This window comes from Priestia megaterium, assembly GCF_023824195.1.
Classification (GTDB): domain Bacteria; phylum Bacillota; class Bacilli; order Bacillales; family Bacillaceae_H; genus Priestia; species Priestia megaterium_D.
Genome location: NZ_CP085442.1, coordinates 2,485,264 through 2,542,934 on the forward strand (window position 1 = coordinate 2,485,264; position 57,671 = coordinate 2,542,934).

The 57,671-nt window shown below is 36.5% G+C and carries 54 protein-coding genes, 1 tRNA gene, 1 pseudogene, 1 riboswitch and 2 other annotated features (1 of these 59 running past the window's edge); of the genes and pseudogenes, 46 read left to right on the forward strand and 10 right to left on the reverse strand.

Annotated features, from left to right (window positions below):
• The 15 genes from LIS78_RS12555 to thrS all read left to right on the forward strand — a co-directional run.
• Window positions 1-729, forward strand: the end of a protein-coding gene (locus LIS78_RS12555; protein WP_116072215.1) for an amino acid permease. It extends 753 nt beyond the left edge of the window; the window shows 729 of its 1,482 coding nt (coding positions 754-1,482); its start codon lies off the left edge, out of view; its stop codon occupies window positions 727-729.
• A 239-nt stretch (window positions 730-968) separates the two neighbouring features.
• The gene (locus LIS78_RS12560; RefSeq protein WP_252285277.1) at window positions 969-1,715 is read left to right on the forward strand and encodes an MBL fold metallo-hydrolase; all 747 of its coding nucleotides are present in this window, start codon (window positions 969-971) and stop codon (window positions 1,713-1,715) included.
• A 66-nt stretch (window positions 1,716-1,781) separates the two neighbouring features.
• Window positions 1,782-2,039 carry a SunI/YnzG family protein gene (locus LIS78_RS12565; RefSeq protein WP_195783178.1) on the forward strand — a complete coding sequence of 86 codons (258 nt, stop codon included), beginning with the start codon at window positions 1,782-1,784 and terminating at the stop codon, window positions 2,037-2,039.
• Between the two features lie 39 nt (window positions 2,040-2,078).
• Window positions 2,079-2,546, forward strand: a complete 468-nt coding sequence (locus tag LIS78_RS12570) for a GNAT family N-acetyltransferase (RefSeq protein ID WP_252285278.1) — start codon at window positions 2,079-2,081, stop codon at window positions 2,544-2,546.
• A 189-nt stretch (window positions 2,547-2,735) separates the two neighbouring features.
• Complete coding sequence (locus LIS78_RS12575; protein ID WP_252285279.1) at window positions 2,736-3,908, forward strand: iron-containing alcohol dehydrogenase; 1,173 nt, start codon at window positions 2,736-2,738, stop codon at window positions 3,906-3,908.
• A gap of 181 nt (window positions 3,909-4,089) precedes the next feature.
• Entirely contained in the window at window positions 4,090-5,295 is a 1,206-nt protein-coding gene (locus LIS78_RS12580) for an MFS transporter (protein WP_252285280.1), read from the forward strand.
• A gap of 126 nt (window positions 5,296-5,421) precedes the next feature.
• On the forward strand, window positions 5,422-5,556 hold the full coding sequence (locus LIS78_RS31385) for a hypothetical protein (RefSeq protein ID WP_286676960.1): 135 nt from the start codon (window positions 5,422-5,424) through the stop codon (window positions 5,554-5,556).
• 320 nt (window positions 5,557-5,876) lie between these two features.
• A complete protein-coding gene (locus LIS78_RS12585; protein WP_209151663.1) occupies window positions 5,877-7,139 on the forward strand; it encodes an ATP-grasp domain-containing protein in 1,263 nt (420 codons plus the stop codon).
• A 15-nt stretch (window positions 7,140-7,154) separates the two neighbouring features.
• Window positions 7,155-7,715 carry a hypothetical protein gene (locus tag LIS78_RS12590; RefSeq protein ID WP_252285281.1) on the forward strand — a complete coding sequence of 187 codons (561 nt, stop codon included), beginning with the start codon at window positions 7,155-7,157 and terminating at the stop codon, window positions 7,713-7,715.
• A 32-nt stretch (window positions 7,716-7,747) separates the two neighbouring features.
• The gene (locus LIS78_RS12595) at window positions 7,748-8,686 is read left to right on the forward strand and encodes a DMT family transporter (RefSeq protein WP_209151664.1); all 939 of its coding nucleotides are present in this window, start codon (window positions 7,748-7,750) and stop codon (window positions 8,684-8,686) included.
• Between the two features lie 27 nt (window positions 8,687-8,713).
• Window positions 8,714-9,949 (forward strand): DUF6421 family protein, encoded by a 1,236-nt coding sequence (locus tag LIS78_RS12600; RefSeq protein WP_252285282.1) that lies wholly within the window; start codon window positions 8,714-8,716, stop codon window positions 9,947-9,949.
• 15 nt (window positions 9,950-9,964) lie between these two features.
• Complete coding sequence (locus tag LIS78_RS12605) at window positions 9,965-11,266, forward strand: valine--pyruvate transaminase (RefSeq protein ID WP_252285283.1); 1,302 nt, start codon at window positions 9,965-9,967, stop codon at window positions 11,264-11,266.
• Window positions 11,267-11,458: 192 nt separating this feature from the next.
• On the forward strand, window positions 11,459-11,917 hold the full coding sequence (locus LIS78_RS12610; protein ID WP_252285284.1) for a cell wall hydrolase: 459 nt from the start codon (window positions 11,459-11,461) through the stop codon (window positions 11,915-11,917).
• A gap of 508 nt (window positions 11,918-12,425) precedes the next feature.
• Window positions 12,426-14,168: a sulfatase family protein gene (locus LIS78_RS12615; RefSeq protein WP_252285285.1), complete on the forward strand. Its 1,743-nt coding sequence runs from the start codon at window positions 12,426-12,428 to the stop codon at window positions 14,166-14,168.
• Window positions 14,169-14,571: 403 nt separating this feature from the next.
• Window positions 14,572-14,798 (forward strand) — a binding site (T-box leader).
• 39 nt (window positions 14,799-14,837) lie between these two features.
• Window positions 14,838-15,066, forward strand: a binding site (T-box leader).
• Window positions 15,067-15,119: 53 nt separating this feature from the next.
• Entirely contained in the window at window positions 15,120-16,337 is a 1,218-nt protein-coding gene (gene thrS / locus LIS78_RS12620) for a threonine--tRNA ligase (RefSeq protein ID WP_252285286.1), read from the forward strand.
• Window positions 16,338-16,509: 172 nt separating this feature from the next.
• Here the strand turns inward: thrS and LIS78_RS12625 are convergent, their stop codons facing one another.
• Window positions 16,510-16,713, reverse strand: coding sequence for a hypothetical protein (locus LIS78_RS12625; protein WP_229754606.1), 204 nt, complete (start codon window positions 16,711-16,713; stop codon window positions 16,510-16,512).
• 388 nt (window positions 16,714-17,101) lie between these two features.
• Here LIS78_RS12625 and LIS78_RS12630 point away from each other — a divergent pair, with 388 nt between their 5' ends.
• A complete protein-coding gene (locus LIS78_RS12630) occupies window positions 17,102-18,502 on the forward strand; it encodes an amino acid permease (protein WP_252285287.1) in 1,401 nt (466 codons plus the stop codon).
• A 66-nt stretch (window positions 18,503-18,568) separates the two neighbouring features.
• Here LIS78_RS12630 and LIS78_RS12635 read toward each other — a convergent pair whose 3' ends face one another.
• Window positions 18,569-19,777 (reverse strand): MFS transporter, encoded by a 1,209-nt coding sequence (locus tag LIS78_RS12635; protein ID WP_116072193.1) that lies wholly within the window; start codon window positions 19,775-19,777, stop codon window positions 18,569-18,571.
• A gap of 256 nt (window positions 19,778-20,033) precedes the next feature.
• On the opposite strand from LIS78_RS12635, the gene LIS78_RS12640 reads away from it, so the two are divergent.
• The 9 genes and pseudogenes from LIS78_RS12640 to LIS78_RS12680 all read left to right on the forward strand — a co-directional run bounded on the left by LIS78_RS12640 (window position 20,034) and on the right by LIS78_RS12680 (window position 30,146).
• Window positions 20,034-20,495 (forward strand): MarR family winged helix-turn-helix transcriptional regulator, encoded by a 462-nt coding sequence (locus LIS78_RS12640; protein ID WP_195783169.1) that lies wholly within the window; start codon window positions 20,034-20,036, stop codon window positions 20,493-20,495.
• A complete protein-coding gene (locus LIS78_RS12645; RefSeq protein WP_252285288.1) occupies window positions 20,492-23,161 on the forward strand; it encodes an MMPL family transporter in 2,670 nt (889 codons plus the stop codon). The genes LIS78_RS12640 and LIS78_RS12645 overlap by 4 nt, the downstream gene beginning before the upstream one ends.
• Window positions 23,162-23,424: 263 nt before the next feature.
• The gene (locus tag LIS78_RS12650; protein WP_016764155.1) at window positions 23,425-23,589 is read left to right on the forward strand and encodes a hypothetical protein; all 165 of its coding nucleotides are present in this window, start codon (window positions 23,425-23,427) and stop codon (window positions 23,587-23,589) included.
• 301 nt (window positions 23,590-23,890) lie between these two features.
• A pseudogene (locus LIS78_RS12655) lies at window positions 23,891-25,038 on the forward strand (ABC transporter ATP-binding protein).
• Between the two features lie 79 nt (window positions 25,039-25,117).
• Window positions 25,118-26,104 carry an SIS domain-containing protein gene (locus tag LIS78_RS12660; protein WP_029714330.1) on the forward strand — a complete coding sequence of 329 codons (987 nt, stop codon included), beginning with the start codon at window positions 25,118-25,120 and terminating at the stop codon, window positions 26,102-26,104.
• 116 nt (window positions 26,105-26,220) lie between these two features.
• Window positions 26,221-27,507, forward strand: coding sequence for an ABC transporter substrate-binding protein (locus tag LIS78_RS12665; RefSeq protein ID WP_195783166.1), 1,287 nt, complete (start codon window positions 26,221-26,223; stop codon window positions 27,505-27,507).
• A 15-nt stretch (window positions 27,508-27,522) separates the two neighbouring features.
• On the forward strand, window positions 27,523-28,404 hold the full coding sequence (locus LIS78_RS12670) for a carbohydrate ABC transporter permease (RefSeq protein ID WP_252285289.1): 882 nt from the start codon (window positions 27,523-27,525) through the stop codon (window positions 28,402-28,404).
• Window positions 28,404-29,288 (forward strand): carbohydrate ABC transporter permease, encoded by an 885-nt coding sequence (locus LIS78_RS12675; RefSeq protein ID WP_209151671.1) that lies wholly within the window; start codon window positions 28,404-28,406, stop codon window positions 29,286-29,288. Before LIS78_RS12670 ends, LIS78_RS12675 begins: the two co-directional genes overlap by 1 nt.
• A gap of 15 nt (window positions 29,289-29,303) precedes the next feature.
• Entirely contained in the window at window positions 29,304-30,146 is an 843-nt protein-coding gene (locus LIS78_RS12680; protein ID WP_195783163.1) for a fructoselysine 6-kinase, read from the forward strand.
• A gap of 43 nt (window positions 30,147-30,189) precedes the next feature.
• Here LIS78_RS12680 and LIS78_RS12685 read toward each other — a convergent pair whose 3' ends face one another.
• Entirely contained in the window at window positions 30,190-30,921 is a 732-nt protein-coding gene (locus tag LIS78_RS12685) for a GntR family transcriptional regulator (protein ID WP_195783162.1), read from the reverse strand.
• Window positions 30,922-31,215: 294 nt separating this feature from the next.
• Between LIS78_RS12685 and LIS78_RS12690 the strand changes: the two genes are divergently transcribed.
• The 4 genes from LIS78_RS12690 to LIS78_RS12705 all read left to right on the forward strand — a co-directional run bounded on the left by LIS78_RS12690 (window position 31,216) and on the right by LIS78_RS12705 (window position 34,191).
• The gene (locus LIS78_RS12690) at window positions 31,216-32,235 is read left to right on the forward strand and encodes an STAS domain-containing protein (protein ID WP_195783161.1); all 1,020 of its coding nucleotides are present in this window, start codon (window positions 31,216-31,218) and stop codon (window positions 32,233-32,235) included.
• A 228-nt stretch (window positions 32,236-32,463) separates the two neighbouring features.
• A complete protein-coding gene (locus tag LIS78_RS12695; RefSeq protein WP_209151672.1) occupies window positions 32,464-32,892 on the forward strand; it encodes an SRPBCC family protein in 429 nt (142 codons plus the stop codon).
• The gene (locus LIS78_RS12700) at window positions 32,893-33,228 is read left to right on the forward strand and encodes an ArsR/SmtB family transcription factor (RefSeq protein WP_195783159.1); all 336 of its coding nucleotides are present in this window, start codon (window positions 32,893-32,895) and stop codon (window positions 33,226-33,228) included.
• Window positions 33,229-33,411: 183 nt separating this feature from the next.
• A complete protein-coding gene (locus tag LIS78_RS12705) occupies window positions 33,412-34,191 on the forward strand; it encodes an MBL fold metallo-hydrolase (RefSeq protein WP_209151673.1) in 780 nt (259 codons plus the stop codon).
• Window positions 34,192-34,264: 73 nt separating this feature from the next.
• Here the strand turns inward: LIS78_RS12705 and LIS78_RS12710 are convergent, their stop codons facing one another.
• Window positions 34,265-35,068, reverse strand: a complete 804-nt coding sequence (locus LIS78_RS12710) for an alpha/beta fold hydrolase (RefSeq protein ID WP_350495072.1) — start codon at window positions 35,066-35,068, stop codon at window positions 34,265-34,267.
• Between the two features lie 334 nt (window positions 35,069-35,402).
• On the opposite strand from LIS78_RS12710, the gene trhO reads away from it, so the two are divergent.
• A complete protein-coding gene (gene trhO, locus LIS78_RS12715; protein WP_116072171.1) occupies window positions 35,403-36,371 on the forward strand; it encodes an oxygen-dependent tRNA uridine(34) hydroxylase TrhO in 969 nt (322 codons plus the stop codon).
• Window positions 36,372-36,578: 207 nt separating this feature from the next.
• The gene (locus LIS78_RS12720; RefSeq protein WP_025751869.1) at window positions 36,579-37,436 is read left to right on the forward strand and encodes an SMP-30/gluconolactonase/LRE family protein; all 858 of its coding nucleotides are present in this window, start codon (window positions 36,579-36,581) and stop codon (window positions 37,434-37,436) included.
• 47 nt (window positions 37,437-37,483) lie between these two features.
• Here the strand turns inward: LIS78_RS12720 and LIS78_RS12725 are convergent, their stop codons facing one another.
• The gene (locus tag LIS78_RS12725) at window positions 37,484-38,203 is read right to left on the reverse strand and encodes a vanadium-dependent haloperoxidase (protein WP_252285291.1); all 720 of its coding nucleotides are present in this window, start codon (window positions 38,201-38,203) and stop codon (window positions 37,484-37,486) included.
• 152 nt (window positions 38,204-38,355) lie between these two features.
• Here LIS78_RS12725 and LIS78_RS12730 point away from each other — a divergent pair, with 152 nt between their 5' ends.
• The 4 genes from LIS78_RS12730 (at window position 38,356) to LIS78_RS12745 (ending at window position 41,866) form a co-directional block, all read left to right on the forward strand.
• Window positions 38,356-38,718: a group I truncated hemoglobin gene (locus LIS78_RS12730; protein ID WP_025751868.1), complete on the forward strand. Its 363-nt coding sequence runs from the start codon at window positions 38,356-38,358 to the stop codon at window positions 38,716-38,718.
• Window positions 38,719-38,858: 140 nt separating this feature from the next.
• Window positions 38,859-40,295 carry a 4-hydroxyphenylacetate 3-monooxygenase, oxygenase component gene (hpaB, locus tag LIS78_RS12735; RefSeq protein ID WP_252285292.1) on the forward strand — a complete coding sequence of 479 codons (1,437 nt, stop codon included), beginning with the start codon at window positions 38,859-38,861 and terminating at the stop codon, window positions 40,293-40,295.
• A gap of 148 nt (window positions 40,296-40,443) precedes the next feature.
• A complete protein-coding gene (locus LIS78_RS12740) occupies window positions 40,444-41,250 on the forward strand; it encodes a DUF817 domain-containing protein (protein ID WP_195783154.1) in 807 nt (268 codons plus the stop codon).
• A gap of 55 nt (window positions 41,251-41,305) precedes the next feature.
• The gene (locus LIS78_RS12745; RefSeq protein ID WP_252285293.1) at window positions 41,306-41,866 is read left to right on the forward strand and encodes a hypothetical protein; all 561 of its coding nucleotides are present in this window, start codon (window positions 41,306-41,308) and stop codon (window positions 41,864-41,866) included.
• A 30-nt stretch (window positions 41,867-41,896) separates the two neighbouring features.
• On the opposite strand, the gene htpG is transcribed toward LIS78_RS12745, so the two are convergent.
• Window positions 41,897-43,774 carry a molecular chaperone HtpG gene (gene htpG, locus LIS78_RS12750; RefSeq protein ID WP_252285294.1) on the reverse strand — a complete coding sequence of 626 codons (1,878 nt, stop codon included), beginning with the start codon at window positions 43,772-43,774 and terminating at the stop codon, window positions 41,897-41,899.
• Window positions 43,775-43,984: 210 nt separating this feature from the next.
• Window positions 43,985-44,063: riboswitch (ZMP/ZTP riboswitch) on the forward strand.
• Between the two features lie 168 nt (window positions 44,064-44,231).
• On the opposite strand from htpG, the gene LIS78_RS12755 reads away from it, so the two are divergent.
• From LIS78_RS12755 to LIS78_RS12770, 4 genes are all read left to right on the forward strand, one after another.
• Window positions 44,232-45,431, forward strand: a complete 1,200-nt coding sequence (locus LIS78_RS12755) for a phosphoglycerate dehydrogenase (RefSeq protein WP_013057119.1) — start codon at window positions 44,232-44,234, stop codon at window positions 45,429-45,431.
• A gap of 123 nt (window positions 45,432-45,554) precedes the next feature.
• Window positions 45,555-46,016: a hypothetical protein gene (locus tag LIS78_RS12760; RefSeq protein WP_252285295.1), complete on the forward strand. Its 462-nt coding sequence runs from the start codon at window positions 45,555-45,557 to the stop codon at window positions 46,014-46,016.
• A gap of 19 nt (window positions 46,017-46,035) precedes the next feature.
• Window positions 46,036-46,260, forward strand: coding sequence for a DUF6143 family protein (locus tag LIS78_RS12765; protein ID WP_252285296.1), 225 nt, complete (start codon window positions 46,036-46,038; stop codon window positions 46,258-46,260).
• A gap of 859 nt (window positions 46,261-47,119) precedes the next feature.
• Window positions 47,120-47,269 carry a hypothetical protein gene (locus tag LIS78_RS12770; protein WP_013057122.1) on the forward strand — a complete coding sequence of 50 codons (150 nt, stop codon included), beginning with the start codon at window positions 47,120-47,122 and terminating at the stop codon, window positions 47,267-47,269.
• Between the two features lie 117 nt (window positions 47,270-47,386).
• Here the strand turns inward: LIS78_RS12770 and LIS78_RS12775 are convergent.
• Window positions 47,387-47,458, reverse strand: a tRNA-Ala gene (locus LIS78_RS12775).
• A gap of 106 nt (window positions 47,459-47,564) precedes the next feature.
• Window positions 47,565-48,113 (reverse strand): HD domain-containing protein, encoded by a 549-nt coding sequence (locus LIS78_RS12780; RefSeq protein ID WP_195783150.1) that lies wholly within the window; start codon window positions 48,111-48,113, stop codon window positions 47,565-47,567.
• Window positions 48,114-48,339: 226 nt separating this feature from the next.
• Here LIS78_RS12780 and LIS78_RS12785 point away from each other — a divergent pair, with 226 nt between their 5' ends.
• Together LIS78_RS12785 and LIS78_RS12790 are read left to right on the forward strand one after the other, a co-directional pair.
• On the forward strand, window positions 48,340-49,641 hold the full coding sequence (locus tag LIS78_RS12785; protein ID WP_252285297.1) for a GH25 family lysozyme: 1,302 nt from the start codon (window positions 48,340-48,342) through the stop codon (window positions 49,639-49,641).
• A gap of 181 nt (window positions 49,642-49,822) precedes the next feature.
• Window positions 49,823-50,053, forward strand: a complete 231-nt coding sequence (locus tag LIS78_RS12790) for a hypothetical protein (protein WP_016764194.1) — start codon at window positions 49,823-49,825, stop codon at window positions 50,051-50,053.
• A gap of 157 nt (window positions 50,054-50,210) precedes the next feature.
• Here LIS78_RS12790 and LIS78_RS12795 read toward each other — a convergent pair whose 3' ends face one another.
• Entirely contained in the window at window positions 50,211-51,110 is a 900-nt protein-coding gene (locus LIS78_RS12795) for a DMT family transporter (protein ID WP_252285298.1), read from the reverse strand.
• Between the two features lie 136 nt (window positions 51,111-51,246).
• Here LIS78_RS12795 and pdxR point away from each other — a divergent pair, with 136 nt between their 5' ends.
• From pdxR to LIS78_RS12820, 5 genes are all read left to right on the forward strand, one after another.
• On the forward strand, window positions 51,247-52,680 hold the full coding sequence (gene pdxR / locus LIS78_RS12800; RefSeq protein ID WP_252285299.1) for a MocR-like pyridoxine biosynthesis transcription factor PdxR: 1,434 nt from the start codon (window positions 51,247-51,249) through the stop codon (window positions 52,678-52,680).
• Window positions 52,681-53,187: 507 nt separating this feature from the next.
• Window positions 53,188-53,820, forward strand: coding sequence for a hypothetical protein (locus tag LIS78_RS12805; RefSeq protein ID WP_209151683.1), 633 nt, complete (start codon window positions 53,188-53,190; stop codon window positions 53,818-53,820).
• A gap of 138 nt (window positions 53,821-53,958) precedes the next feature.
• The gene (locus LIS78_RS12810; RefSeq protein WP_114895407.1) at window positions 53,959-54,804 is read left to right on the forward strand and encodes a DUF2971 domain-containing protein; all 846 of its coding nucleotides are present in this window, start codon (window positions 53,959-53,961) and stop codon (window positions 54,802-54,804) included.
• A gap of 65 nt (window positions 54,805-54,869) precedes the next feature.
• Window positions 54,870-55,070, forward strand: coding sequence for a ChaB family protein (locus LIS78_RS12815; protein ID WP_195783143.1), 201 nt, complete (start codon window positions 54,870-54,872; stop codon window positions 55,068-55,070).
• 393 nt (window positions 55,071-55,463) lie between these two features.
• Entirely contained in the window at window positions 55,464-57,398 is a 1,935-nt protein-coding gene (locus LIS78_RS12820) for an alkyl/aryl-sulfatase (RefSeq protein ID WP_252285300.1), read from the forward strand.
• A gap of 9 nt (window positions 57,399-57,407) precedes the next feature.
• Here LIS78_RS12820 and LIS78_RS12825 read toward each other — a convergent pair whose 3' ends face one another.
• Entirely contained in the window at window positions 57,408-57,563 is a 156-nt protein-coding gene (locus LIS78_RS12825) for a hypothetical protein (RefSeq protein WP_252285301.1), read from the reverse strand.
• Window positions 57,564-57,671 lie beyond the last annotated feature (108 nt).

Consider the following 57,671-nt stretch of genomic DNA (forward strand, 5'->3'; position numbering starts at 1 on the left):
TTTTGGCGCATTCTTCTATTTTATATTGCAGCCATTGCTGTAATCGGGCTTATCATTCCTTACACAAGTCCATCTCTTCTAGGAGGAGACGTAGATAACATTGCTGTTAGTCCATTTACGCTTGTTTTTGAAAAAGCAGGAATTGCTGCAGCTGCTTCAGTGATGAATGCTGTTATTCTTACCTCGGTTTTATCAGCCGGAACTTCGGGCTTATATGCTTCTACGCGAATGTTATGGTCAATGGCAAATGAAGGACAAGCGCCTAAAGCGCTCCGAAAAATTAATCGTCGAGGAATTCCAGTAAACGCGCTTGTTTTAACCACTATCATTGGCGGTCTTGCCTTTTTAACATCAATTTTTGGCGATCAAATGTATATGTGGCTTTTAAACGCTTCAGGCATGAGCGGATTTATTGCGTGGATTGGTATTGCCATCAGCCACTATCGTTTCCGAAAAGCATATGTTGCTTCAGGACAGGATATAAATGAACTGGCGTATAAAGCAAAATGGTTTCCTCTAGGTCCTGTTCTTGCATTTGGAATGTGCCTCATCGTTATTCTAGGACAGAATTATCAAGCGGTACTTTCTGACAAAATTGATTGGTACGGCTTGACGGTCTCATACATCGGTCTGCCTCTCTTTTTAGCGACGTGGTGGGGATATAAAATAGCAAAGAAAACCAAGGTTGTACCTTTGCATGAGTGTATTCAAAAAGAGGATAAGAAATAAAAAAGCTATAGCAGCTAACGATAAGTAAAAAAGGTGAACCTTGGACAACAAGGTTCACCTTTTCATTTATAAAAATCTATCATAGTAAGCTTTATTTTATAGATATCATAGCATAAAAAGTGATTTTTTTCCAGTCTGGTTTTTATTTTGTTTATTGATAAAATTCAAGAATACCACTGCATGCTAAGCGATTATGGAGGTTGAAAATCTTTATAGTTTAATAAGAAAAGGGGTTTGTAATGAGAATTTCTGCAGGTGTTGAAATGCTACAGTTGACTGCCAGAGCTTTTGACCAAGATATAATATTAAATCCTACGTTAGTTTGGAATAACGATGAAGCTATTCTAATTGATACAGGAATGCCTGGGCAAACCGATCAACTGAAAGAGGCCTTGGGTGAATTGAATATATCTATTGAACAGCTAAAAGTAATTCTTCTAACACACCAAGATCTAGATCATATAGGATGTACTACTGATATACGAAAAAAATCAAATGAAAATATCATAGTATATGCTCATGAATTTGATAAGCCGTATATTGAAGGGAAACTTCCGCTTATTAAAACGAATGCGAGTCGAATGAGTAACGAAGAACTAGCAGCTATACCTGATGAAATAAAATATTTGTATAAAAATCCTCCAAAAGTTGACGTAGATATAGTATTAAAAGGGAGTCAAATGCTCCCATACTGTGAAGGCATTGAAGTGATTTTTACCCCTGGACACACACCTGGGCATGTAAGTTTTTATTTAAGAAAATCAAAAACACTGGTTGCTGGAGATGCTTTAGTATTGGCAAATGGACGACTAATGGGACCTGTTAAACAAACGACCTTAAATATGGACCAAGCAGTTCAATCACTCGAAAAATTCTTACACTACGACATTGAGCATGTTATTTGTTATCATGGAGGGTATTTTCAAGGCTGTCCGAAAGAAGCGATTTTAAGGATAAAAGAACACATTGCACAGGGAGAAAGTTAAGGGGAAATGAACTTGTTTTTTACTAGAACAAGGAAGGGAAAATAGAAACCAAAGGGGATGTATAAAATGTTTACACCAACTATCAGTGTCCGAAAAATAAATGATAATCTCATTATAAAATGGCAGCTTGCACACTTCACGATTCCGTTAGAAGACATTCTTGAAGTAATGGAAGATGACACGTACGGAGGTAAAGAAGCAAACGCCATTCGAATTGGCCCTCCGTACGGAACGACTGACCGCATCTTTATAAAAACGACCAATAAAAACTATCTGTTATTTACCTCAAACGCACCGGCTATATTAAACGAAATAAATTCATAACGACCATTACTAAATACGAGATATATAGGAGAGAAAAAATTGAAGATTAGCCGTACTTTCGATGCTGGTAAAATTGCCAAGCTTAATCAGTCTGTTCATCAACTGCATGTAGAATTATATCCGCAGCACTTTCAAACATATGATTTTCATCAGATACATGAATTTTTTAAGAAAGTGATGGGAAACGATAGATTTATCTTTCTTTTAGCAGAAGACGGAGGACAGCATGTAGGATTCGCTTGGTTAGAAATAAAGCAGTATTCAGAGACAGTGTTTAAAAAAGCTTACAAGTCAATTTACGTTCATCAAATAAATATCGCAGAACCCTATAAAAACAAAGGGTTTGGTTCGATTTTGATGAAAGAAATTTATAACATTGCTCGTACAAAAGACATAAATACAATTGAGTTAGATTATTGGAATGATAATACGATTGCCGAGAGCTTTTACGAAAAAGAAGGCTTTGTTACGTATAGAAAAATGGCTTATAAAGAAAAAGAACTTTAAAGAGAGCATTTACTTGCTCTTTTTCTATGTCTAAGAAATCATTTTTTTGATTTTAATCAGGCAATAAAATAAAGTACGCGATATGAGAACTTAACTCTTGAAAAATTTTTGTTTTACATTTATACTTACATTCTTGTTCGCGTAATGCGACAACTTATTTTACATTCAACTAGGAGGTATACAGATAGTATGGAAAATTTCATTTATCATAATCCCACAAAACTCATCTTCGGAAAAGATCAGCTTCAAGCATTATCAGAAGAACTCCCGAAATACGGAAAAAATATTTTGCTTGTTTACGGCGGAGGAAGCATTAAGAAAAACGGTTTATACGATCAAGTTCTTACACTGTTAAAAGAGCTAAACGTAAACATACACGAGTTAGCGGGAGTAGAGCCTAACCCTCGACTATCTACGGTGCGAAAAGGAATTGAAATTTGCCGAAATGAAAACATTGACTTCATGTTAGCAGTCGGCGGAGGAAGCGTTATTGACTGCACAAAAGCAATCGCTGCCGGAGCTGAGTATGAAGGAGACGTCTGGGATATCATTAACAAAAAAGTAACGGCTACAAAAGCACTGCCGTTTGGCACGGTATTAACATTGGCAGCAACAGGTTCTGAAATGAATCCTGATTCCGTTATTACGAACTGGGAAGCAAATGAAAAATACGTTTGGGGCAGCGCTGTTACGCACCCTGTATTTTCTATATTAGATCCTGTGAACACGATGTCTGTTCCTAGAGATCAAACTATTTACGGCATGGTAGACATGATGAGTCACGTGTTTGAACAATATTTTCATAACGTGAAAAACACGCCTTTACAAGATCGTATGTGCTATTCTGTATTACAAACAGTAATTGAAACAGCGCCGAAGTTACTAGAAGATCTGCAAAGCTACGAACACCGCGAAACGATTTTATATTCCGGAACAATCGCATTAAACGGAACACTTCAAATGGGCTACTTTGGCGATTGGGCTTCACATACAATTGAACACGCGGTATCAGCGGTATATGACATTCCTCATGCGGGCGGTTTAGCAATCCTATTCCCAAATTGGATGCGACACGTTGTAGATCAAGATGTAACTCGTATGAAGCGTGTAATGACAAGCATGTTCAATATTGAAACTACAGGTAAAAGCGACAAGGAAATTGCGTTAGAAGGAATCGATAAGCTAAGCGCTTTTTGGTCAAGCCTTGGTGCACCTTCTCGCTTAGCGGATTACGATATCGGAGAAGAGCGACTAGACGAAATTGCTGGAATTGCTGCTCGTGAAATGGAGCACGGAGGTTTCGGTAACTTTAAAAAACTAAATAAAGATGATATTTTAGCTATTTTAAAAGCGTCATTGTAAAGTGAAAAACAAAAAAGAAGGAGACATCTGTCTTCTTCTTTTTGTTTTATCTTATAAATGACTGGAAATTAAGTAGAGTAGGAAGAATGGTTTTTTTCTCAAATTTCAGTTAACAACTAAAGGAAAAGCTTTATAATGAAGTACAGAAAGAAAGTTTTAGAGAATTTAAGGGAGTGGGGAGATGAAAAAATTTGCGCTAGCTTCATATGCGCTTTATTTGCTAGGCGGATTAGTCATTACAGCCGTAGGGTCCGTCTTACCGCAATTGTTAACACATTATCATGTGTCCTATACAGTTGGCGGGCAGCTTGTATTATTAGGGTCTTTAGGATTTTTGATAGGAGTTCCGCTTTCTTCTTTTCTATTAGGACGCTTCAGCGAAATGAATTTACTTACAATCGCGGCATTAATGATAGCGTTATCACAGATAGGTATGCTTTTGCTGCCTCCATTTCAATGGATTATCGTATTCAATTTCTTAAACGGTATTGGTGTAGCAGCATTGGAAGTAGTTGTAGCTACTTTAATGATGGAAGTATTTATCGGTAGAAGAGCTATTGTCATGAGCTATTTAGAAGTATCATTTGGCTTAGGTGCGCTGTTGATGCCGTTAGTAGCTAGCTTATTGATTTCACAGAGCAGCTGGAGATTTTCATTTTTTATAACAAGTGTACTAGCTTTACTAATGGTTGTAGTCTGTAAAGTGATTCCTTTTAAAAAAGAGACTGTTTCAACTTCAGAAAGTGATGCTTCAGATGCCAGTTCAGAGCCTGCGCCTGTGCTTTCTAAGAATCAAAGGTGGAAAATACTTGCTCTTTTTAGTGTGATGATTTTTATGTACGCTGGAGTAGAAAGCAGTATGAATAATTTTCTTTCATCTATTTTTATCACATATCTAGACGTAATTCCCTCACAGGCTACTTTGAGCATAAGCGTTTTTTGGGTGGCTATGCTAATAGGACGAGTAGCCACTGGATGGATTATTCGAATCGTTACATACGAACGGTATCTTTTTGGCAGCATTGGAGGAACAATTGTGAGTTTAGTGCTGTTTATCGTGTTAAAAGAAGCAGTAGCAGGCTATATTTTATTAGGGTTTTTAGGGCTTGCAATGTCAGGTATCTATTCGATAACGATGGTATATGCTAACCATACGTTTACTGGATCTGCTCGTATTGTAACAAGTTTAATTACTGGTTTTTCAGGGCTTGGAGGAGCTATTTTCCCTGCACTTATTGGCTTTACTATGGACGCAAGCGGAATTACCTCAGCACTTTGGTACATAACAGCTTTTGCATGTTTATATCTTCTGGCGCTTTGCATCATTTTTTTCGTTCAGCGTGATGCAAAACAAAAATCTAATGACCATGTACAAGCTATGAAATAAATGCTAAGTCGAAAAGAGGCTGGGATAAAATTATTTTAATTGATGGAAGATCTGAACGATGAATCGTTCGGATTTTTTTATGGTTAGGATGAACGTAGATTTCATGTATGGAGGTGCTTCTAGCTGGTGATTGGAGGGCAAGACGAAGACTCCTGCGGGAAAAGCGGAATAGGTGAGACCCCGCAGGAGCGGAAGCAACGAGGAGGCTCATCGGCCGCCCCCGGAAAGCGAAGTCTTGCACGGAAATCAACAGCGGTGTAATAAGTGATTTATACTAGCTACTTTATCCAATTTGTTCGTCTATTGATTTAGTTAAGTCTCAATCTCTTTTCTTTTTTTTATAAAAATTCTCGTTAAATTTTTTCTCACAATATCTTTATAATCAAATAGCAAAATTCCTGCTTTTAATTTCGCTTTAGTATTAACCCTATAAACCATTCTTTTTTTTACTTTTTACTAATATATCAAATATTCTATATATTCCTAATGTTATATAAAATTAAATTGACAAATATATGAAGCGGTCATTAGAATTTAGTCATCGAACAGTGAAGAGCTGTTTAAAAGTAGGGGGGAAGTAAATGCCGTTACAAAATAAGCATCTAGCAGTTGTGTTACAAAATACATATTTACCGTTTATTTTTGAAGAAGCAGAAGCTCTCGGAATTAAAGTGACGTTTTTTTATAACCAAGAAGAAGTAGAACCTAAGCATCTTAAAAACGTACAAAATTTCATACCCATTGATTTATTTCACACCCCAGACAAAGCTCTTGAGATTATTAAAGCAGAGCATCACAAAAATCCTTTTGACGGCATTATGACATTATATGAGCCAGCGTTAGAGTTTGTATCTCAGCTGACAGAAAAATTAAACTTACCGGGCTTATCACCGTTTGTGATTAGTAACTGTCGCAATAAACAGAAGATGAGAGAGGTTTTAAAAGATAATGATCTTAACACTCCGTATTTTAAAGAGGTTGAAAATACGGAGGAATTAAAGAATCTTTCACTGCCTTATCCTGTCGTAGTAAAACCTTCTAACGGATTTTCCAGTCAAGGTGTATCACGAGCGAATAATAAAAAGGAACTGATTGACAGCATAGAAAAAGTGAGACGCGTAAATGAAGAAGACCTAAGTAAATTCACAAAAAATAAAACGGGCATGGTAATTGAGCAATTTATAGACGGACCAGAGTTTGCTATTGAGACGTTTTCTGTAGAAGGAGAAGTTTATGTACTTTCTATAGGTTATAAAGGAAATTCCAAAGGACCTTTTTTTGAAGAAGGTGTTTATATAGCTCCAGCTCAGCTAGAAGAAAACGTTTGGCAATCTATTGCACAAGAAGCAGCTAGAGCAGCAAATGCTTTAGGAATTGAGGATGGACCGGCTCATATTGAATTACGCCTGGATCCATTGGGAAAACCTTATGTGATTGAAATAGGAGCGCGTATTGGAGGGTCTGGTATTTCTCATTATATCGTAAAGGAAAGTACAGGTATTAACTATATGGAGCTAGTTTTTTACTATGTATTAGGATTAAAACCTCCTGCATTAAAAAATGAAAAAAAACGAAAGAAAGTGGTGGGCAACTACATTATTCCTGTGCAAGGCCATGGGATTTTTAAAGAAATTCGAGGCTTAGAAGACGTGCGTATAGATACTGAAGTAAAAAGGGTTATTCAATTTATAACTAAAGGGACAGACATTTTACCATATCCGCACTTTTCAGGTTACCCTGGATTTATTTTAACCACTCATGACTCTTATTCCGACTGTGAGCAGTATTACAGCTATTTAGATAACAAAGTAAAAATCGTTTATAAAAATAAAGTAAACGCATAGGGGGTATCAAAGGCTATGATAGTTGCAGAGTCGTCTAGTAAGAAAAATAAGCAGCTTCAAAAGATTAGCATTATCCATACCTTAGGGCCTGAAGGAACAAATTGTGAAAAAGCAGGCTATCTGTGGTTCGAACGCCAAAGCATACAAGGTCAGGTGTTTTTGCATCAAACGTTGGAAGAAGCTTTAGTTCATGTGAAAGAAACAGAGAGTTCTGCTCTTCTAGGCTGTGCGGTATATCCTTACTTACATGATATTGTGTTCAAAAATTTAGCTAGTTTAGAGCTAGTAGATAGCTTTATTATGCCAACGTATAACATGGTGCTTGCCTCAAAAGAAGAGGTGATAACAAACAATAATCTATTAATTGCTTCACATCCTGCCCCTGTTAATTTAGCTCATTCCATCAGTACCCATATTCAGTTAGTAAATAGTAATGCTCAAGCGGCGATTGATTGCTTAGAAGGAAAGGTAGACGCATGTATTACAACAAGTAAAGCTGCTAACGAGCAGGGGTTAACAGTTGTAAAAGATTTTGGAGAAGTGCCGATGTGTTTTACGCTCCACGGAAGAAAATAGGCTCAACTTTAAAAAAGAAATAAGGTGAAACAGTGATTTCTAAATTAACCCGTATTCATGTACATCTTTTGTTTTGTCTATTAGCCGTCATCGGGGGAACGACATGGGCTTTTCAAAAGACTGGATTAAAGGATAGCTTGCCTCTATGGTCAGCAGGTATGAGGTTTTTAATTGCTAGTTTAATAATTGCCCTCTACCTCTTATTCACAAAAAAAATGGCCGTTTCAAAAGAAGTAGTAATCATTTCAGCATTAAACGGAATTTTGTACTTTGCTCTACCGTTTGGTTCTGTTTATTGGGCATCTGTCTATTTGCCAAGCGGGCTTGTTTCCGTTTTAGCTGCCAGCATTTCAGTGTTTGCCCTTTTATTTAATCGTTTATTTAAAGGAACACCAGCTACAAAAGGACAAAAGATAGGTGTAGTCATGTGCTTAATTGGTATGAGCGTTGTATTTGGAAATCAGCTGTTTATACAGGGAAATGTTATTCAAATAGTAGCAATGATCGTCATTTTAATGGCTATGCTAGGTTCTGCTTTTATAACTGTTCAAGTTCAATCTCGCATAAAATCCTTGCCTATTATGACCTTTAATTCTTTTTCGATGCTAAGTGGAGGCGGTTGTTTACTGATTGTTAGTTTATTTATAGAGAATGGAAACCGCACTTTCTCTGGGGTTAGTCTTATCTCATTATTATACTTGGCCATTATAGGGTCGGTCTTGGGGTTTTCTATTAATATTTATTTATTAAAAAAATGGCATATATCAAAGGCAACGGCGCATTTATTTATTTCACCGGTTATCGCCTTATATGTAGGATTTGTCTTTTTAGGTGAAACATTAAACAAACAGGTCTATATAGGTACAGCGTTTGTAATAGCAGGGGTTATATTTATTAACTTAAAAAAGCAAATAGAGAAAAACACAAATAACTCTACTCTTAAATCATCTAAAAATATTTCTGCTAAGTAGCTGTTCTAAAAAAGGAGGGTTTTAATCATGTTAACAAAAAATCACACTCAAAGTTTAGTGGAGTTATTAAACGATAAAATAGTACCTGCTCTATATGAGATAAGAAAATATCAGGGCCCAAATGGAGAGGTCAAAAGAAATTACGAAAAAGCTAGAGAGCTCTTATTAAAAGTAGTTGCTGAAACTGAAACAATGTATAACTCTTTAAATTTACCTGAAGTGTGGAATGCATTAAAAAATGACGTATGTGATTGGATCGAAAGAGGACTCGATCAAGCTCCTTATTTTGATCAAATGTTAATTGCTTATAGCCCGCCTGCAAACGGGGAGGCGACGTTCTTTTTAGGACCGATTGTAACGCCTAATGGCCCTACAAAAAGAGGGTTTTATTTAGAAGCCTTTATCGCCGTTCGCGATGAACCTGAAATCATGAAATCCATTGAAGCAGACCTTCCTCATCCTAAAAATGGATGTGAATCTTTAAAGCTGTTGGCTGGTACTCAAGGATTTATGGAAGGGAAGTGTATTGTATTTTTCCCTGAGAATGTAAAAACAAAAGAAAAGGTAACAAGTCAAAACTTCGCGATATTTTTCTTTAATAAATTTCACAGCATATACAATGAGGATACATTAAAAAGAGCGTATTCTATCTTTCCTGATTTTAACTTTAAATCTCATACTATGAATAGAGAAGACACCTATCAGGCAAGGGTAATCTGGGGATATCTGCATGATTATTACCATCACTGCGGAAATAAACCTTTTGACCAACATATACAGGCGAAAATGAATTTTTTTGCAGGCATACTAGAAGAAGTTAAAGTAGATTGCCAGACAGTGCTGACTCTTCATAAAAGAAAATATCCTTTTTGGGAAGAGATAACGGAATTTGTTCTCTTTGAACGACTTTTAAGATACCCTAGTCAGCATAATGCACCCCGAAACTTTGATTCTGGAACAGGATTTTTTCTTTTTAGCTGGTTAGTTGCAAATGGGCGTTCAATATCCCGAAAAGGAGACCATGCTTATTTAGATTTAGACATATGCTTAAAAGAACTGGATCTTTTAGTAAAAGAAATTGAAGAACTTGAAATGATTCAAAGTGACCTTGACTATAAAGAAGAAGCTGAACATTATGTTCGAAAATACTTATTACCTAGTGAGAACGGTGATAAATTTATTATCCCGGACAATTACTTTATTAATCAGCAAAATAAAAAGATTGAAGTTCCATACTTACTATTCGATGACCATAATCTTTAAGGAGAAGGTGCACTAGTGACTGCTTTGCATTTAAGTAAAATAGGAAACAAAATGACTAATAAAGTAGGCGTTCGCGCTATTATGCATGACATCCAAAAAGTGCTCAATTCCGATCTCAATCAATATGTGAATTTAAGCGCTGGCAACCCTGCTATCCTCCCTCAAGTTTATGAAATGTGGGAAGAAGCTTTAAGAGATATTGTGAACGACAAACAATTAAAAAATTTGATTAGCCAATATGGTTCTAGTTACGGTACGCATGAATTAATTGATTGCATAAGAGAATACTTCTTTACGAATTATCGTATTAAACTGGACAGAGAACAAGTCTTGATCACTTCGGGAAGTCAAAATCTCTTTTTTTTAGCTTTAAATTCGTTTTGCGGTACAAGTAAAGAAGGAAGAGTGAAAAAAGCATTAATACCTATGCTGCCAGATTACGCTGGGTATAGTGGAGTCGCGCTCGAGGAAGGTGTAATAGAAGGAATTCCTCCTATCCTCTCAAAGATTGATCATCATACGTTTCGTTATGAATTTAACAAACAGGCATTTAAAGATAAAATAGCTCAGGACCCAGACGTTGGAGCTGTTGTATTATCAAGGCCTAATAACCCAAGCGGCAACATTCTTTCCGAAGAAGCCGTACAGCTTATATCCCAAGTGTGCAAGGACTATAACATTCCATTGCTAATTGATTCAGCTTACGCACCGCCTTTTCCTGCTATTAATTTTATTGAAATGGATCCAATCATACATGACAATATCATTCACTGCATGAGTCTTTCTAAAGCCGGATTGCCTGGAGAAAGAATAGGAATTGCTATAGGAAAAAGTGACTTCATAAAAGTAATGGAAGCATTTCAATCAAATATTTTGATTCACTCTTCTAGGTTAGGTCAGCGGATGGTGGTTAACACCTTAAAGAGCGGGAATTTACCCGAAATTTCAGCTAACTATATAAGAACTCATTATAAACAAAAACATGACTATTTAAAAAATCTTTTAACTACACGTATGCCTGATGATATTCCTTGGTATTTGCACAAAGCGGAAGGTTCGTTATTTGGTTGGCTTTGGTTAGAAGGTTTGCCTTTCAGTGATAACGATCTATACAATAAATTAAAAGCAGAAAACTTGATTGTAGTACCAGGCGGATCATTCTTTCACGGCAGCCAATCTTCTTCTCACAACCGGGAGTGCATTCGCATAAGTCTTACTGCTACAGATGAGGAGTTAAAGAAAGGAATTGATATTCTTTCTTCAGTAGTTAAGGAAATATACAATTCAAACTTTATATTTCAAACAGAAAAAATATAATTTCTTTAAGATTTAGAAGTGCAACTAATACGTAATCATAAAGGGTTCAGTTTTATAAGCTAAAGATTGTTTAAAGAAGACAATAACATCTAAGTTCTTTTGGAATTGGATAACTTTTTGTAATGAAAGACTCCTATATTTCTGCTAGCATATGAACCACGTCAAGAAATAGCAAGGAGGCTTTTTATTTTTATGATAAAGAAACTAGTGATTGCTATAGCAATGCTTATCCCAAGTTTTGGTGCAGGTTACTCAGCATTTGCTGCAGCGCCCGCTCATGAACAGCACATTCAAGTAAATAAAAATGATAAAGAATTATTAGCTCGTCTTGTATCAGCTGAAGCCAAAGGAGAGCCTTATGCAGGCAAAGTAGCCGTGGCGACAGTTGTATTAAATAGAATGGACAGCAGCAAATTCCCGGACACTGTAAAAGGCGTTATTTATCAAAAAGGTCAGTATAGTCCGGTCAGCAACGGTCAAATTAATAAACCTGCAGACAAAGATTCAAAAAAAGCTGTAGAAGAAGCAATTAACTTCCAAGGTCAAGGGAAAGGTTCATTATTCTTCTTTAATCCTGATAAAACGGGAGATCAATGGCTGCGCCAAAAACAAGAAACAATTAAAATAGGACATCATGTATTTGCAAAATAATGAAAAAGCTAATGGCTAGCTGCGCGCTGCCATTAGCTTTTTTAGTTATGTACATAAAATAAACAGTAGAACAACCTTTAAAATTAGAATTTCATGGTAAAATATAAGAAGTCATTCATAATTAAAAATATGAGGTGATAACTTGAAAGAGAATATGATGTTTGCTTGGATAGCTTCATGGTTAGCTCTTGTTGGTCAGCTCGTTTTTTTATGGGAGTAGCACTTTTTACAGGGGATTGGTGCTACATGATGTGGAGTTTTATGATAAGCATAATTTTGTAGGTATACCTAGTATAATTGGTACCTATAAACGAAATCAGCAGCTAAAAGCATACAAAAAATAAGGAATATCGTATTGAAACGAGCTATGAAAGACTTAGAGAAATCCTCCAAGTCTTTTTTTGTTTGGGCATAAAAAGACATGAACCGTACTCCGTTCTTCTAAAAAAAGTACTTTTTACATAGTTTATCAATACAGAAAATTTGATAAACACGCGGAGGAGTAAACATGCAGGAGCAGCCTAATTTTTTGTTTATTATCGTGGACGAGGAGCGATTTCCACCCGTATATGAAAGTAAAGAACTAAAAAAGTGGCGAAAAAAACATTTAAAAGCACATGAATTTTTAAAACAGCATGGAATGGAGTTTACCCGTCACTATGTCGGTTCTACAGCCTGTTCACCGAGTCGAGCTACATTGTTTACAGGGCAATACCCTTCCTTGCACGGAGTTACTCAAACGCAAGGTATCGCAAAAAAGTCACAAGATCCTGATATGTTTTGGCTGCAGCCTAATACCGTCCCAACCATGGGAGATTATTTTAAGCAGGCTGGGTATCAAACCTTTTATAAAGGAAAATGGCATATTTCTGATGAGAACATCTTAATTTCAGGAACACATAACGTTTTTTCTAGCTACCAGATGCAAACAGGAATACCGGATCCAGAAAAAGAGTGCCTCTATCAACGGGCTAATAAACTTGAAAAGTTTGGTTTTTCAGGATGGATTGGTCCAGAACCGGAAGGGAGAAACCCACGCAATTCTGGTTCATCTGCGGCCGTTGGAGTGAACGGACGAGACGAAATATATGCAGAGGAAATCATAGAGCTTATTCAACGATTAGAACATCAAACGACTGCGCAGCCTTGGCTCATGGTAGCTTCGTTTGTGAACCCGCATGACATTGCGCTGTTCGGAGCGATTACCAAACACCTTCCTATGTTTCAGTTTTCTATTGACGAGACGATTCCGAACATCGAGCCGCCACCTACCATTAGAGAATCTTTACAAACAAAGCCTAGCGCTCAAAGTAGCTATAAATACATCTATCCAAAAGCGCTGCAGCCAACCCAAAATTCTAGCTTCTACCGGCGCTTGTATTATCAGCTGCAAAAAAATGTTGATAAACAAATTTTAAAAGTTCTTCGGACCATAGAACAATCTTCGTTCTATGAAAATACAATTATTATTTTCACGTCTGATCACGGTGATTTGCTTGGAGCTCATGGGGGACTACATCAAAAATGGTACAACATGTATGAAGAATCTATTCACGTGCCGCTTCTTATTCACCACAAATGTTTATTTCCAAATTATCAACGTACAGACCTGCTGAATAGTCACGTTGACTTGATCCCGACAATGCTTAGTTTAGCTAATATCGATGCTTCCGCTGTTCAAAAGCAATTACAAAAAAGTCATACGGAAGTACATCCATTTGTTGGGCGAGACCTGTCACGTATATTCCGAGGAGAAACGTGTGCTGAGCAAGAAAAAACACCGATTTTCTTCATGACGGATGATGACCCGACGAAAGGACTTCACCAAACAAATTTTTCAGGAGAAAGCTACCCGTCAGTTGTTCAGCCCAATCACATTCAAGCAGTCATTGTCGAGTTTTCGTCAGCGGCAGGAAAGGAAATTTGGAAATACGCTCGCTATCATGATAATCCGCGATTTTGGTCAGCAGCTGACGAAAAAGATAAAGTCAACCACCGAGAGCAATATGAAGGTTACCCTGTAAGTCTTACTACCCTTAAAACAACACGTGTTCCCGATCAAATTGAAATGTACAATTTGACCAAGGATCCGTTAGAAACAGTAAATCTGGCTCACCTGTATTTTTCGACAAATGAAACAAGGAAAATTCAGCGGCAGCTTGATGTTATTCTTAAAGAACAAATCAGGAAAAAACGGATTTTTCCGCAAAGTGGAAGCATGCATGATGAGCTTCCGTCTAAAGATAGATAAAAAATAGTTTCTACGGATTGAAGTCAAATATTTGGGTGAGTAGAAAAAGGTATATTTAATATTTTAATATATAAATAAAAAACTTGATGATGCTTGTGCTATGTTACTTGTTCTGATTTGGAATAGTATTGGGTTTCACTTCGTTAATACGGCTTAGATAAAACAAATATGGACTCCTGGCATCATTCTTTTGCGCCTTTATTGTTGTGAAAATAAAGGTAAAAATAAGAATGGAATGTAGTCGTTAATAGTATAATAAAAAACTTTTTAAGTCCGTGTATTCTTAAGTAACTTTTCGGAAATTCAAGCATAAAGTAATTCTATAACCTTAAAAAATAAAAAATTACTTCTTGACTTCTGTTAAATTTATACACTATAATCGCTTTTAACAACTAATAAACAGTATTTGGCAATGAAAAGGACACGAATTAGATGCTGTTTTCTTCGCAGAGAATAGGGTCACTGGCTGAGAGCCCTTAAGAAATCATCTAATTTACCACCTTAGAGCTATTGCAGGGAACGTGCATAACTGAAACTGCAATCGGTAAAACCGTTATCTTTTTTGAGCGTAAAATACGTATAGGTATTTTACGGAATTAGGGTGGTACCACGGCCGCATTCGTCCCTTCACTAGGGATGAGTGCGGTTTTTTATGTAGAAAAAAAGAATATACAAGCAATGAAAAGGACATGAATCATTTTTGAATTTTCTTTACAGAGAGTAGGGTCACTGGCTGAGAACCCTTAGAAAACGAAATGAATTTACCACCTTGGAGCTGCGGCGGGGAATGTGTATACACTGAAACCGCAACCGGTAAAACCGTTATCTTTTTAAGCGTAAAATACGTATGGATATTTTACGGAATTAGGGTGGTACCACGGCCGCATTCGTCCCTTTACTAGGGATGAGTGCGGTTTTTTTGTTGAATAAAAACATATTGGAGGAATGAACATGTCAAAACAAATGGAAGCAGAAAAACGAAATCATCAAAAGTTAGGTCAAGAACTGGAGCTGTTTATGTCGATGGAAGAAGCTCCTGGTATGCCGTTTTTCTTACCTAACGGAATGATTGTTCGAAATGAGTTAGAAAATTACTGGAAACAAAAACATTACAAAGCAGGCTATCAAGAAATAAAAACACCCATTATGATGAAACAGGAGCTCTGGGAACAATCAGGGCACTGGGAGCACTATCATGAGAATATGTATTTTTCAAATGTTGACAAACAAAACTATGCGATTAAACCGATGAATTGTCCGGGAGCTATTTTATTGTTCAACAGCAAGCGAAGGAGCTACCGAGAACTTCCGATTCGATACGCAGAGCTTGGATTAGTTCATCGTCACGAGCTTTCTGGGTCTTTAAACGGATTGCTAAGAGTCCGGTCATTCACACAGGACGACGCTCATTTATTCGTAGAAATCAGTCAGATCGAAGCTGAGATTAGCCGCATTCTAGCGTTTATCCATGACTTTTACTCACATTTTGGCTTCGATTACAAAGTGGAGCTATCCACACGTCCTAAAAAATTCATGGGAGATATTGAAACATGGAACCAAGCAGAAAAGTCGCTTCAATCTGTGTTAAGTAAAAAAGGCTTAGACTATCAGCTGAATGAAGGAGACGGAGCTTTTTATGGGCCGAAAATCGATTTTCATATTTTAGATTCCTTAGGTCGCAGCTGGCAGTGCGGAACAGTTCAGCTTGATTTCTTAATGCCAGAGAAGTTTGACTGTATGTATATTGGAGAAGACAATAAACCTCATCGTCCCGTAATGATTCACCGCGCTATATACGGTTCCGTTGAACGATTTATGGCCATCTTGATTGAACATTATGAAGGTCAATTTCCTCTTTGGTTAGCTCCTGTTCAACTCAAACTATTGCCTATTGCACCGCCGCATGTGGAATATGCATATAAAGTGAAACACGAGCTGGAGTTAAAAGGGTATCGTGTTGAAGTGGATGATCGTATTGAAAAAATAGGGCTGAAAATTCGAGAAGCCGAAATGCTGAAAGTTCCTTATATGGCCGTGATAGGAGATAAGGAAGTGGAAAATGAATCGCTTGCCATGCGAAAGCACGGAAAGGAAAATATTGGAGCAGTAAGTGTGAAAGAAGCAGCTGGACACTTGAACAAAGAAATGAATTCAAACGGAATCTATTGAAATCAATTATCTTACCAAATAAAAAAATCCTATTGTGTTAAGTCGGATAGTGATTCCCTTCATCTTGTCTTACACCAAGATGAAGGGAATATTGAACTAGAAGGGTATAAGATAATATATATCAGCAGTATAACTTTTGCCTTAGACAAACGCCGGTATTTTATAAAAAAATTTATCTTATTCCATTCGAATCGTTTGTACGGGATGAAGCTGAAGCCTCATCTGATGGTTTGTTCATGTTTTGCTGATCTCGCTTCTTTTTAGAAGGAGAGTAAAAAAGAAATTTAAACATAAAGTACACTCCTAACGCTAACAAAATACAGCCAATAAGTAAGTTAAGCATCTCTCTCCGCCCTTCATACACTTCAGTTTTCATCATTATAACACCCGGTAAGATAAAACATTCATCGTTCTGTAAATAATCTCTATGTCAGGAATTTATATCTGAAGATAGTTAGTAAAAAAGTTATCTAAAAACATATAAAATAATTCTTTAGAATATTATTTTTATTCAAACTTATTATACATAAGCACAATGATAATCTCTTTATTTAGTTTATAAAACCAAAATAGAGCGATATTGAGAAATCGCTTACAAAAACTCTTGAAATATATATAATGATATTAGTATACTAATAGACAAGTTAGTAATTATTTCTATATAATTACTTCTGTATCTAAAGTAAAAACGCGCAGCCAAATGGGAAAAGACGTCATTTTCAAGTTTTTTAATGGATGAGTGGCAACAGAGAGGAGAGAGTGCAATGGGAAAACTATTTAAAAAGAAGTCAATCGAGCAATTATTAGAACAAAGTCAAAACAAATCTCTAGTCAAAACATTAGGAGCATTCGATTTGACTCTTCTTGGTATTGGAGCCGTAATAGGAACAGGGGTTTTAGTATTAACAGGCTTAGTAGCTGCTAACGATGCTGGGCCAGCCGTTATTTTTTCTTTTATATTGGCTTCTATTGTATGCGGTTTTGCAGCGCTGTGCTATGCGGAATTTGCTTCAACTATACCTGTATCTGGGAGCGTTTACACCTATACATATGCAACTATTGGAGAAGTAGTAGCACACTTAATGGGCTGGACGTTGCTTTCCGTCTATTTATTAACAATGTCAGCAGTAGCAAATGGATGGTCTTCTTATTTTAACAATTTTTTAGAAGGCTTTGGTTTTTCACTGCCAAAAGAATTGATTACGATCCCTGCAAATGGAGGTCTAGTGAACCTTCCTGCTATTTGTATTACACTTCTTATTACATGGCTGCTTTCAAGAGGAACAAAAGAAAGTAAAAAAGTGAATAACTTTATGGTGCTTGTTAAATTATTTATTATCCTTCTCTTTATTATTGTAGGGGCTTTTTATGTGAAGCCGTCTAATTGGACTCCTTTTATGCCTTATGGAATTGAAGGTGTTGTTACAGGGGGAGCGGCCGTATTTTTTGCTTTCTTAGGCTTTGATGCTCTATCTACATCAGCAGAAGAAGTAAAGAACCCGCAGCGCAATTTGCCCATTGGAATTATTAGTTCACTCGTGGTCTGCACGATTATTTATGTAGCAGTATGCCTTGTTATGACTGGAGTTGTTTCATACAAGGAGCTGAATGTTCCAGAAGCAATGGCCTATGTTCTTCATTCAGTAGGACAAAATGCAGTGGCAGGAGTTATTGCTGCAGGAGCTGTCATTGGAATCATGGCTGTTATTTTCGCCTACATTTATGCAGCAACACGCATTTTATTCTCGATGAGCCGCGACGGCTTGCTGCCAAAAGTATTTGCCAAAACAAATGAGAAAACAGGAGTACCGACTCTTTCTACTTGGCTAGTAGGGATTATCGGAGCGTTAATTTCAGGATTTATTGATCTGAAAGAACTTGCAAATTTAGCAAATATCGGAGCTCTTTTAACTTTCGGCATGGTGGGCGTCAGCATTATCATCTTACGCAAAACGCACCCAACTTTAAAACGTGGATTTACAATGCCGTTTGTCCCGGTTTTACCAATTTTATCTGTATTATCTTGTTTATTTTTAATGATTAATCTTCCTAAAACAACATGGCTGTATTTTAGCATATGGATTGTGCTTGGTATATTTGTGTATGTCGGTTACTCTCGTAAACACAGTCGATTAACAAGCAAAGAAATGAAAAAAGCAAGTTAAAAGCAAACAAAAGAGCCTTTCAGCAAAGAAAGGCTCTTTTTTACTTGTTGTTCGGTCGTTAGACAGTTAGGAAGATTGTTCACTATGCTTTTTGCGTGTTTCCACAATAAAAAGACAAGTGCTGATAATAAAGGCAGTTCCTACAAAAATGGCGCCGACCCAAGGAAGTGAAGTAAGTCCCATATGATTAATAATTACGCCTCCGAAAAAGGCGCCAAAAGCATTTCCTAAGTTAGCAAATGAGTGATTTGAAGTAGAAGCTAAAGCAGGTGCTTCCTGTGCTAAGTTCATGATTTTTACTTGAATACCAGGCATTACAGCAAATGCTGCTGCTCCCCAGAAAAACAGGGTGATAATAGCTGCTGTTGGGCTTTTAACAGTAAACGTAAAAATAGTCAGCACAATACAAAGAAAAGCAAATATACCTACAACGGAAGGCATTAACTTCCAGTCTGCAAGCTTGCCTCCAACAACGTTTCCAAGCGTAACGCCGCATCCATATAATACAAGTATCCATGTAACGCTATGTTCACTTACTCCTGTAACATCTTCAAGAAGCGGTGTAATGTACGTAAAAACAGTAAATAAACTGCCGCATCCTATTGCGCTTAAAAGAAGCATCACAAGAAGTTTTGGTTGGGCAAAAGCAGCAAACTGCTGTTTTAGACCCGTTAATTTGTCTTGACCAAGCTTTGGGATAAACAGAATAATACCAATAAATGCAATAATCCCCATGATCGTAATAGCCCCAAACGAAGCTCTCCAGCCTAAGTGTTGCCCAATGAATGTTCCCACAGGAACGCCGATTATATTTGCAATGGTTAAACCTGCCATCATCGTTGCGACAGCACTTGCACGTTTATGAGGTTGTACGAGCCGTGAAGCAATAACAGCGCCTACTCCAAAGAAAGTACCGTGACATAATGCCGTAACTAAACGAGCTCCCATTAAAATTCCATAGCTAGGTGCAATAATAGCAATCGCATTTCCGAGAATAAATAAAAGCATGAGTAAACAAAGCAGAAGCTTTTGAGGAAGTCGATGAGTAAAAATGGTTAAAATTGGCGCGCCGATTGCTACTCCTAAAGCATAGCTTGTAATTAGCTGGCCAGCAGTCGAAATGCTAACATGAAGGTCTTCCGCAACGTTAGGCAGTATCCCCATAATAACAAATTCCGTCATTCCAATAGCAAAAGCTCCAAGAGTTAACGAGATGAGAGCAATTGGAAAGGAATCTTTCTTACTGATCTGCTCATTAGCATGCATTGTATTCATGTGTGATCACCCTTTCTGTGTATAAAATTTATATCTCCTTGAAAAGAAGTCAATTACTAATAATACTTAAGTGATTGAGCTTTGACAACCAAAAAAGCTGATGTAAGCGGTATCTTTTAGAATTCCGTTTATCTTTATCATATTATGAAGACAGTCAGACATAAATTTATTGACAGAATAAAGTTTAGTCCTATAAACTATTTTTAAAGTTGAATAGTTTATACCTATAAACTAAATAAGCAAAGGAGGGAAATAAGTGACAAAAAGCAAGTTATATCAAGCTGTAGAACTTTTTGAAGAAGTGCTGTTTGTAGGAACAGAAGTAATTCATAGAGAGATCAGCCATAACCTCTTTGAACATGTCTCTAGGCAGCAGTTTGATTTGTTAAATAGTTTAATGATCAAAGGTCCATCTTCACCTGGCAGTCTTGCTGTCTTGCAAGGTGTTCATAAAAGTGCCATTTCGAATCGAATCAAAAAACTGCTCGAAAAAGGGCTCGTGGAGTGGGACACTAACGAACTAGAAAGTGATAAACGTTCTAAGCTTATTAAGATTACGGCTGAAGGAGAAAAGGTAATAAATGACGGAAATGCCGCGTGTTTTAGTATCATTGAGAATTTGTTTGATGATGTAGAAGAAGAAAAAATAGATACATTTATTGAAATTCTTACAATGGCAAAAGAAAAGTTAACTACAAAAGGGGAAAGCAAACAATGAAATTTATTGTGAAATTTAAATGGGTGATTGCTGCCTTTATTTTAGCTTTAACGGTTATATTGATGCTAACGGCACCGAATTTAACAAAGCTCGCAAGTGAAAAAGGACAGTCGCAGCTTCCCGACGATGCTGTTTCATCTAGAGCCAGCCAAATTTTAAAAGACGCCGGGGAAGACAGTAATACCATCAGCATGGTTATCAAGTTAGATAAAGCATTAAATAAAGATAGTGAGAAACAAATACAGAAAATCATTGATAAGACAGAGAAAATTAAAGGTGTAAAAGATGTCACAACGCCTTTAACAGATGATCAAGATGTTCGTAATCAATTAATGTCTAAAGACAAAAAAACCATTTTAGTTCCGCTTACTGTCAGTGGATCGGACGAAAAAGTTGAAAAAATAGCGGATCAGATTTATGACAGCGTACCAAAAGACGTTACCGCATATGTAACAGGTGCATCCCTTATTAATCAAGATTTTGCACACAGTTCAGAAGAAGGGTTAAAGAAAACCGAGTTTATTACCATCTTTTTGATTTTAGGTTTGCTTTTACTCGTTTTCCGTTCAGTAGTGACCCCGTTTATTCCTATTTTAATTGTGGGAATCACCTACTTAATCAGTCAATCGTTACTAGGGCTTTTAGTTAAAAATGTAGATTTTCCAATCTCAACGTTTACGCAAACGTTCTTAGTAGCTATTTTGTTTGGAATTGGTACGGATTACTGCATTCTTTTACTTAATCGTTTCCGTGAAGAATTGGCAAACGGACATGATAAAGTAGAAGCCACAATCACAGCTTACCGTACAGCAGGAAGAACGCTATTTATCAGTGGAATTGCCGTATTTATTGGGTTTGCGGCCATCGGATTTGCCAAGTTTGCCATTTTCCAATCTGCTGTCGGCGTAGCAGTGGGGGTAGGTGTACTGCTAGTCATTTTATTTACTCTGCTTCCACTTTTTATGGTTACACTTGGAGAAAAATTATTTTGGCCGTCTAAAAAAGTGGCTTCTCATAGCGATAATAAGCTGTGGGGATTTTTAGGAAAAAAGGCAGTGGCGCGACCGTTCGTGTTTTTAGTCATTACAGCGATTATTACCGTGCCTTTTATTGTAACGTACGACTCAAAAGTATCGTTTGATTCTACTGCTGAAATCAGCAGTGATTATAAATCTATAAAAGGACTAAAAGCTATCAGTGATGCACTGGGAGAAGGAAAAGCGTTTCCTGTCAATGTTATTATTAAAGGAGATAAAGAGTTAACAAAGGCGGATATTACTCCTTATTTAGGAAATATAAGCAAAGCAATTGAAAAAGTGGATCACGTGGATTCTGTCATGACTATCACACAGCCTACCGGAGAAAAGATCGATGATTTATATGTTAATTCACAGCTAGGCTCTGTATCAGACGGAATCAAAGATGCTATTAAAGGAATCGGAGATGTAGAAAAAGGATTAAGTGATGTTGAAAAAGGGCTAAATCAAATAGCTGACCAAACGGGTTCTGCTTCTAAAGAGAAATCTGGCGGGTTGCTTGCACCTGCTGCAGACGGGTTAGCTCAAATTAATCAACAGCTGCAGCTTGTCAGCACTCAGCTCTCTACAACAGGAAATGTGCAGCAAGCGGTTCCTCAGCTTGTTGCAATCAGTAAACAGCTTACTACCATTCAAACCGGTCTCCAACAAGCAAATGAGAATCTTTCAGCTCAGCAAGGTCAAGTTGGAACGTTATCAGACAGCATCAATCAGTTAGCAAAAGGCGTTAACAGTGCGAATGACGGACTGACGAAGATCTCAGATGGCTTAACAAAAGCAGCAGATATGCTTGATAACATGAGTGACAGCCCAACAGTTAGAGATACGGGGATTTATCTTCCAGCAGAAGTGATGAAAGATAAAGGGTTTAAACAATCCATCGATAACTATTCTTTTGCAGATGGAAAAGGAGTTAAGCTAAGTGTAGTGCTCGATCAAAATCCATATTCTGAAGAAGCTATTTCAACCGTAAAAAATATTGAAAAAGCGGTGGCAAGCGAAGTCGTTGATACGCCGTTTGAGCATACAGAAATTGTGTACGGAGGGGTATCGAGCTCAAATGCGGATTTAAAAGATTTATCTACAACGGATCTTTCACGCACAATGGTTATTATGATGATTGGACTGTTTATTGTGCTCACCATTTTATTCCGTTCAATGATAATGCCTGTATACATGATTGCTTCACTGCTGCTTACGTATTATACAGCAATGGGAATCTCAGAGCTTCTATTTGTGGATATAATGGGGAATGACGGAATCAGCTGGGCCGTGCCATTCTTTAGTTTTGTTATTTTGGTTGCCCTGGGAATTGACTATTCTATTTTCTTGTTAGACCGTTTTAACGAAGAAGTGAAAAGCGGCGTAGCAGAAGGGATGGTTACGTCCATGAGTAAGATGGGGTCGGTTATTATCACTGCTGCTATTATCTTAGCCGGAACGTTTGGAGCTATGATGCCATCAGGTGTATTAACACTTGTGCATGTAGCAACGGTTGTTATTATTGGTCTTTTACTTTATGGCCTTGTTATTCTTCCGCTTCTTATGCCAGCGATTGTCGTAACGCTTGGAGAAGGAAACTGGTGGCCGTTTCTTCGAAAAAAAGAAAAATACAAAGTAGAAGAATAACTTGTATATGATAGTTGTATCAAAAATCAGATATTTGTTAGGAAATAGTGATAGACGCCTGTATAGCGTTAAACATTATATAGGATAAAAATCAAGGATAGATGAGCGTCATAAGACTGCTCTATCTATCCTTTTTGTATTATTGGAAAACGTGATTATAGTTTAAAAGTACAATCAAGCAGATGCTGTTATAAATACACCTAGTCGAATAAAAGACCTCCCATCAGGAAAACCTATAGTCAAAAACATGAGGGAGGTTTTTTATGAAATTTGTAAATTTCTTAGCTAATCAGCGAGACAAACGACGGGAACAAATGCGCGAAGCAGGCACATGTCCAGATTGCTTAGGGAAACGATTTCACCATATTGGACTTTATTTTGTGCATGTTTATGAGTGTCCGAGCTGTCAAGGCAAAGAAGATATGTAATAAAATCTTCAGAAGTAAGGCAAAGGCAGTCTCTATGCAGATTATGATGTGAAACCTTCTTATTTTAGAGAAGGTTTTTATTTTTTTGAAGGTAAACGGTTGCTTGTATGTTTTGTGTTAGCAAGCTTTACATATTTATTTTCTGTCTAACTAGATTCGAGTAGTATAGTTATTAAGTTACTTTAATGTCTCAAGTTAACATTTTAAATAAAAAGGAGGAAAGGATTAAGGATTAAGGAAAAAGAGACTCGTAACTTGCAATAATGTATCTCAAACTTTAAATATAAGGAGCTGAGGTGAGATGACAACGTTACATTTAGATAAAGTATATAAAATATATGATAAAAAAATATCGCCGTAAATGATTTTAACCTTCAGATTGGAGATAAAGAGTTCGTTGTATTTGTTGGACCTTCAGGCTGTGGTAAATCTACTACGCTGCGAATGATTGCAGGTCTAGAAACAATTTCAAAAGGTGATTTTTACATTGATGGAGATCATATGAACGAAGTAGCTCCAAAAGATCGTGACATTGCTATGGTCTTTCAAAACTATGCTCTTTACCCTCATATGACTGTTCGAGAAAATATGGCATTTGGTTTGAAGTTAAAAAAAATAAAGAAAGATGAAATCGATAGACGTGTAAATGAAGCAGCCAAAACATTAGGTCTAGAAACATATTTAGATAGAAAGCCAAAAGCTTTATCCGGAGGACAGCGTCAGCGAGTTGCTTTAGGTCGTGCTATTGTTCGGGAAGCAAAAGTTTTCTTAATGGATGAACCATTATCTAATTTGGATGCGAAGCTGCGAGTACAGATGCGTGCTGAGATTATTAAACTGCATCAAAGGCTGCAAACAACAACAATCTATGTGACGCATGATCAAGTGGAAGCTATGACAATGGCTACTCGCCTAGTTGTTATGAAAGACGGGATTATTCAACAGATCGGAACTCCTCAAGATATTTATAGACATCCTAGGAATGTATTTGTAGGCAGTTTTATTGGATCGCCCGCAATGAATTTTTTTCGAGGGTATCTCCAAGGCACTTATTTTATAATGGGAGAAACTAAAATACAGCTTCCTGATTTTTTAATACACGCTTTACATTCTCAAGGTCATAATGAGAAAGAGGTCATAATGGGCGCGCGTCCTGAACACATTGTATATCATAAAGAGGATAGTAAGAGAGAGTTGAACAATGAGTTTTGCTTCACTACGACGTTAGATATTATAGAGGTACTGGGGGCTGAAACAATTTTATATGCTAGTTTAGAAAAGCAAACGTTTGTGGCTCGAGTGCCTCTTTTATGTGAGTTTGAAGCAGGGGACAAAGGCGCTTTTTCGTTGAATTTAACCTACGTGCATTTCTTTGATGGAGAAACAGAAGAGCGCATTTCCACAAATGCAGATAAAAAAGTTAAATATTCTGATAAATGTATTGACTAGTTAACGTTTGCAGTTTAATATAACAATATATAACATTACATAATGTTGTATATCATATTTTATTTGAGGAGTGGGGAAAATGAGCAAAACAGTAGTGAATGTAAAAAGTGATGTGCAAGCCGTATTAAACGAATTAAAAAGCAAGCAAATTCGTAATGTGTTTTTCGTCGCATGTGGAGGATCTTCTGCGATCATGTATCCAGCTAAGTATGTACTAGATCGAGAAGCTCAACATATTACATCCGATTTGTATAGCTCGAACGAATTTATCCACCGCAATCCGCAGCAGCTAGGAAAAGACTCCTTAGTTATTTTATGTTCCATGTCAGGAACAACTCCTGAGACTACAGAAGCAGCTAAGTTCGCTAAAAGCAAAGGCGCTTATGCTGTAGCCTTAACAAATGAACCTACTTCACCTTTAGCACACAGCGCAGATATTTTTATTAAGTATGAATGGGGCAATGATATCGATGCTTTTGAAACAAACTTAGGCGTTTTATATCAGCTTGTATTTGGTCTCTTATACGTAGCAGAAAAAAATGATAAATTTGCAAAGTTAGTTACTAGCTTAGAAAATCTACAGTCTGTTTATGAAAAAGCTCTAGAATACGAAGCGAGCAACGCAAGAAAATTTGCTGAATCACATAAGTCTGAACCGGTTATTTATACAATGGCCAGCGGATCGAACTATGGAGCAGCATATTCATTCAGCATCTGTATCTTGATGGAAATGCAGTGGATTCATTCTCACGCTATTCACGCCGGAGAGTATTTCCACGGTCCATTCGAAATTATTGATGAAAACGTACCGTTTATCATCCTAGCTGGACTAGATGAAACAAGACCTTTAGAAGAACGCGCCTTATCATTCTCTAAACGATATGGAAAGAAATTAACTGTTCTAGATGCAAAAGCATATGACTTCGAAGGAATTGATAAAGATGTGCAAGGGTATATTGCTCCTCTTGTATTAAACCGTGTACTGCGTCAGTATGCCGAAGAATTAGCCGAAGCACGCAATCATCCTTTAAGTAAAAGACGCTACATGTGGAAAGTAGAATATTAATAATCTCCTAATAAAGATAGAAATCTGTATATTTTCCTTACGAGTTATACTATAATGTTATAAAACATTATAGTATAACTTATATATGAAAGCACTTACAATAAGGGGGTTTCTATATGAAAAAGACAAATTTAATCTTAGCCTCACTTTTAAGTTGTTCTTTAATGCTCGGGGGGTGTGCTGGAAAACAAACGTCTTCAGACTCAGACACAGGAAAGACAACATTAACATTCTTTCACAGATGGCCAAAAGAACCTGAAAAAAGCTACTTTGAAGAAGTTGTAAAAGAATTTGAAAAACAGCACCCTGATATTGATATTAAAACAGAAGCGGTCTTAAACGATTCGTATAAAGACAAAATTAAAGTTATGACAGGCACTAATACCCCTCCTGATGTGTACTTTTCTTGGAGCGATGAGTTTGCTAGACAATTTGTCAGAGGAAACAAAGCCTTAGATTTAACCTCATATTATAAGAAGGATTCAGCGTGGTCTTCCAAGCTTGTTCAATCTCAAATTAAACCATATACCGTTAATAAGAAAATTTACGGTGTTCCTGTCACAATGGATGGGAAAATGTTTTTTTACAACAAAGATATCTTCGATAAATTAGGATTAAAAGCGCCTACAAATTGGAACGAGCTACTAAATGTTTTAAGCGTGTTAAAAAAGAAGCATTATACAGCTTTAGAATTTGGAAGCCAGGATACATGGACCATTTCTCACTACGTAGGAACCTTAAATCAGCGCATGGTAAAGCCTGACGTTCTTTCAAAAGACTATAATTCAAAAACTGGGACATTTACGGATAAAGGCTATGTAAAAGCTCTAGAAAAATTAGAAGAATTAGTTCCTTACTTTAATAAAAATACAAATTCGATTGATCATGAATATGCAAGACAACAATTTTCAAATGGAAAAGCAGCTATGTTTTATGCTGAAACCGCTGAAATTAAGCTTTTCGGTCCAACGAAATTTAAGATTGGCATGTTTAATTTTCCTAAAGTAGAGGATGGAAAAGGAAATGCCACTAATTTAACTGGATCACCTGAAGGGTTTATGATTTCTTCTAAAACAAAGCATCCAAAAGAAGCGATGGAATTTCTTGAATTTTTAACATCAAAACAAATGGGTGAAAAGCTAGTAAAAGAGGTAGGGAAATACAGTGCAGTAAATGATACAGCTAACAGCAGTAATTCAACACCGGAGCAATTAGAAGCAGTAGATAATATTTTACAAGCCAAAGAGATGGCTCCATGGTTTGATATGGCAATCGATGCTCGAATTGCAGATACTTATTTAACAGGTGCTCAGCTTATGCTAAATGGTGATAAAACACCTAAAGAAGTAATGAAAGATGTACAAAAAGTTGCAGCGAGTGTTCGTGCTGAATCTAAAAAGTAAGGAAGTGAAAAAGCGATGTTAAAACGCAATAAGCTAACCCCTTATTTATATCTTCTTCCTGCTTTTGCTTTTTTACTACTTGTGTATATCCCTATTTTTCAGAATATTTGGGATAGTCTTTATGAGTGGAGCACATTTTCACCAGACAAAGTTTTTGTAGGAATAGATAATTATGTGCACTTATTTAAAGACCCTGTCTTTTATCAGGCACTCAAAAATAATATTCTTTATGCGGTCATTTCAATTATTTTTCAAGTGGGTGGCGGTCTAATTGTGGCTGCCGTTTTAGAAGATAAACTTATTCGAAAGTTTTCTCCTTTTTTTCGAACGGTTTATTTTTTACCAGTAGTCGTTTCGATGACCGTTATTGCCTTATTGTTTACTTTTTTTTACAACCCTGAAGTAGGGCTTTTAAATCAAGTGCTCAAAATGATCGGATTAGACTCATTGGCAAAACCTTGGCTAGGAGACAGTAATACGGCTATTTATGCAGTTATTGCTGTATCTCAGTGGCAATCTATCGGCTATATCGCCATGCTATATGTTGTAGCGATACAAAAAATCTCACCTGAATTGTATGAAGCAGCTGAAATAGACGGCGCTAATAAATTTAAAATGTTCTTTCATATTACTGTACCGCAAACAAAAGAAATGACATTTGTTGCTGTTATTTTAACACTCACTGGTGCTTTTACAGTATTTAATGAACCTTATATTTTAACTGGAGGCGGACCGGGTACATCATCTGAAGTCCTAAGTACGTATTTGTACAAAACAGCCTTTTCGAAAGATATGATGGGCTACGCTTCTTCAATTGCTACTGTCATTTTAATTATTACGCTGTTGATTTCTCTTGTTCAAATGAAAGCATTTAAAACAGGAAAGGAAGACGCTTGATGCAGATGCCTAAAACAAATGTCACCTTACCTAATGTTGTCAATACAGCCACTAAAGAAAGAAAAAAGAAGAGATACACAGGTGTAACGATAGTATATGTCGGGTTGATCGTCTATTTTATCGTCATTGCGTATCCCTTGCTTTGGATGATTATAAGTTCTTTTAAAAGCACGGATGAAATCTTTACTCACAGCTGGTCTATGCCGCATACTTGGCTAATTGAAAATTATGTGACAGCGTGGAAAAGCGGAATATCTTCTTACTTTTTAAACAGTGTGATCGTCACGAGCGCGTCTTGTTTTTTGACGGTTCTGGTCAGTGCGTTAGGAGCTTATGGACTATCACGCTTTGAGTTTCAAGGAAAAGCTTTTGTCCTTATTATATGTCTGGGAGGGCTTATGCTTTCTCCTCAGGTAAGTTTAATTCCTTTGTATAGCATTATTCAAAAACTTGGAATCTATAATACACACTTGGCACTGATTCTGCCTTATGTTGCTTATCGAATTCCTTTAACCATCTTGTTAATTCGAGCTTATTTTCTTTCGATTCCAAAAGAACTGGAGGAAGCAGCTCGGTTAGATGGATGTACAAGCTTTGGGATTTTATTTCGGATTTTTATTCCAATGAGCACGCCCATTTTATTAACAACGACAATTTTGACAGCTTACTACACATGGAATGAATTTATGTTTGCCATTATCTTTATCGACGACGACAGTTTGCGTACAATCCCAGCAGGATTAATGCAATTTAGAGACGCTTTGCAAACAGATTGGGGAGTATTACTAGCTGGACTGACCATTTCAGCAGCACCGATTGTTATGTTGTTTTTATTTATGCAAAAATATTTTATCCGTGGCATTGCTAACGGAAGTGTTAAATAATAGGAGGACAAGCAGATGAAACTAATTGGAGTAGGGGATAATGTAGTAGATTACTATAAAGATCAAGGAAAGATCTATCCAGGCGGTAACGCGCTAAATGTAGCAGTATTTTGTAATAGATTGAGCCATAATCAGTCTTCCTATATGGGAATCGTGGGGAATGACAAATCGGCAGAGCATGTAGTAAATACTCTGCAGCAAGAAAAGATGGATATTAGCAGAGTGAGAAGAGCTGTAGGAGAGAATGGAATGGCGGTTGTAACACTTGATGAACAAGGTGATCGAATTTTTGTAGGATCAAATAAAGGGGGCGTTCAATCTAGATTAAAACTAATGCTGAATGAATCGGATTTAACCTATATTCGTCAGCACGATCTTCTTCATACGAGCGTTTTTAGTCATTTAGAATCTGACCTTCCGTTGCTACATAAAATCATTGATATTTCCTTTGATTTTTCTACGAGATACGATGAGGAATATTTACAGCAAGTATGTCCATATATCAGCTATGCATTTTTCTCAGGAAGCAGCCTGCCAGAAGAAGAGTGTATGAATTTAATGAAGCGAGTACACTTGTTAGGAACCAGTGTCGTATGCGTGACAAGAGGAGAAGAGGGAGCTTTATTATCAGTAGAAAATCAATTATTTAAACAGCCTATAATCTCTACAAATGTGGTCGATACATTGGGTGCTGGAGATTCTTTCATCGCTGGTTTTCTTTCTTCTTATCTACTAGAGAAAAACATAGCAAAAGCCCTCCATAATGGAGCATTAGTGGCATCGCAAACTTGTCAAAATTACGGAGCTTTTGGATATGGAAAAGAATATCATACAGACTGTTCGATGGTTTTAAAATGAATAAAATAGCGCCTTTGCTTTTAAAGCAAGGGCGCTATTTTTATTAAGAATTAGAACTGTCTATAGTGAACGTAACGCGATTCGCAGGGTAGTGTAGAAAAGATGAATGAATCGGTCTTTTTTGTGCATCATACGCCACTTTTTCCACTTTAAACAGCGGCTCTCCGACTTCACATTCTAAATGTTTTGCTTCATCCACATTTGCAAATACCATGTTCAATAATTTTTTATTATGAACCGGAGCAATATTGTACTTATTTTTTATAGTATCGTACATTGAAACTGAATTATGGACGTGCTGATCTAAGTGTGGTAACAATTCTAAGGAGTAGTGAGAAATTTCTAAGGTAAGAGGCTGATCATCATAATACAGGATGCGCTGCAGTTCAAGGACTTCACTTTCTGGAGGGATTGATAACATCTTTGCCACATGAGCTTTTACAGGTTTTATACCAAAAGACAAAATTTTAGTCTGCGGTACTTTCCCTAATTCCGACATATACTCTGTATGCCCATTAACGGCAAACAGCTCTCTCTTAGCTTTTGGATATTGAACAAAGGTTCCTTTTCCTTGCTGACGTATCAGAAGGCCTTCTTCTACTAAATCTAATACGGCTTTTCTTACCGTAATCCGACTTACTCCGTATATATCGCACAAATCTGTTTCAATTGGAAGTTTTTCACCCGGAGTATAAACTCCTTTATTAATATCTTCTGCAATAGCCTGTTTTAACTGCATATATAAAGGCGTAGAGCTATGAGTATTTAGCTTCATCTTTTTCCTCCTCTTTCCTAAATACTTTCTTTTGAATATAATTATATTATAACGTAATGTGATGTTATATTACAATTTGCTTTTCTTCCTTTTTATCATGTATGTTTGATACAAAAGAAAGAAAGGTTGGCGAATTCAAAGTTCTATAGCATTAAGCTTCCTTTTTCATTAATTGAAAACATAGGCAATGGTTAGACAAGCAATAGAAAATATGCAACAATTTTTATTACCAGCTTCTTCAACATAAGATAAAATATAAAGAAGGTAAGAACTTTATAAAAAGGAGATTCCGCCATGGGTGAAAAAAAGAAGATTGATATAGGTGGTCTTAGTTTTGCTTGGGATTTAGAAAAGGGACAATTTAGCTTTGAAGGAGAAGATGCCATCCTTTTTTGGATTTCTTCTGCGATGAAAACATTGTTTGACACAATCGAAGAAATATCTGGAGAAGAGGCAGCTTCTGTAGTACTGGAAACCACTGGTTTCCGACAAGGATTAGTAGTAGGAGAGTACTTTCAAAATATGAAAGGCGTAACGGTTTTTGAAGCGGCTGAGTTAATTACAAATACATACGCTTCGGCTGGATGGGGAAAAACCACTATCAAATATTTAAATCCTGAAAGTAAAACTCTATCTGCTGAATTAAAAGACAGTTGGGAACATAAAATTAACGTTGCGCAAAAGAAAACAAAGGGAGGAAATTTTCTTCCGGCCCATTATGCAGGGATTTTCACAGGGCTATTCGGAACAAATATTTGGTACAAGGTGATTCAACATCAAATAGAAGGGCATGAATGCACTACAGTAGAATACTTCCCTTCCAACATTGATATCACTCAAAATATTCATCAATTAGCCAGAAGAAAAGAAGCGCAGAAAATAGAACATTTGCAAAACATTGTAGCAGAAAAAACAGCAGAGTTAAAAGATCTTATTAAAAAGCTTTCTTCTCCTATTATTCCGGTTTTGGAAGGCATAGTCGTCGTTCCTTTGATTGGCAAATACGACGAGGATAGAACGGAAGATTTGATTGTCAATACATTAAATAACCTCCCAAAACATCAGGCTAATTATCTTGTGCTAGATTTAACCGGATTGGATAAAGAACTTACTGAATATACGGCAAGTCTTATTGAAAAATTAGGTGCAGCAGCGTCTCTGATTGGTACGAAAACAATTTTAGTAGGAATTTCTGCTGACTTAGGCTTAGTTATATCAGAGACCCATATTGATTTATCAAAATATGATTGTTTTCAAACATTGCAGCACGGCATTCATTATGCATTGGCACAAAGTGGACGAAGCATCGTTTAAAAGATATATTTGAAATATAACAAAATGCGCTTTTGTGGAATAAGGATTATAGATTCTATACGTTACGATCTTCATTCAAAGTCATAACAAATTTTTTGTCAAAGAACGGAAATGTATTGAAGGATTTCATTTTTTAAAAGAGGAATTGACATAAAACCAAAAGGTGTTATATTATTTTTATATAAAACCTTTTGGTGTTATTTTTTAAAAAGGAGAATGAAGATAACGATGAATGATAAAAGTATATTAGAAGATGTAAAGCAGACGATAATATTTAACGCGCCGATTCAAAAAGTTTGGGATAAAGTAGCAACCGCAGAAGGGCTCCAACAATGGTTCATGCCTAATGATTTTCAGCCTCAGGTAGGATATGAATTTCATTTACAATCGCCTTTTGGACCATCTCCGTGTAAAGTATTAGAAATAGATGCACCAAACTATCTTTCTTTCTCTTGGGATACGGATGGATGGATCGTTTCGTTTACCTTAAAAGAAATGGGTAATCAAACTGAATTTACGCTTATTCATAGCGGGTGGAAAGAAGCTGAAACACTTCTTGAAAAAGCAAACGAAAAGAGTTCAGTGGTACGAGATAGAATGAGCTACGGGTGGATTAGTCTCGTGAATGAAAAACTTCGAAAGGTTGTTGAAAACTAAATGACTTCATCAGCTGCCAAGCATGATATCTTTCAAGCGATTGCTGATCCTACTCGAAGAAAAGTACTTGAGCTGCTTTCTAAAAAAGAATTGCCTATTTCAGAAATAACGTCTCATTTTTCAATAAGTCGTACCGCTATTGTCAAGCATCTTCGTATACTTTCAGAAGCAGACTTAGTCCATGGACAAAAAAAAGGCAGAGAAAAAGTGTATTATCTTCAGCCAGAGCCTTTAAAAGAAGTAAAAGATTGGCTTTCTTACTACGAGCAATTTTGGACGAACAAATTATCTATTCTGCAGCATATAGTTGAAAGAGATGAAGAAAGAAATCAATAGAAAAAGCATAAAAACGTTTTTTATAGGTAATATAGCAAAGCCAGTCGTTAAAAAGACTGGCTGTTTTACATAAAAGCTGGTTTTATTCTAGAAGGGCAAATAAAAGAAAGATGCAGAACAACATAGGGCATTTCTTGAAATAAAAAGATAGACCTTTAGAAGAAAGAAGGAGGAAGCAAAGTAATGAACTCGCTTTTATTTTACGGAACGAGCGATGCCCAAGGGGTACCTCGATTATTGTGTGACTGTAAAGTATGTACACAAAAAGATCAATTAAATCAGCGCACAAGACCTAGTGCACAGTTTACAATGGACGGTAACGTGTTTTTGATTGATGTCTCACCTGATTTTAAACATCAATTTCATTTATACAATAACAAAAAAATACCTTCTACCGTTTTTATTACTCATCCTCACAATGACCATGTTGCTGGTTTAGGGGATTTAGCCGACTTATGCTACTGGAACAATGTAAATACAGAAATCGTAGGAGCACCTGAAGTCATCAACGAGTTAATCGAAAGATTTCCTTATCTCGCAAAAAGAAAAGGGCTTACCTTTAACGGCACGTTAAAATGGGAAAGCGGAGAAACAACCATTACGTTTCATAAAGTAAATCACGGATTTAACGGTCATTCCTATGGGATTGTGGTTCATGAAGAACAAGGAAAGCGCTGGGCGTATGTATCCGATTCTTTTAATGTGACAAAAGAACAGTGGCAGCCTTTTTACCACTTAGATTTACTGATATTTGGTACATCTTTCTGGAAAGAATATCTTCAAAAAGAAAAAAGATCCGTATATGACGTGACAGAGGCAATGGAGATCAAAGCGAAGCTACAGGCAAAAAACATGGTGTTTACTCATTTATCACATGATATCGATATCCGAAAGCACGCCGAGATGCTCTCAGATGAAAACGTAAGCTTTGCCTATGACGGACGCGAGATTTTATTACCTTAAAGTATAGTAATACATAAAAGGTTTCATTTAAAGAAGCAGTGGAGGTAAAGCGCTGCTTCTTTAAGTTTGTAAATTAGATATGTTCAATAAAGTCGCTCACAACTTTGTTAAACCGATTGCTTTCTTCGAGAAAAGGGCAGTGGCAGCTGTTCTCAAAAACTTCAAGTACAGAACCTGAAACCAGCTTTTGAATATATCTTCCAGCTGCTACCGGAATGAGCTTTTCTTCTTTTCCAAAGCACAGTAAGGTAGGGATTGTAATAAACGGGAGAAAATCTCGATAGTCCACAATGGATTGGTCAAACAAAATAGCACTGGCTATCGACTCAGGCATTTTCGTTACTTCTTTCATAATCCAATGTTTATCTTCTTCAGTTAATTCATCCTTAAACATAAGCGGAATAAAACTTTCTAATGTACTTGTTCGATCAAGTTGAATACCCTGCATGAGCGAAATAAGGGCAGGTAAATCAAATGCACCGATCGGAAAGTCTGGCCATTTAAAGTCTGAAGCCATTTCATCTACAATAATATTCCCTTTTACATTTTCTTCACCAAATTGTTTCAAATATTCCCACACAACAAAAGCACCCATCGACCAGCCTACTAATATGACGTTCTTTAATTGATGAGTGCTTATAAACTCATGGACATCACGAGCATAAGTGGAAATTGTATGGCCGTATGGAGTATGACTTGAATTTCCATGTCCTCTTAAATCCAAAAGAACAGTTTGATACTGTTTTGAAAAAAAAGAAAGCTGGTTGTGAAAAAAACGACTGCTCATCCAAACTCCGTGAATGAAAATAATAGGTGTTCCTTCCCCTTGTTGTTCATAGTACAAAGTTGCACCGTCTTTTAATGTATAAAAAGGCATCATTTTCGCCCCCAATCTCAAAGATTCATATCTCATCATGTATGCACGGGGAAATTCATGTAGAACGTATCGCGGCAATAAAATTTCTATTGAAGAACAAATCCTAGAAGTGAACGCTTTGATATGTTATACTATTACAGGCTTAAATACTGTATGTTTTTGAAACAATCATTCACTGTAATACTTTTTAGATAGAAGCATCCTCATAAAAAGGATGTTGTTTTTGTCGTAATGTACCTTTAAGTAATGAATTGTTACCATCAATTCGGTTCACAATAACCGACCTACATGCATTATATCTTGCAAATATAAACAGATAGGTGGAAGAAGCAACATGATTGAAAGAAAACCATATCAAGTACTACTATATTATTTGTACACTCCAATTGAAAATCCTGAAGAGTTCACAGCTCAGCACTTGGCATTTTGTAAAGAGCTTGAATTAAAAGGACGCATTTTAATTGCGGCTGAAGGGATCAATGGAACGGTATCAGGAACAGTTGAACAAACAGATAAATACATGGAAACGATGAAAAATGATCCTCGTTTTGAAGGTATTGTATTTAAAATAGACGAAGCAGATGAACATGCGTTCAAAAAAATGCACGTGCGTCACCGCAAAGAATTAGTAACTCTTCGATTAGAAGAAGATGTGAATCCTCTTCGTGTAACGGGTAATTACTTAAGCCCGAAAGAATTTTATCAAGCGATGCAAGATGAGAATACGGTCGTAATTGATGCACGAAACGATTATGAATACGATTTAGGTCATTTCCGAGGAGCTGTTCGTCCGGATATTCGAAACTTCCGTGAGCTTCCTGAATGGATTCGCGACAACAAAGATCAGTTTGAAGATAAAAAAATCTTAACGTACTGCACAGGCGGTATTCGCTGTGAAAAATTCTCTGGATGGCTTCTTGAAGAAGGTTTTGAAGATGTGAGCCAGCTTCACGGAGGTATTGTAACATACGGAAAAGATCCTGAAGTACAAGGTGAACTATGGGACGGTCAGTGCTATGTATTTGATGAGCGTATCAGCGTACCAGTTAACCAAAAAGAGCATGTGATTGTCGGAAAAGACCATTTTACCGGCGAGCCTTGTGAACGCTATGTTAACTGCGCAAACCCAGAATGCAATAAGAAAATCTTAGCTTCTGAAGAAAATGAACACAAATATTTACGCGCTTGTTCACATGAATGCCGAGTGAGCCCTCGTAACCGCTATGTAAAAGAACACGGTTTAACAGAAGAAGAGTTTGCAGCACGTGTTAAAGAGTTAGAAAAAGAACGCGTAACTTTATAATAAAAAAAGCAGCACGCTATACAAAGCGTGCTGCTTTTTTTATGAAAAGATTCTCTTAGAACCTGGTGTTTAAAGAATGTCATACAACGGGTATTTATGAAAAAGGAAAGATATTCCTAGCTTTTTTTATTTGTTTAAAAGAATATTTTTTTGAGAAAGTGATTATAAAAAAATGGTTGTACATAAAAACGAAAAAGGAGCTTAAAAATGGAAGCAAAAATTGAAAAAAAGTACGACGGCCGTTTGCTTGAAGGACCCCTATGGGATGAAGAAAATCAAAAATTAGTACTAGTAGACATCTTAGATAAAAAGCTTCTTACGTACGATCCAAAAACGACAACCTTAGAAGATATTGCTCTTCCTTCAGTCGTTACAAGCGTTTCTAAAACCAATCATTCAAAATTGATTGTCTCCACCCGTAATCAGCTGCTTTTAGTTGATAAAAACAAAAAGAATCATGAAGAGTATATCCGTTTAGATACTCTTGAAAAAACCATGCGTTTTAATGACGGGAAATGTGATCCATATAATCGCTTTTGGATTGGAACGATGAGTGAAGAAGATGAAGAAGGAAAAGCCCAGCTGTACGTAGTAGATGAAAAAGGTGTAATTAAGAGCGCTAAAGAAGGATTAAGCGTGTCAAACGGGCTAGCTTGGAATCGAACAGGAGATAAATTCTTTCTGGTCGATTCACCGAAAAATAAAATTATGTCTTATTCATTTTCTAAAGAAACAACAAGGCTCGAAGATGAAAAAGTGGTGATTGACCTTTCAGATATGGACGGGTTTCCTGATGGAATGACAATTGATGAACACGACCGATTATGGGTAGCGCTTTGGGGAGGTTCGAAAGTTATTTGTGTAGATCCAGATAAAGGAGAAATTATAGAATCTATTCATCTTCCTGTTTCCAATGTAACCTGCTGTACATTTGGAGGAGACGATTTACAAACCCTATTTATCACCACAGCTAAGGAAGAAGAAAAATATGAAGAAGCTGCCGGCTCTCTTTTTTCATGCCGAGTAGGAGTAAAAGGCGTACCGGCTTATACTTACGTGTATTAAGTTATAGAGTGGTGATGAAAATATGATTACGCCAAAAGGTATCTTTATTAGGCGTAATCACTGCGTACGTTTTGAGCTTCCACTAATTTTACAATTATGTCTCCTATTTGTCGTCCTAATCTTAGTCCTTTGTCATTATCAACTTTAAAGTGCACACCTGCATATAAGCGAGACTGCGCACTCTCTTCCATCCATTTTTTTAAGGATGTTGTTTCTTTTTGGAAAAAATGACGCAATAAATTTTCTGAGCACCCAGCGATGGTGGCATGGGCGGAAGGGTAAGAAGGAAAGCGTGGCGTTAATAAGACAGGAGATAAATTCTGTTCATACTGGTTAGGCCTTGCAACATCCCAAAGGTATTTTAAATACCAAGTAATGATAAACGTATCATTTATAGCCGCATGGAAATAGCCTGAAATTCTAGCTGTATGAGGAGACCCAATCCTATACTTCTCACATAAGCTGAAAATAGTGGTTGTAATCTTTGCGCTTAGTTCGCCAGTTCCCCAATATTGTGCAATTCGGATTTGTTCAGGTGTAAGTGCTTTTAACGTTTGTTCTACAAAGGTTAATTCTTTTTGCCAGTCGATAGCATCCGGACTTTTTATTTGCCAATGAATTAATTGGTGAAAAGGATCTAAAAACGTACCATTCTGTTCTTTAGACATAAAAAACATTGGCCAAAAACCAGGAGTTGCGGAGCCTTTAGGCGGTTTTTTTTCGCCGGGATATGGATATTGAGTCCACTGTCTATAATTCCTTTGCACTGCATTCACTCCCTTTAAATTATATGTTTTTATTCTTTATGAGGAAAAGGAATAAAATATGATGATAACGAATTTCCATAAAGAAGCCTTTTAAAGAATATGAACACTTCTATTGGGTAATAATGGGGAAAGGTACAAAAGGAGGAATTGTTTTGGAACAAACATTGTATGAAAAAGTGGGCGGACAAGAAGCTATTGAAAAAGTAGTTGATTATTTTTATTCTGAGCTCGTGCTAAAAGATGAAACGGTCAGTCACTTTTTCGAGCATACGGATATGGATAAACAGCGTCGACATCAAGCCAAGTTTATAAGCTTTGCCTTAGGTGGACCGAATCAATATTCAGGAAAGTCGATGGCCAAAGCACATGCAAATATGAATATTCAACCCGAACATTTTAATGCAATTGCTAAGCATCTTCACGATGCACTTGCTCACTTTAATGTTGAAGAGCCTGATATTGATCAAGCATTAAGTAAAGTTGAATCCCTAAGAAATGATATTCAATATAAATAAATCATAAAAAAGAAGGTTACTGTAACCTTCTTTTTTTTATGCTAAAAGCTGTGATGTATGAAGGAAACATGGAAAAGACATCGTAATATGATAAAAATGCAATAGGTAAAAATATTTATCGAAAGTCTAGGAGTGGGAGTATGTCAGCAATTAATGGGAAGCAATACGTAGAGAGAATTAATCAATTAAAAGCAAATGTATGGGTTGATGGCAAGCTCGTAACAGGCGATATATCAGAGCATCCGGCTTTTAAAGGAGCCATTAACAGTCAAGCTAAGCTTTATGATCTTCAGCATAATAAAAAAATCAAAGATATCATGACATACCAATCTCCGGCTTCTAAGGAATTTGTCGGTACATCTTATTTACAGCCTAAAACAAAAGAAGAGTTAAAAAAAAGACGAGAGATGACTCAGCAATGGGCGCAATTAACCCATGGTATGATGGGAAGAAGTCCAGATTATATGAATACCGTATTGATGGCTTTTGCATCCTCTGCAGAACTCCTAAGAGGAACAGAAAATTGTTTTCCTGAAAACATCATTTCTTATTATGAATATGTGAGAGAGCACGACTTATCGCTCACTCATACATTCATCGATCCTCAAGTCAATCGAATCCAATTTTATTACGAGCAAAACGACGAACCGATAGCAGCAAAAATAGTTGATAAAAACAATGAGGGAATCGTTATCCAAGGCGCGAAACTGCTTGCTACACAGGGTGGAATGACGGATGAGCTACTCTTACTGTCTTCAGCGGGTATTCACGGAAAAGAAAAAGGATTTGCTTTTTCGATTCCAAGTAATACAAAAGGAATTAAATTTATTTGTAGAGAATCATTTGCAGGAAAAGATTCGACGTTTGATTATCCATTAAGTTCTAGATTTGAAGAAATGGATACAATTGTTGTCTTTGACCATGTATTAGTACCGTGGAACCGCGTGTTCTTCTATGAAAATGTAGACGTATCAAATACATTTCTTTCTTCTAGTTCCTTCTCAGCTTTTGCTCTGCATCAAGTAACTTCAAGGAGAATTGTTAAAACAGAGTTTGTATTAGGGATTGTACAATCTCTGATTGAAACCATTAACATTACAGACTATCCGCATGTACGAGAAAAAGCAACGGAGCTTATTATTGCGTTAGAAACGATGAAAGCTCTCGTGATGAAAGCAGAAGAAGAAGCCGAGATTGATCCATGGGGATACATGCGTCCGAATGAAACTACACTTCGTATTGCCGCAAATATATTTTCAAAAACATATCCTACCTTTACAGAGATTATCCAGCTTTTAGGTGCGAGCGGACTAATGGCAATACCAACAGAAAATACGTGCCGCTCATTGGTTAAAGAAGATATTACGCGTTATTTGCAAGCTAAATCGAGAGGGGCAGAAGATCGAATTAAGCTTTTTCGACTAGCGTGGGATTTAACTATGAGTCCGTTTGGCACAAGAGAAACACTGTATGAACGTTTTTTCTTTGGGGAGCCTGTACAGTTAACCAGTTATCTGTACTTATCTTACGATAAAGAGTGCTATGTACAGAGAGTCACCGATTTTTTGAAAAGTTAACGGAGAAAACTAATCTCCGCTGGATATGATAGTTTAGTTACAAAAACAGTGGAGATGCTTATTGAATAAATTTGAAAAATCTGCAATAATTTTCAGGGAATCATTTCCGTGAAAACACTAAGGAATACTATAAAGATAGGATGTTACAATGAAGCAATTAATCTATTTTGGTTTAGAACAAGCAAAATCTTGTGTTTTTCCTGTTATTATTTTTCTTACATTGGCTATGACAAAAATAATTGAAGTACCGTTTATTTCTAGATATGACCTTATTTTATTAGTCTGTCTAGGAACTCAAGTTTTAATGGTGATGTTTAAACGAGAAACGCTTGATGAAGTAAAAGTCATCGCAGTATTTCATTTAATTGGACTAGCGTTAGAACTCTACAAAGTTCATATGGGCTCATGGAGCTATCCGGAAAAAGCTTTCACTAAAGTCTGGGGAGTTCCGCTATACAGCGGATTTATGTATGCTAGTGTAGCCAGCTACATGTGCCAAGTGTGGAGAAGGCTTGAATTAAAGCTTACGAATTGGCCTTCTACGTGGATTGTCAGTATACTAAGTATGGCTATTTACCTTAACTTTTTCACGCATCATTTTATTTACGACTTCCGCTGGTTTTTAAAACTTTTCACTTTACTTATTTTTTATCGAACTTTTGTATATTTTACGGTTAACAAACGTACATATCGCATGCCTGTAGCACTGTCTTTTGTACTAATTGGCTTTTTTATTTGGATCGCTGAAAATATCGCAACATTTTTCGGAGCATGGCAGTATCCAGGTCAACAGCAGCAGTGGACAATGGTTCATATAAGTAAAATTAGCTCTTGGCTTCTTCTTGTGATTGTTAGTTTCTTGATTGTTGCTTTACTAAAGCATTTAAAAGAAAATCAAAGCCAATTTAAACAAAGGAAGAAATCAAAAGAAACAAACGAAATATATGAAAGATAAAAACATACCTATGTACACGCTGTTAATATGAGGTGCAGAATTTTTGGAGGCTTATATGCAAGAATATATTTTTTATCTTCCCTATTTTAAATCAGCGGGGAAGACCGTAGCAGTTACAAATGAAAATGGAGAAAACGTCGGGCAACTTAAGAGAATGCATAAAAATATGCGGGCTAAAAGTATTGATTTTTTAACTCGTGATGGACTTCCAGTGTTAGATTCTATTTCTTGGTTTCCTATCTTTTCCTGCGGCTTAAAGGTACATTTACAAATTCAATGGGAAGGAAGAACGCTGCTTATTGACCAAATGAAAAAACACCGGTGGGTGATAAAAGAAAATGGAAAAACAGTAGGGCATCTATTAGGTAAAGGAATAATTAAAAACGAAGGAGAACAAGAAATTAGATGGGGAAATAACGTCTACATGTTAAGCAGTCATGAAGTCGTAGAGGAAGCGTGTATTTTTAATCAAAAAAGAGAAAAAGTCGCAGAGTTTAAATCAGACCTTTTTCATTTTAAAGAAGGCAAACACTCAATAAGAGTAATAGAAGAACTGCCGGTACCCATTTTTATCGCTTCTTACTATATAACTAATTTCATTATGCCATACATATAATAAGGCGCAGAATCATTCTGCGCCTTATTTTTATATCATGATTTTACAAATATCATTTGTGAATTCAACGGGATCACTAATAGATAAGCCTTCAATTAGAAGAGCTTGGTTATATAATAGATTTGTATAAAGGTCTAATTTCCCTTTATCATTTTCAAATGCATCTTTTAAAGAAGCGAATACATCATGATTTACGTTAATTTCTAACACTTTTTCTGCTTTTACATGCTGATTATCAGGCATAGCACTTAAAATTTTCTCCATTTCAATCGTTACTTCACCATCAGCTGATAAGCAAACGGGATGTGTTTTTAAACGTTTAGACGCGCGCACATCTCCTACTTTTCCCGCCAAAGCTTTTTTCATATAGTCAAATAGCTCTTTATTTTCTCTTTCCTCAGACTCATTGAGCTGTTCTTCCTCTGCTTCAATCCCTAAGTCACTGCTTGAAACAGATTTAAATTCTTTTTCTTCGTACGTCATTAACATTTTAATCGCAAATTCATCGATATCTTCTGTAAAATACAGAATTTCGTACCCTTTATCTGCAACCAATTCTGCTTGAGGAAGTTTTTCAATTCGGTCGTACGATTCGCCTGATGCATAATAGATATACTTTTGATCCTCAGGCATGCGCGATACATACTCATCTAGTGTTACGAGCTTTTTCTCTGTAGAAGAATAGAATAAAAGCAAATCTTTTAATACATCTTTGTTGCTGCCAAAGTCACTGTAAACGCCGTACTTCAGCTGGCGGCCAAATGATTCATAAAACTTCTCGTACTTTTCACGTTCGTTTTTAAGCAAGCTTTTTAATTCATTTTTGATTTTCTTGCCGATGTTTTTGGCAATCAGCTGAAGCTGGCGGTCTTGCTGCAAAATTTCACGTGAAATATTAAGAGATAAATCTTCAGAATCTACCATACCTTTCACAAAGCTAAAGTAATCTGGAAGAAGATCTGCACATTTATTCATAATTAAGACGCCGTTTGAATACAGTTCAAGTCCTTTTTCAAATTCTTTTGAGTAGTAATCAAACGGACTATTTTCTGGAATAAATAAAATGGCATTGTAGCGAATCGTTCCATCCACATTAATGTGAAGGTGAGTGAGCGGTTTATCAAATCCGTAGCGCTTTTCTGAATAAAACTGCTCATAGTCTTCTGAAGTCAATTCATTTTTGTTTTTCTTCCAGATCGGTATCATACTGTTGATAACTTGTTCTTCTATATAATCTTCTAGCTCGTTATCAGAACCTTCTTTAGGACGTTTTTTCGTTATGTCCATTTTAATCGGGTAGCGGATAAAGTCTGAATACTTTTTAATAATCTCTTTTAAACGATACTCTTCTAGATACTCATCATATGTTTCATCTTCTGTATTTTCTTTAATTTTTAAAATGATTTGAGTTCCAACCGTTTCTTTTTCACAGGGTTCGATTGTATAACCATCAGCACCAGTAGATTCCCATTTATAGGCTTTATCGCTGCCTAATGCTTTACTAATCACCGTTACGACATCTGCCACCATAAACGCTGCATAAAACCCAACGCCGAATTGGCCGATAATCGTGTGCCCGTCCTTTGTTGCATTTTCGTTTTTAAACGCAAGAGAACCGCTTCTCGCAATTGTGCCCAAGCTGCTTTCAAGCTCTTCTTGCGTCATGCCAATTCCAGTATCCGTAATGGTTAAGGTACGGTTAGTTTTATCTGGTGTTACTTTTATGTAGTAGCTTTCTTTATTAAAACGCAGAGAGTCGTCTGTTAAGGCTTTGTAATAAATTTTATCAATTGCATCGCTCGAATTTGATAGAAGTTCTCTCAAAAATACTTCTTTTTGAGAATAGATGGAATTAATCATCATCTCTAATAATCGCTTTGATTCGGCTTTGAATTCTTTTTTTGACATAAGAAGTTCTCCTTTCCAAATAGGGCTTATAAAATAATTAGCACTTGAGTGGATAGAGTGCTAATCACTCTTCTTATTTAACATGTATTAGGGTATTTGTCAATATATTAGGAGATTCACTAAAGAGATTGAAAATTAGACTGAAAAAAGCAAACTTTTAAAAAAAGGTTGAACGTTCTGAAAGAGTTTGCTAGAATATACTTAATTTCAAAGACTATATGTGACTGGCGAAACGCGGATAACCGTGAGGAAGCATATAGTGACGTAGCCGTTCGCCTGGGCAGAGGTAAGGGATTAATACATATCTCTTACCTCTTTCTGTTTAGGGGGAGAGGATATAGAAGTTACCAAACATGTAGGCTAAAAAACCAGACTTTTAAAAAAATTAAAAATGAAGTTCCTTTATCCAAGGGTAAAAACATGTAAAACTACGATGATAATCAGAGGAGAGTACAAAATGAGCACATTAACATTAGAAAAAGTACAAACAATCAAAACATTAAACAACATTGCACAAAAAGGTCTAAATGTTTTTAATCAAGAAGGTTATCAAATTGACAACGACAGCGAAAATCCAGATGCTATTGTCGTGCGTAGCTTTAACATGCACAGCATGGCATTTGACCAAAATTTAAAAGCTATTGCACGAGCTGGAGCAGGGGTTAATAATATACCGGTGGACGCTTGCACAGAGCAAGGTATCGTTGTATTTAATACGCCAGGAGCTAATGCAAACGCAGTAAAAGAAATGGTTTTAACTACAATTATGGCTTCTTCTCGTAACTTATTTGCTGGAGTTGAATGGACAAAAGGATTAGACGGCCAAGGTGATCAAATTCCTAAGTTAGTTGAAGCAGGTAAAAAACAGTTTGTTGGAAAAGAAATCAAAGGTAAAACATTAGGCGTTATTGGTTTAGGTGCAATTGGTGCTCTTGTAGCAAACGATGCCCTTGATTTAGATATGGACGTAATTGGTTTTGATCCATTCATTTCTGTTAATACAGCTTGGAATTTGTCTCGCAACGTACAGCGTGCAATGTCTCTAGAAGAACTATTTGCAGCATCTGACTATATTACTGTTCACGTTCCATTAACGGACGATACAAAAGGGGTTTTCAATAAAGAAACGTTTAGCATCATGAAACCAGATGTTCATATCTTGAACTTCTCACGCGGTGAGCTTGTAAACGAAGAAGATATGAAAGCTGCTCTTGAAAGTGGAAAAGTTGGTCGATACATTACAGATTTCCCAAATCAAAATGTCTTGAACATGAAAAATGTTGTGCCAATTCCTCATTTAGGAGCATCAACTCAAGAATCAGAAGAAAACTGTGCGGTAATGGCAGCACGTCAAGTGAAAAATTTCTTAGAAACAGGAAACGTTAAAAACTCAGTGAACTTCCCGAATGCATCTCTTCCTTACACTGGGAAAAAACGCGTAGCTGCTTTCCATCACAACGTGCCGAATATGGTAGGACAACTTACGCAAGTATTCTCAAACTACAATTTAAACATCGCAGATATGGTGAACAGAAGCCGCGGTGAATATGCGTATACAATGATCGATATTGACAATCAAGTAAGTGACGAGATTGTGCCTGAGCTAGAAGAAAAAATTGGTCAAATTGAAGGAATTATTACAAGTCGTATTATCTAATTTGGTTACCATCATATTTTAGTGTTTCAGCCCTAACTTTTCTAAGTTAGGGCTGTTTTTGTATGGTGTTTACCTCATATCATTTCCTTTATTCCCATAGCATATAGAAATACCTTTAAAGAGGTGAACGTTTTGTCAGGAGAACTGATAGGAATTTTGATAGGGTCGCTCATCGCGCTGGCAGGAACCTTCATTACGTCTGTCGTAGCTATAGCTATGTCGAAAGAGCAATACAAACAAGAGCTTCGCAAAGCATTTATACAAAAGAAAGTTGATGCCTATACCCATGTGTGTCAAGTTATTCTAGCTATAAAAAATGATTTACTTACAAAAACCGTTTCTTCAGCCGGATTAAACTGGACGGCTCAATCTATTACCAAACTAGCAGATGTATGTATTACGGAAGGACTATGGCTCGATGAAGAAGACAGCAAAAAGTTGGAGGCTCTGCAGAAGCAGCTTTCAAAGTTTGTATTTGATGAAATAGAACTGTCTAGACATGATATCCTCACAACCTGTTATGAAATTGTTGAATATTGTGAAAAAAAGGTAAGAATTCTTCATTTTATGACCACAAAAGAATAGGTGATTACTACTTTAAGAAGTGATAGTAGAAATATTAAAAAAGCATCGGAATATAAAATTACAAAACAATCCGTTTATATACCAGCAGCCGACGAGGACATTAGTAAGTGATGAAGACGGTAAATTTATCTTTTCAAACAACGGTTCCTACGTTATTTTTCTAGTCTCTCCGGGAAATAAAGAAATTAAAGCTGAAATTGCATATAGATGTTTTGAAAAAAACGTAAGAAGGACTGTTAACTGAATAGGTCTTAGCGATTGTATGAGAAGTGTATGAGCTATTTCATATTTAGTACAGTTCTTAACAAACAGTAAGTGTTTATGAAAAGAACTTTGCAGCAGCATACAAAGTTCTTTTTTATAGCTTGCGTTTTTTCGTTCGATTGTGGATATAACCAAAGAAAAACAAAGCAAGCAAAAGTATAATTCCGACTAAACAAGCGATTTGAATGGTATTTAAGGATGTTGAGGACTCAAGGATTAAAGCGATAATACATAAAACTAAGCCACCTAGTACAATAGCAAATCGATTAACACTGTATAAAAAACGAATGCCGTATTTTTTATATAGCAGCAGGGAGGAAGCAAAAAGACGACTGTTATAGAACGAATGCCAAATACAGCTGATATACTAATCACCTCTTTGTAGAATGAAGTAACCTTTTTGTCCAGGTAAGGGTAAGCATCCTTAACATCTCACGTTAATGTCTAAATTCACATTATCTTAAGTTTCAATTCATACTGGCTTCATATAAATTAATCATACTGAATGTATTAATGAAAGATATGAGGTGGAATAATGCTAAACAAGCTTTTTAAACTATTTACACAAGAAACCGAGATATCTAAAGATAAAGAAGTAGATCTCCCCGAAGAGAACGACTTTAACGAAGTTTGTGATGATCATTTCATTATAGATGAGTATTAGAAACCCTATAAAACGCTGCAAAATTTAAGGAATTGATTGAGTATATCTGTATAACCAGTAATTGTACAAGGGTCGTAAAGGTATACTCTTACGGCCGATTAATATTGATGAATTGCTTTTTACATGAAACAATGTGAAAAAAATGGGCATCCTAGAAGCAAAAGGAGGGGATAGAATGGGCAAAGAACCAAACGATGAAACAAGTGAAGGGCTGAATCAGCTTTTTGAAATCATTAATGCAAAAGGCGACGAGGGCGAACTTAGAGAAATTGTCAGCAGGAGCAGTGAAAAGAATAATCATAAAAATCATGAGGATCAATCGTAAAAAGAAAATAAAAAACCTCTTCATGGAAATCATGAAGAGGTCAGATGAAATAGTATTGCAACCATTCCATCCTGCAGAGTTTCAAAGTGTTTTAAACTCTTGATACGATTGGTTTTATGGAACTGATGGGATTCGAACCCACGACCCCTTGTCTGCCAGACAAGTATTCTCCCACTGAACTACAGTCCCGATTATGTAGAGTCTTTATTGTGTATCGACTCTACTATATTTTAATACGTATGCCGCGCGTTCGCAATAGTTATTTTCAGTGTTTTCTAATTTCTTCACATGAATATTAACTTCTAAAAAAATCATTTACTTCTTGTTTGTACGTATAAAAAAAGCTTGGAATCTGGCTTGGTTCCAATCCTTTTACAGCGTATTTACTGATGGATTCGTAGTACCATTTCTGCTTTTCGAATCCTCTTTTAAAGCTATTCCAAATCGTATCTCCTTGCTGATCGTAGCTTTCTTTTAAAGACCGTAAATTGTCTAATTTATCTGCTACAATTAAAGATTTCACTTCAAGAGAACCAGTTTTAACGATTTGAATTGTATGCTGTTTACGTTCTTCCCAGCTTTTTGATTTGTCTTCTGTATGAGCTTCAACAATACCCGCTACCTCTAAACCAAATCTTTGTACAATTTCTTCAAGTGTTACACTTGTATCTTCTACAGCATCATGCAGATAAGCCGCTGCTATTACGTCTTCACTAAAACCCGCTTTTTCTAAAATATTACCTACGTTAATAGGATGAACAATATAAGGTTTATCGGACAGCTTGCGCATTTGGCCGCTATGAGCATGTTCTGCATATTTACGTGCTTCTTTTATTAAAGACATCATATTCCTCCACTTTTTATACAGTATATCTTCATATTATTAGTATAAACGAATATAGCTCTCCTAACTTTATAAAATTGCACAAATTCATTTCTTATAATAAGGTAAGGCTACCAAAAGCCCTTCTTATTGTACGGTTTTTTATAAAGCCTAATATCTATTTAATAGGCCTGTATCAGTTGCCATTTCCTTTTTTATTCATAGTTTGTATGAAGGAGTGATAGCAATGCAAAACCGTAATAATCAAAATATTAAGGTCATTGATGTTTCTCATCACAACGGAACAATTGATTGGGTAAAAGTGGCGTCGGATGGTGTAAAAGGCGCGTATATTAAATTAACAGAAGGCACAACCTTCTTAGATAAAAAATCATATGATAATTATATAGGAGCAAAAAATGCAGGTCTACGTGTAGGCTTTTATCACTTTGCTCATGCTGATAATGATCCTATTGCAGAAGTTAATTTCTTTTTAAATAAATTGGGCAGCATGAAGGTTGATTTGCCTCATTGCTTAGATTTGGAAGAAAGTAAAGGGAAAACAAAAGCGCAGGTCACAGCCTTTGCAGTTAGATGGATGGAGTATATTGAAAGGAAAACAAGCATTACGCCTATTCTTTACACGGGATATAGTTTTATTAAATCCAATTTTACAAGCGCTGTGGCAAGATATCCGCTATGGGTAGCTCGTTACAGTGGAAGTAACCGTCCTAAGGGATTTGCTAACCCAGGTGATACGGCGATTTGGGATAGATGGTCTATGTTTCAATATACAGATCAAGGAAAAGTAAACGGGATTAAAGGCAATGTTGATATCAATGAAATGGATCTGAATTTCTTTAATAGTATTAATACAGGCGTTACGATGGTGGAAAATAATAAGCCATCAGCACAATTGCAGCAAGGTGATAGCGGACTAGCCGTAAAAGAACTGCAGCAAAACTTAATTAAATTAGGATTTGAACTTTCTCAACAAGGAACCGATGGTCAATATGGCAGGGAAACTGTTGCAGCTGTTAAAGCTCTTCAAGAAAAGTATGGATTAACGTCAACTGGAAAAGCTGATGAAAAAACATTAGCTAAAATGATGGAATTGCTTAAGGGTGTACGTAATCCTATAGAAGAATCATTGCCAAAGGTTACTTCACTCGGAGATAAATATTCTTTTCAAGTAAAAGCGAAGAAGGATATTGGAGTCTACAAATATGCGAATGTAACAGAGAATTTCAGAACTATAAAAAAAGGCACGGTATTTAGCGTATATGGCTATACGAATGCAGCATGGGCTGTTCCAGGCGGATTTGTGCAAATGAAAGACGTAGAACCTATCCCAGTTACAATTAAAACAGGCGGATTAAGTAAAGACATGGAAACAGAGTTTCGTGCTTTCTTAAAAAATGAAGGAATTGACAGTGAATTAAATGTACATGCAATAGGTAATCCGTCAGCTGACCTCACTGCAGCTGGACTGGATTTTGTAAAAGTTAAGCAGTTTTTAGATAAAAAAGGCTGGTACTACAAGCAATAAAACCCCGCTCTTCGGAGCGGGGTTTTGTTTTGGGATTTTATAAAAAAAGAATAGCAGGCATCAATTACGTAATTAAAATATGTTCTAAATAACAAAGTAGGGGGTAACAAAAAAGTTTCTATGTATAGTTCACCTCCAACAGTCATATTTTTAGTCAACGGCTCATGGAGGGTGAATGAATATGAAAAATACGCAGATTCGAATTGAAACACTATCCTATCACTATGAAAGCATTATGGTGAATGATGAAGTAGAGCGCGCGATAAAAAGTATTGAAGTGACGTATCGAGCATATAAACATAACCACGTTTTAAACGGACATGTAGTACTTTCAGGAGAAGAGATTTACGATCTTCAGCAACTGACTCACGCAGTGGCTGGGAAAATAAAAGCAGAATTAGAAACTACATAAAAAAACGCCTTTCTTTAATCTTGGTTTGAGATTTAAAGAAAGGCGTTTTTTAATTAATTATTAATTAAACTGCAAAAAGAAGAAATTAAAGTATGTTCTAAATAAAATATATAAATAAAAAACATATCCTCTAAGAGCATTCCTTAAAATATACACATTACCTTTGCATTGTGAACTTTGTCTTTTTTACCACTACTCGTCTTTTACTATATGTAAGCAACACGCCGTATAACGTAATGATACTTCCAACAATGGAAACTGCGCTCGGGATATCTTTTAAAAGCAGCCACGCTAAGAAAAAGGACAGCGCAGGAGTTAAGTAAAGAGAAATGGCAGCCTCAGCAGAACCTATACGCGATGTCAGATAAGCGAGTACCATATATGGAATAACGGTTGGAAATAATCCTAAATATATCACGCTTATCGCTGATCTGACAGAGATATGTGCAAGTTCTGTTTCTAACCCTGGTAAAAAAACAAGCATAGAAATTGTAGCTCCCCAAATACTGTACGTCACAAAAGAAAGGAAACCATACTTTTTTAATAAATTTTTTTGACATACTATATAGATGCTTTCTGCAAGGGCAGCTAGTAGAATCAGTAAGATTCCATTAACTGAGTGTATAAAATTCTCTTTGCTGAAGGTTAAAAGTGCAACACCTGCAAAGCTTACTGCAGATCCAATCCATTTTCTTTTTCCAAACTCCTCCTGAAAAAGAAAAATAGCTAAAAGCGAAGAAAAAATAGGAGTAGTCGAGACCAGTAAACTCGCAATACCCGCACTCACCGTTTTTTCTCCAATGTTTAATGCTGTGTGATATACGGTAAAACCTAAAAAACCGAGCGCTAAAAGAGGTGGAATATCTTTTATATCAGGCAAGCGCATGCGTGTGGCTATTGCAATAACTAACAGCACTACAGAAGCAATACTTAACCGAACAAAAGCGAGGTGCTGAGGAGAAAACGATTCCAGCCCTATTTGAATAACTGGAAATGCTGAAGCCCATAAGCTAATCATCAGTATATGTAAGAACACGAGACTAAACGTTAATTTCATGCCTATTCATCTCCATTTTTCATTTTGAATCCAACCAGTATCTATTGTGGTTCCCATGTTAATAAACATTTGATAAAATGTCTTCAACCAGTTTAAAAGCAATTAACCCAACCACTTTAAAAACAGGAGTAAATGTATGAATCAAGAGAACAGTTCTAGTTATCCAAAATACAAGCAAATCATTGATTTTATGAAAGAGAAAATTGCCCGTGGAGAATGGCCGATTGGAAGTAAAATTCCTAGTCAGCGAAAGCTTGCAGCTCTGTTTGACGTTAATCGAAGTACGGTCATCACGGCATTAGAGGAATTAACAGCAGACGGTTTAATTGAAGGTAAGATGGGAAAGGGAACAATCGTTATAAATAATACATGGACACTTTTGGCTACGACTCCGCCCGATTGGAATGTTCATGTGAAATCAGGTATGCATCGTCCGAGTCAAGCAATGGTACAAGATATTAATGAATCCGAATTTAACTCAAACCTTATTCAATTAAGCAAAGGAGAGCTTTCACCTGACATATTTCCTAAAAACAAAATGAAATACGCCGTAGAAAAAGTAGCAGAAAACATGGAGGTTCTGGGATACGAAGAACCAAAGGGGTATTTTCCTTTACGAAAAGAGTTAAGTGCGTATATGAAAACAACGGGGATTGAATCTTCTCCAGATTCTATTTTAATTGTTTCCGGCGCTCTTCAAGCTCTTCAGCTTATTTCAATTGGACTGCTACAAAGGAACTCTTCGGTTTTGTTAGAAAAACCTTCTTACCTATACTCCTTACATGTATTTCAATCAGCTGGAATGAAACTCAAAGGTCTTTCTATGGACGAGGAAGGGATAAAAGTCACAGCTATAAAACGGGCCGACCCTCAAGAAGGGCAAGCTATTTTATATACAAATCCATGTTTCCATAACCCAACGGGAACATTAATGTCACAAAAAAGGCGTTACGATTTGTTGAAAGAGTGTGAGGAACATCAGCTTCCTATTATTGAAGATGATTTATATCGCGAATTATGGCTAAATAAACAGCCTCCGTTGCCATTAAAGGCTTTAGATAAAAATGGACACGTGTTATATGTTAGCAGTCTTTCTAAAACATTAAGCCCGGGATTACGTATCGGATGGATAGTCGGCCCAGAACCAGTTATTGAGCGTTTGGCAGATATTAAAATGCAAACAGATTATGGATCTAGCTCATTGTCTCAAAGGGTGGCAGCAGAATGGTTTACAAACGGCTTATATCAACAGCACATGGAAGCTGTACGAACCGAATTGCGAACAAGAAGAAAAGTTATGCTGAATGCTTTAGAAACATACGCAGGAGATGTAGCAACATGGACGAATCCTGAAGGAGGCTTTTTTATATGGGTGCATATTCAACCTTCTATTTCAATGAAATCTTTATACTCTCGCGCTTTAAAACGAGGAATATTACTTAATTCTGGAAGTATCTATGCACAAGAAACCGGCAGTTATCTTCGTCTTTCTTACGCCTATGCCTCTTTACCAGATATCGATAGAAGCATTGAAGTTCTTGCTGAACTTATTCGAGAATTGCAAGGATAGCAAAAAGGAATAGTGGGTTAATCACTATTCCTTTTTATTTGTATCAAACTCTTCTTATAAAAAACTCCAAGTAACAACTGACTATATATTATCGTCTATAAATACATGTTATTTTTTATGGCAAAAATAAGTTAAGAAGACTTTTAATTTACTTTCTGTACGTTTTACATGTAAATCGTGAATGGTTTTAACTACGTAATCATTATCAAACATTTTCAACACCTCAATTATTGTTAAGTTTCCTGTTTGTTATAGTTTATGAAATAATCAGACGCATATCACCCGCCATCAGCTGTAACTTTACGGTTCATCTTTTACAACTAAAGGCTGAAACGTACGCTCATGATGAACGCACGAATAACAGGATATGCAAAAAAATGAAAAGTGTGCACGTTTTGTTTTAAAAAAGCTATATCTCTAAAAAAAGAAAATTGTCACACACATTTATGAATATGTATCTACTAAGTAAGAAGACTTTTTCAGTTGGTGGGATTGAAGGTGAAAAAGATGGATGAATTATTTAAAGATCTTGATGTGTACAGAACGCAAGAAGAAATGAAGCAGTATTTTGAACATACGCAGCAAATGATTCATCAAAACAGAGAATATATAAAATTAGCCCGACTTAAAAAAGGGCGTTTCAAAAAGTTTTTTGAAGAGTTTTATCCGCTTTATTGCTTCAGCCAATCTTCTTATTGTCCGAGGAATTCAAAATTGAAGCTTATTATTGGAAGTCAAGGATACGACGGATTAATTCTTCAGCCGGATGGTACTGAAAAACGAATTGAAATTACTTCCTACAAAGATGGGAAACTGGAATTTGAAGATGCACAGAGGGTCAATTCAGGAAATTTTGCTCTACCCCGTATCCAGACGGAAGGTTCTGTAGAAGAGTATATAGAAAAAGTGCTAGAAAACATCCAAAAAAAGAGCAAAAAAGATTACAGTGGAGCATCCATTCTATTTGTTGTACACACGTTTCATTATTTTGAAGCCTACGGGAAAAGTTCAGCTTCCTTTATTCGTACCTTAAAAAAAGAAATGAAGAATACTGATTTTCGAGCGGATGAAATTTATTTATTGGAATTAAATCAGCCAGAAAGTGAAAGTGTTAAGCAAAACATTCATTTCATTAAATAAGAAGACACGCTGTAGATGTTGAGGCGTGTCTTCTTTTCTGATAATAGAACTCTCTTAATACAGGTGGATAATTTTGAAAATTACAACAATTAAGTGCTATAATTCAAGTATGAATATGCATTCGGAGGAGGAAAACCAATGGATTTAGCTTATAGAGAGAAAGCGTACGAATATGCCAAAAGATTCGAATCTAGCTATGACGATTATGATGAACGGTATAAGGTGCACAATAATCCGACGGTGTGGCGATTTATGCCGCTGTCTGATTTTCAAGATTTACTGGAAACCAATGCGCTTTTTTTCGCAAAACCTGATGCATTTTCGGACCCCCTTGAAGGATGCTCTTCAATGTGGAACATAGAGGAGTTAAGAAAAAAAGGCGAACGTCATAACCGTACCTCTAGAACCTATATAAGAAAAATCCATGAATTTTCTGCTGTTTCATCCTGGCATATCAATGATTACGAAGCCGCTGGAATGTGGGACCTATATTTAAAGGGGAATGATGGCGTAGCTATTAAAACCACCTATGAAAATTTATTGTGCAGTATTAAAGATTTACGCTATAAAATCTTCTCTGGCAAAGTGCAGTACATAGACTTCCAAAAAGAAATGGTCAGTCACTCTGTATATGACACGTTATTTTACAAGCGCAAATCCTATCAGCATGAAAATGAATTGAGGCTTGTTATTGTAGCAAGTCGTATACACGCTTGGAAGCTGCAAAAGCTATTCGAAATTCAAGGTATTTCCGCAAATCAATGGCAAAAACGAATGGATATCCTTGAAAAAAGATCGTATGAGTTTTCTCACGAGCATGGTAACCTCCTTACATGTAATTTACATCAGCTTATCAATGAAATTTACGTATCACCAAGAAGCGCTCAAAGCTGCGTAGATGAAGTAAAAGCCCTTGCTAAAAAACACGGACTCGCTTATAAAAAGGTCACTCAGTCCGACTTGTATAGGGACTATATTTATTAAATGTTTATGTTATTTGAAAACAGGTAAATCAGTAGTAAAAGATGTTTTTAAGGAGGAATACTATCATGCCTTACAATTCATTAAAAGAACTGCCAGATGGAGTAAGAGATAATCTTCCTCATCACGCTCAGGAAATTTATAAAGAAGCATTCAATTCAGCAAGTGATGAATACAAAGAAGAAGCTACCGCTCACAAAGTCGCTTGGAACGCGGTGAAAACGAAGTACAAAAAAGATGATAATGACAACTGGGTAAAAAAACAGTGATAAAAGAGCCTAACCATAATGGATTTATTATTATTTTTGGAAAAACCCCCCAATTAGGTTTCGATTGTTTTATCGAGGGTATACATTTTATGTAAGGCCAATACAAGAAAGGAGAGACTGTACATATGCATTGTTTTACAGCGACTTCAAGAAACGTATTGAGCACCTTAGAAAGAAGATTTGCTTTGATTACAAAAGGCACATTGGTAAACAATCGTTATACTAAGTGCTAGGCTGTCTAATTCAGACAGAATACTCGACTATTCAAACATAACATTCAGTATAAAAAAGAAGATGCGTGCTAAGCGCATCTTCTTTTTTGTTGACTCTATTTTCCCTCTCTTTTGTACTTCGTCTTATTTTTACGCATAAAGTAATAAAAAGGAGGGGGTTATGCTGTTTGATTATGAACAGGAGTTAACGATTCACCGAAAAGATGCTACTCAAAAGACTGCAGCGACTAATGCTGAGACTTATAAAAACATAGACTGGGAGCAAGTGAAATCAGAACAAAATCTTGCGGATTACCAAGCTCTTGTACGCGTACCTTTTCCTCTGATTTTCAAAAAAAATCAGCTGTACCCTGTATGGGATTTAAGAAAGTACGCTTTTTTATTTGAACAATCTACACCTGCTACTGTCCACCCTAAACTGTGGGAACAAGGAAAATTAAATGTACAAGCCGGCTTATATCAAGTAACTGAAAATATCTTTCAAGTAAGAGGCTTTGATATGGCTAATATTACATTTGTTAAAGGAAAAACGGGATGGATTGTTATTGATTGCTTGACGTCAAAAGAAACAGCAGAAGAAGCGCTTAAACTAATAAACCAGCACTGCGGTAAACACTCTATCAAAGCCGTTATCTTCTCTCATTCGCATATAGATCATTACGGCGGAGTTCTAGGGATATTACCTGACTCAACACAAAATAAAAATAGTAAAGTTTATGCTCCTGCTGGGTTTATGGATGCGGTTATCGATGAAAACGTCACGGCGGCAACAGCAATGACACGAAGAAGTCAATATATGTACGGTATTCAACTGCGACGCGATGAAAAAGGCCTAATTGACAACGGTATCGGAAAAGAAATTTCATTTGGAACAATCACGCTTATTAAAGGAATAGAAGAAATTCGTCCTTCCGAACATCATTCTTATGTAAGTAAGAAAATTGACGGCGTCTCATTTCAGTTTCAGCTTACGCCAGAAACGGAAGCGCCTGCTGAAATGAACATCTATATTCCTAGTGAAAAGTCTCTGTGTATTGCAGAAAACTGTACGGCTACTCGGCACAACCTCTATACGCTCAGAGGAGCAAGGGTAAGAGACGCAGCAGCATGGGCAAGATACTTGCAGCAAGCAATCAATTTATTTGGCCAAGAACTAACAACTGTATTTGGGGTACATAATTGGCCAAGGTTCGGAAACCAATCGTGCATCACATATATCGAAAATCAACGAGATGTTTATCAATATATTCATGATCAAACATTAAGGCTCATGAATCAAGGATATACCATTGATCACGTCGGCCGAATGATGAAGCTGCCAGAAATCCTATCTCGCGAGTGGTATACAAACGGTTTTTATGGAACGGTTAACCACAACGCCAAAGCGGTTTATCAGCGCTATATGGGCTGGTATAACAGCAATCCTGTAGATTTAAATAAACTGTTTCCTGAAGAGTCAGCTAAGAGATATGTAGAGTATATGGGCGGAGCGGACAACATTGTCAAAAAAGCGCAGCGCTGTTTTCAACAAGGCGACTATCAATGGGTAGCTGAAGTGACCAAACAAGTTATTTACGCTGATCCTCACCATGTGAAGGCAAAACTTTTATGTGCAGACGCGCTTGAACAATTAGGGTATACAGCTGAATCTGGCCCTTGGCGAAATGAATATTTAACAGGAGCCAAAGAACTTCGTTTAGGTAATATACCGCTGCCGTCCAACATTATCACAAAAGAAGTATGGGATACACTTCCTTTGAAAAATATTTTAGAACTATTTAGCATTCGCGTAGATGGATTAAAGGCAGGTGCATGTAACTATCGTATATTGTTTGTGATACCAGATCGTAATGAAGTAGCTCTCACAGAACTTAAGCATGGAATCTTTAGGTATCTCGGAGATACGCGAAAGAAAGCTGAGGTGACGGTAACGATGTGGCAAGATACCTTATATCGACTCACAACTACAAATGATCACTCTTATAGCTCGGTCATATTTGTTCAAGGAGATAAATCAAAATGGGATTTCTTTTTGTCTTGTCAGGATTCTATCGATCCAAACTTTAATATTGTGACACCTGTTTCTAAAAAATAGAGTACCTGATTACAGCCCAGAAAGCACATCGTTGACTTTTTGTTCAAAGCAGCTGTCGCATGTGAAGATTTCTTTTTCTTGAAAAGATGTTAGCCTTTCTCCGCAGATGGAACAGCATTCTATATAGTTATTGTTTCGCTCTTGTTCTTTTCTTTCATTTAACATAGCACTTTCCTCCTTTGCAGTATAAATAGTTTGTCTTATTTCTTTAAGTATATACTAATATCAGCCTATGCAGGGAATATAAGGCTTGCTAATGCAGATTATTTATAA

What these genes read in the sequence shown, in the direction of transcription:
- LIS78_RS12560 (WP_252285277.1), top strand. Translation starts at nt 969, where the DNA reads ATGAGAATTTCTGCAGGTGTTGAAATGCTACAGTTGACTGCCAGAGCT.
- LIS78_RS12565 (WP_195783178.1), top strand. Translation starts at nt 1,782, where the DNA reads ATGTTTACACCAACTATCAGTGTCCGAAAAATAAATGATAATCTCATT.
- LIS78_RS12575 (WP_252285279.1), top strand. Translation starts at nt 2,736, where the DNA reads ATGGAAAATTTCATTTATCATAATCCCACAAAACTCATCTTCGGAAAA.
- LIS78_RS12580 (WP_252285280.1), top strand. Translation starts at nt 4,090, where the DNA reads ATGAAAAAATTTGCGCTAGCTTCATATGCGCTTTATTTGCTAGGCGGA.
- LIS78_RS12585 (WP_209151663.1), top strand. Translation starts at nt 5,877, where the DNA reads ATGCCGTTACAAAATAAGCATCTAGCAGTTGTGTTACAAAATACATAT.
- LIS78_RS12590 (WP_252285281.1), top strand. Translation starts at nt 7,155, where the DNA reads ATGATAGTTGCAGAGTCGTCTAGTAAGAAAAATAAGCAGCTTCAAAAG.
- LIS78_RS12600 (WP_252285282.1), top strand. Translation starts at nt 8,714, where the DNA reads ATGTTAACAAAAAATCACACTCAAAGTTTAGTGGAGTTATTAAACGAT.
- LIS78_RS12610 (WP_252285284.1), top strand. Translation starts at nt 11,459, where the DNA reads ATGATAAAGAAACTAGTGATTGCTATAGCAATGCTTATCCCAAGTTTT.
- LIS78_RS12615 (WP_252285285.1), top strand. Translation starts at nt 12,426, where the DNA reads ATGCAGGAGCAGCCTAATTTTTTGTTTATTATCGTGGACGAGGAGCGA.
- thrS (WP_252285286.1), top strand. Translation starts at nt 15,120, where the DNA reads ATGTCAAAACAAATGGAAGCAGAAAAACGAAATCATCAAAAGTTAGGT.
- LIS78_RS12625 (WP_229754606.1), bottom strand. Translation starts at nt 16,713, where the DNA reads ATGAAAACTGAAGTGTATGAAGGGCGGAGAGAGATGCTTAACTTACTT.
- LIS78_RS12630 (WP_252285287.1), top strand. Translation starts at nt 17,102, where the DNA reads ATGGGAAAACTATTTAAAAAGAAGTCAATCGAGCAATTATTAGAACAA.
- LIS78_RS12635 (WP_116072193.1), bottom strand. Translation starts at nt 19,777, where the DNA reads ATGAATACAATGCATGCTAATGAGCAGATCAGTAAGAAAGATTCCTTT.
- LIS78_RS12645 (WP_252285288.1), top strand. Translation starts at nt 20,492, where the DNA reads ATGAAATTTATTGTGAAATTTAAATGGGTGATTGCTGCCTTTATTTTA.
- LIS78_RS12650 (WP_016764155.1), top strand. Translation starts at nt 23,425, where the DNA reads ATGAAATTTGTAAATTTCTTAGCTAATCAGCGAGACAAACGACGGGAA.
- LIS78_RS12660 (WP_029714330.1), top strand. Translation starts at nt 25,118, where the DNA reads ATGAGCAAAACAGTAGTGAATGTAAAAAGTGATGTGCAAGCCGTATTA.
- LIS78_RS12665 (WP_195783166.1), top strand. Translation starts at nt 26,221, where the DNA reads ATGAAAAAGACAAATTTAATCTTAGCCTCACTTTTAAGTTGTTCTTTA.
- LIS78_RS12670 (WP_252285289.1), top strand. Translation starts at nt 27,523, where the DNA reads ATGTTAAAACGCAATAAGCTAACCCCTTATTTATATCTTCTTCCTGCT.
- LIS78_RS12675 (WP_209151671.1), top strand. Translation starts at nt 28,404, where the DNA reads ATGCAGATGCCTAAAACAAATGTCACCTTACCTAATGTTGTCAATACA.
- LIS78_RS12680 (WP_195783163.1), top strand. Translation starts at nt 29,304, where the DNA reads ATGAAACTAATTGGAGTAGGGGATAATGTAGTAGATTACTATAAAGAT.
- LIS78_RS12685 (WP_195783162.1), bottom strand. Translation starts at nt 30,921, where the DNA reads ATGAAGCTAAATACTCATAGCTCTACGCCTTTATATATGCAGTTAAAA.
- LIS78_RS12690 (WP_195783161.1), top strand. Translation starts at nt 31,216, where the DNA reads ATGGGTGAAAAAAAGAAGATTGATATAGGTGGTCTTAGTTTTGCTTGG.
- LIS78_RS12695 (WP_209151672.1), top strand. Translation starts at nt 32,464, where the DNA reads ATGAATGATAAAAGTATATTAGAAGATGTAAAGCAGACGATAATATTT.
- LIS78_RS12700 (WP_195783159.1), top strand. Translation starts at nt 32,893, where the DNA reads ATGACTTCATCAGCTGCCAAGCATGATATCTTTCAAGCGATTGCTGAT.
- LIS78_RS12705 (WP_209151673.1), top strand. Translation starts at nt 33,412, where the DNA reads ATGAACTCGCTTTTATTTTACGGAACGAGCGATGCCCAAGGGGTACCT.
- LIS78_RS12710 (WP_350495072.1), bottom strand. Translation starts at nt 35,068, where the DNA reads ATGCCTTTTTATACATTAAAAGACGGTGCAACTTTGTACTATGAACAA.
- trhO (WP_116072171.1), top strand. Translation starts at nt 35,403, where the DNA reads ATGATTGAAAGAAAACCATATCAAGTACTACTATATTATTTGTACACT.
- LIS78_RS12720 (WP_025751869.1), top strand. Translation starts at nt 36,579, where the DNA reads ATGGAAGCAAAAATTGAAAAAAAGTACGACGGCCGTTTGCTTGAAGGA.
- hpaB (WP_252285292.1), top strand. Translation starts at nt 38,859, where the DNA reads ATGTCAGCAATTAATGGGAAGCAATACGTAGAGAGAATTAATCAATTA.
- LIS78_RS12740 (WP_195783154.1), top strand. Translation starts at nt 40,444, where the DNA reads ATGAAGCAATTAATCTATTTTGGTTTAGAACAAGCAAAATCTTGTGTT.
- LIS78_RS12745 (WP_252285293.1), top strand. Translation starts at nt 41,306, where the DNA reads ATGCAAGAATATATTTTTTATCTTCCCTATTTTAAATCAGCGGGGAAG.
- htpG (WP_252285294.1), bottom strand. Translation starts at nt 43,774, where the DNA reads ATGTCAAAAAAAGAATTCAAAGCCGAATCAAAGCGATTATTAGAGATG.
- LIS78_RS12755 (WP_013057119.1), top strand. Translation starts at nt 44,232, where the DNA reads ATGAGCACATTAACATTAGAAAAAGTACAAACAATCAAAACATTAAAC.
- LIS78_RS12770 (WP_013057122.1), top strand. Translation starts at nt 47,120, where the DNA reads ATGGGCAAAGAACCAAACGATGAAACAAGTGAAGGGCTGAATCAGCTT.
- LIS78_RS12780 (WP_195783150.1), bottom strand. Translation starts at nt 48,113, where the DNA reads ATGTCTTTAATAAAAGAAGCACGTAAATATGCAGAACATGCTCATAGC.
- LIS78_RS12785 (WP_252285297.1), top strand. Translation starts at nt 48,340, where the DNA reads ATGCAAAACCGTAATAATCAAAATATTAAGGTCATTGATGTTTCTCAT.
- LIS78_RS12790 (WP_016764194.1), top strand. Translation starts at nt 49,823, where the DNA reads ATGAAAAATACGCAGATTCGAATTGAAACACTATCCTATCACTATGAA.
- LIS78_RS12795 (WP_252285298.1), bottom strand. Translation starts at nt 51,110, where the DNA reads ATGAAATTAACGTTTAGTCTCGTGTTCTTACATATACTGATGATTAGC.
- pdxR (WP_252285299.1), top strand. Translation starts at nt 51,247, where the DNA reads ATGAATCAAGAGAACAGTTCTAGTTATCCAAAATACAAGCAAATCATT.
- LIS78_RS12805 (WP_209151683.1), top strand. Translation starts at nt 53,188, where the DNA reads ATGGATGAATTATTTAAAGATCTTGATGTGTACAGAACGCAAGAAGAA.
- LIS78_RS12810 (WP_114895407.1), top strand. Translation starts at nt 53,959, where the DNA reads ATGGATTTAGCTTATAGAGAGAAAGCGTACGAATATGCCAAAAGATTC.
- LIS78_RS12815 (WP_195783143.1), top strand. Translation starts at nt 54,870, where the DNA reads ATGCCTTACAATTCATTAAAAGAACTGCCAGATGGAGTAAGAGATAAT.
- LIS78_RS12820 (WP_252285300.1), top strand. Translation starts at nt 55,464, where the DNA reads ATGCTGTTTGATTATGAACAGGAGTTAACGATTCACCGAAAAGATGCT.
- LIS78_RS12825 (WP_252285301.1), bottom strand. Translation starts at nt 57,563, where the DNA reads ATGTTAAATGAAAGAAAAGAACAAGAGCGAAACAATAACTATATAGAA.